This is a genomic window from Streptomyces triticagri (assembly GCF_003429565.1).
GTDB classification, from domain to species: Bacteria; Actinomycetota; Actinomycetes; order Streptomycetales; family Streptomycetaceae; genus Streptomyces; species Streptomyces triticagri.
Genome location: NZ_QUAK01000235.1, coordinates 1 through 47,170, shown reverse-complemented (window position 1 = coordinate 47,170; position 47,170 = coordinate 1). Strand labels below are relative to the sequence as shown.

The 47,170-nt window shown below is 69.9% G+C and carries 45 protein-coding genes; 23 read left to right on the top strand and 22 right to left on the bottom strand.

Features of this window, described 5'->3' with window-relative positions; translation table 11 throughout:
• Nucleotides 1–54: 54 nt before the first annotated feature.
• Nucleotides 55–1,626, top strand: coding sequence for a glycosyltransferase family 87 protein (locus DY218_RS32355; protein WP_199566925.1), 1,572 nt, complete (start codon nt 55–57; stop codon nt 1,624–1,626).
• A 34-nt stretch (nt 1,627–1,660) separates the two neighbouring features.
• On the opposite strand, the gene DY218_RS32350 is transcribed toward DY218_RS32355, so the two are convergent.
• The 3 genes from DY218_RS32350 to DY218_RS32340 form a co-directional block, all read right to left on the bottom strand.
• Nucleotides 1,661–2,692: an alanine racemase gene (locus DY218_RS32350; protein ID WP_128559748.1), complete on the bottom strand. Its 1,032-nt coding sequence runs from the start codon at nt 2,690–2,692 to the stop codon at nt 1,661–1,663.
• A gap of 95 nt (nt 2,693–2,787) precedes the next feature.
• Nucleotides 2,788–3,909, bottom strand: coding sequence for a lipid II:glycine glycyltransferase FemX (locus DY218_RS32345; protein ID WP_128559747.1), 1,122 nt, complete (start codon nt 3,907–3,909; stop codon nt 2,788–2,790).
• Nucleotides 3,910–4,059: 150 nt separating this feature from the next.
• A complete protein-coding gene (locus tag DY218_RS32340; RefSeq protein ID WP_128559746.1) occupies nt 4,060–4,374 on the bottom strand; it encodes a hypothetical protein in 315 nt (104 codons plus the stop codon).
• Nucleotides 4,375–4,655: 281 nt separating this feature from the next.
• Between DY218_RS32340 and rpsF the strand changes: the two genes are divergently transcribed.
• The 4 genes from rpsF (at nt 4,656) to rplI (ending at nt 6,353) form a co-directional block, all read left to right on the top strand.
• Nucleotides 4,656–4,946, top strand: a complete 291-nt coding sequence (gene rpsF / locus DY218_RS32335) for a 30S ribosomal protein S6 (protein WP_006604399.1) — start codon at nt 4,656–4,658, stop codon at nt 4,944–4,946.
• A gap of 81 nt (nt 4,947–5,027) precedes the next feature.
• Nucleotides 5,028–5,606 (top strand): single-stranded DNA-binding protein, encoded by a 579-nt coding sequence (locus DY218_RS32330; protein ID WP_128559745.1) that lies wholly within the window; start codon nt 5,028–5,030, stop codon nt 5,604–5,606.
• A 45-nt stretch (nt 5,607–5,651) separates the two neighbouring features.
• Complete coding sequence (gene rpsR / locus DY218_RS32325; protein WP_003949403.1) at nt 5,652–5,888, top strand: 30S ribosomal protein S18; 237 nt, start codon at nt 5,652–5,654, stop codon at nt 5,886–5,888.
• An 18-nt stretch (nt 5,889–5,906) separates the two neighbouring features.
• The gene (gene rplI / locus DY218_RS32320) at nt 5,907–6,353 is read left to right on the top strand and encodes a 50S ribosomal protein L9 (RefSeq protein WP_128559744.1); all 447 of its coding nucleotides are present in this window, start codon (nt 5,907–5,909) and stop codon (nt 6,351–6,353) included.
• 180 nt (nt 6,354–6,533) lie between these two features.
• Here the strand turns inward: rplI and DY218_RS32315 are convergent, their stop codons facing one another.
• On the bottom strand, nt 6,534–7,871 hold the full coding sequence (locus tag DY218_RS32315) for an MATE family efflux transporter (RefSeq protein ID WP_128559743.1): 1,338 nt from the start codon (nt 7,869–7,871) through the stop codon (nt 6,534–6,536).
• A 459-nt stretch (nt 7,872–8,330) separates the two neighbouring features.
• On the opposite strand from DY218_RS32315, the gene dnaB reads away from it, so the two are divergent.
• Together dnaB and DY218_RS32305 are read left to right on the top strand one after the other, a co-directional pair.
• Nucleotides 8,331–9,806 (top strand): replicative DNA helicase, encoded by a 1,476-nt coding sequence (gene dnaB / locus DY218_RS32310; protein WP_128559742.1) that lies wholly within the window; start codon nt 8,331–8,333, stop codon nt 9,804–9,806.
• A gap of 46 nt (nt 9,807–9,852) precedes the next feature.
• Nucleotides 9,853–10,119: a hypothetical protein gene (locus tag DY218_RS32305; RefSeq protein WP_128559755.1), complete on the top strand. Its 267-nt coding sequence runs from the start codon at nt 9,853–9,855 to the stop codon at nt 10,117–10,119.
• A gap of 226 nt (nt 10,120–10,345) precedes the next feature.
• Here DY218_RS32305 and DY218_RS32300 read toward each other — a convergent pair whose 3' ends face one another.
• Complete coding sequence (locus tag DY218_RS32300) at nt 10,346–11,479, bottom strand: FAD-dependent oxidoreductase (protein ID WP_128559741.1); 1,134 nt, start codon at nt 11,477–11,479, stop codon at nt 10,346–10,348.
• Between the two features lie 83 nt (nt 11,480–11,562).
• Between DY218_RS32300 and DY218_RS32295 the strand changes: the two genes are divergently transcribed.
• Nucleotides 11,563–12,243: a TetR/AcrR family transcriptional regulator gene (locus DY218_RS32295; protein ID WP_128559740.1), complete on the top strand. Its 681-nt coding sequence runs from the start codon at nt 11,563–11,565 to the stop codon at nt 12,241–12,243.
• Between the two features lie 84 nt (nt 12,244–12,327).
• The gene (gene argG, locus DY218_RS32290) at nt 12,328–13,776 is read left to right on the top strand and encodes an argininosuccinate synthase (RefSeq protein WP_128559739.1); all 1,449 of its coding nucleotides are present in this window, start codon (nt 12,328–12,330) and stop codon (nt 13,774–13,776) included.
• A gap of 95 nt (nt 13,777–13,871) precedes the next feature.
• On the opposite strand, the gene DY218_RS32285 is transcribed toward argG, so the two are convergent.
• Nucleotides 13,872–14,378, bottom strand: coding sequence for a MarR family winged helix-turn-helix transcriptional regulator (locus tag DY218_RS32285; RefSeq protein ID WP_407703714.1), 507 nt, complete (start codon nt 14,376–14,378; stop codon nt 13,872–13,874).
• A 124-nt stretch (nt 14,379–14,502) separates the two neighbouring features.
• On the opposite strand from DY218_RS32285, the gene DY218_RS32280 reads away from it, so the two are divergent.
• Both DY218_RS32280 and DY218_RS32275 read left to right on the top strand, forming a co-directional pair.
• The gene (locus tag DY218_RS32280) at nt 14,503–15,306 is read left to right on the top strand and encodes an alpha/beta fold hydrolase (RefSeq protein WP_128559738.1); all 804 of its coding nucleotides are present in this window, start codon (nt 14,503–14,505) and stop codon (nt 15,304–15,306) included.
• Between the two features lie 98 nt (nt 15,307–15,404).
• Nucleotides 15,405–16,241, top strand: a complete 837-nt coding sequence (locus tag DY218_RS32275; protein WP_233522007.1) for an alpha/beta fold hydrolase — start codon at nt 15,405–15,407, stop codon at nt 16,239–16,241.
• Nucleotides 16,242–16,295: 54 nt separating this feature from the next.
• Here the strand turns inward: DY218_RS32275 and DY218_RS32270 are convergent, their stop codons facing one another.
• Complete coding sequence (locus tag DY218_RS32270) at nt 16,296–16,766, bottom strand: PadR family transcriptional regulator (protein ID WP_128559737.1); 471 nt, start codon at nt 16,764–16,766, stop codon at nt 16,296–16,298.
• 96 nt (nt 16,767–16,862) lie between these two features.
• Here DY218_RS32270 and DY218_RS32265 point away from each other — a divergent pair, with 96 nt between their 5' ends.
• Complete coding sequence (locus DY218_RS32265) at nt 16,863–18,263, top strand: serine hydrolase domain-containing protein (RefSeq protein WP_128559736.1); 1,401 nt, start codon at nt 16,863–16,865, stop codon at nt 18,261–18,263.
• Nucleotides 18,264–18,343: 80 nt separating this feature from the next.
• Here DY218_RS32265 and DY218_RS32260 read toward each other — a convergent pair whose 3' ends face one another.
• The 9 genes from DY218_RS32260 to DY218_RS32220 all read right to left on the bottom strand — a co-directional run bounded on the left by DY218_RS32260 (nt 18,344) and on the right by DY218_RS32220 (nt 24,848).
• Entirely contained in the window at nt 18,344–18,796 is a 453-nt protein-coding gene (locus DY218_RS32260) for a GNAT family N-acetyltransferase (RefSeq protein WP_128559735.1), read from the bottom strand.
• A 58-nt stretch (nt 18,797–18,854) separates the two neighbouring features.
• Nucleotides 18,855–19,334, bottom strand: coding sequence for a MarR family winged helix-turn-helix transcriptional regulator (locus DY218_RS32255; protein ID WP_128559734.1), 480 nt, complete (start codon nt 19,332–19,334; stop codon nt 18,855–18,857).
• 125 nt (nt 19,335–19,459) lie between these two features.
• Nucleotides 19,460–20,329 (bottom strand): GNAT family N-acetyltransferase, encoded by an 870-nt coding sequence (locus tag DY218_RS32250; protein ID WP_128559733.1) that lies wholly within the window; start codon nt 20,327–20,329, stop codon nt 19,460–19,462.
• Between the two features lie 4 nt (nt 20,330–20,333).
• Nucleotides 20,334–20,891 (bottom strand): DUF2269 domain-containing protein, encoded by a 558-nt coding sequence (locus DY218_RS32245; protein ID WP_128559732.1) that lies wholly within the window; start codon nt 20,889–20,891, stop codon nt 20,334–20,336.
• Nucleotides 20,892–21,069: 178 nt separating this feature from the next.
• The gene (locus tag DY218_RS32240) at nt 21,070–21,552 is read right to left on the bottom strand and encodes an NUDIX domain-containing protein (RefSeq protein ID WP_128559731.1); all 483 of its coding nucleotides are present in this window, start codon (nt 21,550–21,552) and stop codon (nt 21,070–21,072) included.
• A gap of 90 nt (nt 21,553–21,642) precedes the next feature.
• The gene (locus DY218_RS32235; RefSeq protein ID WP_128559730.1) at nt 21,643–22,548 is read right to left on the bottom strand and encodes a LysR family transcriptional regulator; all 906 of its coding nucleotides are present in this window, start codon (nt 22,546–22,548) and stop codon (nt 21,643–21,645) included.
• Between the two features lie 195 nt (nt 22,549–22,743).
• Complete coding sequence (locus DY218_RS32230; RefSeq protein WP_128559729.1) at nt 22,744–23,904, bottom strand: cystathionine gamma-lyase; 1,161 nt, start codon at nt 23,902–23,904, stop codon at nt 22,744–22,746.
• Nucleotides 23,901–24,458, bottom strand: coding sequence for a low molecular weight protein-tyrosine-phosphatase (locus tag DY218_RS32225; RefSeq protein ID WP_128559728.1), 558 nt, complete (start codon nt 24,456–24,458; stop codon nt 23,901–23,903). Before DY218_RS32225 ends, DY218_RS32230 begins: the two co-directional genes overlap by 4 nt.
• A gap of 9 nt (nt 24,459–24,467) precedes the next feature.
• Nucleotides 24,468–24,848 (bottom strand): phage holin family protein, encoded by a 381-nt coding sequence (locus tag DY218_RS32220; RefSeq protein WP_128559727.1) that lies wholly within the window; start codon nt 24,846–24,848, stop codon nt 24,468–24,470.
• 71 nt (nt 24,849–24,919) lie between these two features.
• Here DY218_RS32220 and DY218_RS32215 point away from each other — a divergent pair, with 71 nt between their 5' ends.
• From DY218_RS32215 to DY218_RS32200, 4 genes are all read left to right on the top strand, one after another.
• Nucleotides 24,920–25,237 (top strand): cupin domain-containing protein, encoded by a 318-nt coding sequence (locus DY218_RS32215; protein ID WP_128559726.1) that lies wholly within the window; start codon nt 24,920–24,922, stop codon nt 25,235–25,237.
• 219 nt (nt 25,238–25,456) lie between these two features.
• Nucleotides 25,457–25,651, top strand: coding sequence for a DUF5326 family protein (locus DY218_RS32210; RefSeq protein WP_128559752.1), 195 nt, complete (start codon nt 25,457–25,459; stop codon nt 25,649–25,651).
• 196 nt (nt 25,652–25,847) lie between these two features.
• Nucleotides 25,848–26,618: an IclR family transcriptional regulator gene (locus tag DY218_RS32205; protein ID WP_233522006.1), complete on the top strand. Its 771-nt coding sequence runs from the start codon at nt 25,848–25,850 to the stop codon at nt 26,616–26,618.
• A 101-nt stretch (nt 26,619–26,719) separates the two neighbouring features.
• The gene (locus DY218_RS32200; protein ID WP_128559725.1) at nt 26,720–27,154 is read left to right on the top strand and encodes an SsgA family sporulation/cell division regulator; all 435 of its coding nucleotides are present in this window, start codon (nt 26,720–26,722) and stop codon (nt 27,152–27,154) included.
• Nucleotides 27,155–27,187: 33 nt separating this feature from the next.
• Here the strand turns inward: DY218_RS32200 and DY218_RS32195 are convergent, their stop codons facing one another.
• Nucleotides 27,188–28,546, bottom strand: coding sequence for a YibE/F family protein (locus DY218_RS32195; RefSeq protein ID WP_199566924.1), 1,359 nt, complete (start codon nt 28,544–28,546; stop codon nt 27,188–27,190).
• Nucleotides 28,547–28,775: 229 nt separating this feature from the next.
• Here DY218_RS32195 and thiC point away from each other — a divergent pair, with 229 nt between their 5' ends.
• Entirely contained in the window at nt 28,776–30,578 is a 1,803-nt protein-coding gene (gene thiC, locus DY218_RS32190) for a phosphomethylpyrimidine synthase ThiC (protein ID WP_128559723.1), read from the top strand.
• 63 nt (nt 30,579–30,641) lie between these two features.
• On the opposite strand, the gene DY218_RS32185 is transcribed toward thiC, so the two are convergent.
• From DY218_RS32185 to DY218_RS32175, 3 genes are all read right to left on the bottom strand, one after another.
• Nucleotides 30,642–31,493: a hypothetical protein gene (locus DY218_RS32185; RefSeq protein WP_128559722.1), complete on the bottom strand. Its 852-nt coding sequence runs from the start codon at nt 31,491–31,493 to the stop codon at nt 30,642–30,644.
• 182 nt (nt 31,494–31,675) lie between these two features.
• A complete protein-coding gene (locus tag DY218_RS32180; RefSeq protein WP_128559721.1) occupies nt 31,676–32,728 on the bottom strand; it encodes a metallophosphoesterase in 1,053 nt (350 codons plus the stop codon).
• A 231-nt stretch (nt 32,729–32,959) separates the two neighbouring features.
• Nucleotides 32,960–34,069 carry a LacI family DNA-binding transcriptional regulator gene (locus DY218_RS32175; RefSeq protein WP_128559720.1) on the bottom strand — a complete coding sequence of 370 codons (1,110 nt, stop codon included), beginning with the start codon at nt 34,067–34,069 and terminating at the stop codon, nt 32,960–32,962.
• 381 nt (nt 34,070–34,450) lie between these two features.
• On the opposite strand from DY218_RS32175, the gene hisC reads away from it, so the two are divergent.
• From hisC to DY218_RS32145, 6 genes are all read left to right on the top strand, one after another.
• Nucleotides 34,451–35,530, top strand: a complete 1,080-nt coding sequence (hisC, locus tag DY218_RS32170; protein ID WP_128559719.1) for a histidinol-phosphate transaminase — start codon at nt 34,451–34,453, stop codon at nt 35,528–35,530.
• Between the two features lie 249 nt (nt 35,531–35,779).
• Nucleotides 35,780–37,288, top strand: coding sequence for a cytochrome ubiquinol oxidase subunit I (locus tag DY218_RS32165; RefSeq protein WP_128559718.1), 1,509 nt, complete (start codon nt 35,780–35,782; stop codon nt 37,286–37,288).
• 28 nt (nt 37,289–37,316) lie between these two features.
• Entirely contained in the window at nt 37,317–38,318 is a 1,002-nt protein-coding gene (gene cydB / locus DY218_RS32160) for a cytochrome d ubiquinol oxidase subunit II (protein ID WP_128559717.1), read from the top strand.
• A 78-nt stretch (nt 38,319–38,396) separates the two neighbouring features.
• Nucleotides 38,397–41,948, top strand: a complete 3,552-nt coding sequence (gene cydD / locus DY218_RS32155) for a thiol reductant ABC exporter subunit CydD (protein WP_128559716.1) — start codon at nt 38,397–38,399, stop codon at nt 41,946–41,948.
• A 256-nt stretch (nt 41,949–42,204) separates the two neighbouring features.
• On the top strand, nt 42,205–43,887 hold the full coding sequence (locus tag DY218_RS32150; RefSeq protein WP_128559750.1) for a GAF domain-containing sensor histidine kinase: 1,683 nt from the start codon (nt 42,205–42,207) through the stop codon (nt 43,885–43,887).
• A 171-nt stretch (nt 43,888–44,058) separates the two neighbouring features.
• Nucleotides 44,059–45,090, top strand: coding sequence for a M23 family metallopeptidase (locus tag DY218_RS32145; RefSeq protein ID WP_128559715.1), 1,032 nt, complete (start codon nt 44,059–44,061; stop codon nt 45,088–45,090).
• 23 nt (nt 45,091–45,113) lie between these two features.
• On the opposite strand, the gene DY218_RS32140 is transcribed toward DY218_RS32145, so the two are convergent.
• Together DY218_RS32140 and DY218_RS32135 are read right to left on the bottom strand one after the other, a co-directional pair.
• On the bottom strand, nt 45,114–46,037 hold the full coding sequence (locus DY218_RS32140; RefSeq protein ID WP_128559714.1) for an HAD hydrolase family protein: 924 nt from the start codon (nt 46,035–46,037) through the stop codon (nt 45,114–45,116).
• 170 nt (nt 46,038–46,207) lie between these two features.
• Complete coding sequence (locus DY218_RS32135) at nt 46,208–47,143, bottom strand: LLM class flavin-dependent oxidoreductase (RefSeq protein ID WP_128559713.1); 936 nt, start codon at nt 47,141–47,143, stop codon at nt 46,208–46,210.
• Between the last annotated feature and the right edge of the window lie 27 nt (nt 47,144–47,170).

Here is a 47,170-nt window from a genome sequence, read left to right as displayed (position 1 = left end):
CGCCGCACCGACGGTGCGGCGGCCCTCGCCGTGTGCACAGCCTCGTACGGCAGGATGTGCCCCATGACGAGCACGAGCCCGAGCAGCAGCACGAGCACGCAGCACTCGCCGCAGTCAGGGGACAGGGAACGCCTTGTCCTTCCCACCCGACAGGACGAGGTGGCGGAGGCCGGCAGTGAGGTCTTCGGCGGTCCGGTCGGCCGGTGGGCCAAGCTCGGTGCCTCGTGGTGGACGCCGGTGCGCGTCGTCGTGCTCGTCGCCATCGGCATGTTCGCCCTGGGCATGGTCCAGAAGCTGCCCTGCTACGACGGCGCCTGGTTCTCCGGAGCGGGCGCCCAGTACACCCACGCGTGCTACTCCGACATCCCGCATCTCTTCGTCGGGAGAGGCTTCTCCGACGGCCTCGTGCCGTACTTCGACAAGCTGCCCGGCGATATGGAGTACCTCGAATACCCGGTGCTGACCGGGGTGTTCATGCAGGTGGCCGCGTGGATCACCGGCGTGCCCACGGACGGCGGCGACTCCCTCCAGTACCGCGAGCAGATCTACTGGATGGTCAACGCCGGGATGCTCCTGATCTGTGCCGTGGTCGTCGCGGTCTGCGTGGCGCGCACGCACCGGCGGCGTCCCTGGGACGGTCTCCTGGTCGCGCTCGCCCCCGCCGCCGCCCTGACCGCCACCATCAACTGGGACCTGCTCGCCATCGCGCTCACGGCGGCGGCCATGCTCATGTGGTCGCGCGGACGCGCGCTGGCCTTCGGGATCCTGCTCGGGCTCGCCACCGCCGCCAAGCTCTATCCGGCCCTGCTGCTCGGTCCGCTCCTTGTGCTGTGCTGGCGGGCCGGCAAATGGCGGGACTTCGTGGTGGCCGCCGCGGGGACGGCCGGCGCGTGGCTGGTCGTGAATGTGCCGGTGATGGTCAAGGCCCCGGAAGGCTGGGGGAAGTTCTACACCTTCAGCCAGGAGCGGGGCGTGGACTTCGGGTCCATCTGGCTCATCCTGCAGCAGCGTTCGGACAACCCGCTGAGCACGGAGGCGGTCAACACGCTCGCGACCGCGCTGATGCTCGTCGCCTGCCTCGGCATCGGCGCCCTCACACTGACCGCGCCGCGCCGCCCCCGCTTCGCACAGCTCGCGCTGCTCGTCGTCGCCGCCTTCATCCTGACCAACAAGGTCTATTCGCCGCAGTACGTCCTGTGGCTGGTGCCGCTCGCTGCGCTGGCCCGCCCGCGCTGGCGGGACTTCCTGATCTGGCAGGCCTGCGAGGTCATGTACTTCCTCGGGATCTGGATGTATCTCGCGTACACGACCAGCGGGGACAAGCACCACGGGCTGCCGCAGGAGGGCTATCACCTGGCCATCGCGGCCCATCTGATCGGCACGCTCTATCTGTGCGCCGTCGTCGTACGCGACATTCTGATGCCGGAGCGGGACGTCGTACGCCGGGACGGGTCCGACGATCCGTCCGGGGGCGTCCTCGACCGCGCCCGGGACGTCTTCGTGCTCGGGCATGCGGCCCGTCCGCCGCGGCATGCGTCGCCCGACGGTCCGGACGGTGCGTATGTGCACTGGGGATCCCGGGCGGCACGTGACGACACGAGCGGAACGCCACGTTCCGACGACTGACCCCTCGCGGGGCGTGACGGGGTCCGGCGTACGGTCAGTGGTCGACCAGGCGGTCGAACTGCGTGGTGGTGTGCCGCAGATGGGCCACCAGCTCGTCGCCCACCTTCGGCTCGGGGGCGTCGGAGGGGACGAAGAGGATCGACACCTGCATGTGCGGAGGCTCGGCGAACCAGCGCTGCTTGTCCGCCCAGACGAACGGCGCGAGATTGCGGTTCACCGTCGCGAGGCCGGCCCGTGCCACGCCCTTCGCCCGCGGCATCACGCCGTGCAGCGCCTTGGGCGCCTCCAGGCCGACGCCGTGCGAGGTGCCGCCGGCCACCACCACGAGGAAGCCGTCGGACGCGGCCTTCTGCTGCCGGTAGCCGAAGCGCTCACCCTTCGCCACGGGCGTGACGTCGAGCACGGAGCCGCGGTACTGCGTGGCGTCGTGGTCGCCGAGCCAGAGCCGGGTGCCGATCCGCACTCGGAACCTGGTCTGCGGGAACTGCTGCTGCAGCCTGGCGAGTTCGGACGCGGAGAGATGGCTGACGAACATGGTGTGCAGCGGCAGCCGGGCGGTCCGCAGCCGGTCCATCCAGCTGATGACCTCCTCGACGGCGTCCGAGCCGTCGGTGCGGTCGAGCGGCAGATGGATCCCGAAGCCCTCCAGGCGTACGTCCTCGATCGCGGCGTGCAGACTGCTCAGATCCCGCTCGCTGACGCCGTGCCGCTTCATCGAGCTCATCACCTCGATGACCACCCGCGCACCGACGAGACCGTGCACGCCCTCGACGGACGACACGGAGCGGATCACGCGGTCCGGCAGCGGCACCGGCTCCTCGCCGCGCCTGAAGGGCGTGAGGACCAGCAGATCGCCGCCGAACCAGTCCTTGATCCGAGCCGCTTCGTACGTCGTGCCGACGGCGAGCATGTCGGATCCGAGGCGGGCCGCCTCCTCGGAGAGCCGCTCGTGGCCGAAGCCGTAGCCGTTGCCCTTGCAGACGGGGACCAGCCCCGGGAACTGCTCGAGCACGTGCTTGTGGTGTGCTCGCCAGCGCGTGGTGTCGACATACAGCGTGAGCGCCATGGCCGGTCCCGGAACCTTTCTCGTGCCTGCGGTGTATCAGAGGTATGAAAGCGAATTGTGCTCGGTCTTACGGTTCTTGTGCTCGGTCCGACTCGTCAGCGCCGCGACATGTACATGTCGAGCGCCTTGTGCAGCAGCTTGTTGAGCGGGAAGTCCCACTCGCCGATGTACTCGACGGCTTCGCCACCGGTGCCGACCTTGAACTGGATCAGACCGAAGAGATGGTCCGTCTCGTCGAGCGAGTCGGAGATGCCGCGCAGGTCATAGACGCTGGCACCGAGCGCGTAGGCGTCGCGGAGCATCCGCCACTGCATGGCGTTGGACGGCCGGACCTCCCGCCCGATGTTGTCGGAGGCTCCGTACGAGTACCAGACGTGCCCGCCGACCACGAGCATCGTCGCCGCGGAGAGATTCACGCCGTTGTGCCGGGCGAAGTAGAGCCGCATGCGGTTCGGGTCCTCGGAGTTGAGGGCCTGCCACATCTGCTGGAAGTAACTGAGCGGCCGCGGGCGGAACTTGTCGCGGACGGCCGTGATCTCGTAGAGCCGCTGCCACTCGGCCAGATCCTCGTAGCCGCCCTGGACGACCTCGACGCCGGCCTTCTCGGCCTTCTTGATGTTGCGGCGCCAGAGCTGGTTGAAGCTCTTGAGTACGTCGTCGAGCGAGCGGTTGGCCAGCGGCACCTGGAAGACGTAGCGGGGCTGTACGTCACCGAAGCCGGCGCCGCCGTCCTCGCCCTGCTGCCACCCCATGCGCCGCAGCCGGTCCGAGACCTCGAAGGCGCGCGGCTCGATATGAGTGGCCTCGACGTCCCGCAGGCGCTTCACCTCCGGGTTCTGGATCCCGGACTTGATCGCCGGAGCGTCCCAGCGGCGGATCACGACCGGCGGTCCCATCTTCACGGAGAAGGCGCCCTGTTGCTTGAGGTGGGCGAGCATCGGCTGCAGCCACTCGTCCAGATTGGGGGCGTACCAGTTGATGACCGGGCCCTCGGGGAGGTAGGCGAGGTAGCGCTTGACCTTCGGCAGCTGGCGGTAGAGCACAAGGCCCGCACCCACCAGTTCGCCGGTGCGGTCGTCGAACCAGCCGAGGTTCTCCGAGCGCCATTCGCTCTTCACATCAGCCCACGCCGGGACCTGGCAGTGACTGGCCGACGGCAGGCTCTGGATATAGGCCAGATGCTGCTCACGGCTGATGGTCCTCAGGGTCAGGCTCATGCGGGGCGCTCCTCGGCTGGTGTGTCCCCATGGGGCAGGGGCTCCGGCTCTCGCGCCGAAGCCTACTGCGCCCGGGGATCGCCCCGGATGGCCGCATGCAAGGTCGCCCGGCGTGACCGTATTCCCGCACGCCGGGCGGACCCGGAGAGCTCAGCCGAGGACCCCGCCGAACAGGCCGCCGTGCGCCATCCCGAGGAAGAAGCCGATCGCCGACGCACCGAGGCCCAGGATCAGCCCGAAGCGCTCCCGGGTGGTCTCCGAGATGTACTGGCCGTACGCACCGGTCAGCATCCCGATCAGACCCGCCCAGGAACTGAGCAGATGCAGGCTGTGGAACATCGCGGAGACGAATGCGGTCAGACCCAGCACCAGCGTCACGGCGAGCAGCGCGTCCTGCAGCGGATGCGGCTTGCCGTCGGTGGCGAAGAGAGAGGTCGCGGTGTTCGGTCGCATTGCCTGTGCCATGAGGCACCTCCTGGCGGAGAACCGGCGCATCGTAGCGCCATGGACACCCGATGTGTACAGATTGCGTCCGCTCACCACCGGATTTCAACCGGAAGCCCGGGTGCAGGTACTGTTTACCGTCTGCACCGGTGTCTGCCCTGGTCCTTCCGGGCCGGGCCACAAGCACAGGTTCCCTGCGCGGGAGCCCAATGTCAGTGGCGGCCGATACCGTTGCGTACGCATCACGACCCTCCTGCCACGGAACGACCGTGGCCGCTGAGTCCAAAGGAGGTGGGTTCCACATGCGTCACTACGAGGTGATGGTCATCCTCGACCCCGATCTCGAGGAGCGCGCTGTCTCCCCGCTGATCGAGAACTTCCTCTCCGTCGTCCGCGAGGGCAACGGAAAGGTCGAGAAGGTCGACACCTGGGGCCGTCGTCGTCTCTCGTACGAGATCAAGAAGAAGCCCGAGGGCATCTACTCGGTCATCGACCTGCAGGCGGAGCCTGCAGTCGTCAAGGAGCTCGACCGCCAGATGAACCTGAACGAGTCGGTCCTCCGGACCAAGGTCCTCCGTCCCGAGACCCACTGAGCCTCCCAGCTCAGCGACTCGGGAATCGAGTAGCAGCAACCGCTAGAGCCAAGCCGCAAGCACACGCGAGAGGTCACCACCATGGCAGGCGAGACAGTCATCACCGTCGTCGGGAACCTGACCGATGACCCCGAGCTGCGGTTCACCCCTTCCGGCGCGGCCGTAGCCAACTTCACGATCGCCTCGACCCCGCGGACCTTCGACCGCCAGACCAATGAGTGGAAGGACGGCGACGCGCTGTTCCTCCGCGCATCGATCTGGCGCCAGGCCGCTGAGAACGTCGCTGAGACCCTCACACGCGGCACGCGTGTGGTCGCTCAGGGGCGGCTGAGGCAGCGTTCGTACGAAACCCAGCAGGGTGAGAAGCGGACGGTCGTGGAGCTCGAGGTCGACGAGATCGGCCCCTCGCTCAGGTACGCATCGGCCAAGGTCACCAAGACCAGCGGCCGTGGCGGCCAGGGCGGCGGTGGCGGTCAGGGCGGCCAGGGTGGCGGCTGGGGCGGCCCCGGCGGCGGTCAGCAGCAGGGCGGCGGGGCACCTGCCTCCGACCCCTGGGCGACCGGTGCGCCGGCCGGCGGCGGCCAGCAGGGCGGCGGCCAGGGTGGCGGCTGGGGCGGAAGCTCCGGTGGCGGCGGCTACTCGGACGAGCCCCCCTTCTAAGGGCGGGCAAGTACCCAAACTTCTTGATCACACAGGAGAAACACCATGGCGAAGCCGCCTGTGCGCAAGCCTAAGAAAAAGGTCTGCGCGTTCTGCAAGGACAAGGTCACGTACGTGGACTACAAGGACACGAACATGCTGCGGAAGTTCATTTCCGACCGCGGCAAGATCCGTGCCCGCCGCGTGACCGGCAACTGCACGCAGCACCAGCGTGACGTCGCCACGGCCGTCAAGAACAGCCGTGAGATGGCGCTGCTGCCCTACACGTCCACCGCGCGATAAGGGAAGGGTGACCGAAACATGAAGATCATCCTCACCCACGAGGTCTCCGGCCTCGGCGCCGCGGGCGACGTCGTCGACGTCAAGGACGGCTACGCTCGCAACTACCTGATCCCGCGTCGCTTTGCGATCCGCTGGACCAAGGGTGGCGAGAAGGACGTCGAGCAGATCCGTCGTGCTCGCAAGATCCACGAGATCCAGACGATCGAGCAGGCCAACTCGATCAAGGGCCAGATCGAGGCCGTCAAGGTTCGCCTGGCGACTCGTTCCGGTGACGCCGGTCGTCTCTTCGGTGCCGTGACCGCTGCCGATGTCGCTTCGGCGATCAAGGCTGCCGGTGGCCCCGAGGTCGACAAGCGTCGTATCGAGCTGGGCGCGCCGATCAAGTCGCTCGGCGCCCACGAGGCGTCCGTGCGTCTGCACCCCGAGGTGGCCGCCAAGGTCAACATCGAGGTTGTCGCCGCCTGAGCGCTGATTCGCGCACGGTCGTAGACCACCGGAGGGCCCGCACCTGTGAGGTGCGGGCCCTCCGCGTCTTTCGGGTGTCGCGCCGCGGCGGACTCCTCTTCCTGTGTCCGTGTCCCCGTGTCCGTGCTCCTGTGTCCGTGCTCCTGTTTCACGTGAAACAGGAGCACGGACACTCGTGCCTCAGCGGGTGGCGCCGGTGACGATCCAGCGGCCGGATCGGGTGCGCAGCCAGAGCGTCAGCATGCGGATGAGCATCATCAGGGCCATCGCGCCCCAGAGCGCGGCCAGTCCGCCGCCGAAGGTGGGTACGAGGAGTGCCACCGGTGTGTAGGCGGCGAGCGTGACGAGCATGGCCCAGGCCAGATACGGGCCGTCTCCGGCGCCCATGAGGACGCCGTCGAGCACGAAGACCACTCCGGAGATCGGCTGCGAGAGCGCGACCACGAGCAGGGCGGCGAAGGCGGTGTCCTGCACGCCTGAGTCGCTGGTGAAGAGCGGGAGGAACACCGGCCGGGCCACGATCACCAGCAGGCCGAGCACGACGCCGGAGGCGATGCCCCACTCGACCATGCGTTTGCAGGCTGCCCGTGCGCCGGCGGCGTCTCCGGCACCGAGGTAGCGGCCGATGATGGCCTGCCCGGCGATCGCGATGGCATCGAGGGCGAAGGCCAGCAGGCTCCACAGCGACAGGATGATCTGGTGGGCCGCGATCTCGGTGTCGCCGAGCCGCGCGGCCACTGCCGTGGCGATCATCAGGATCGCGCGCAGCGAGAGGGTGCGCACCAGGAGCGGGGCGCCGGCTTGGGCGCAGGCGCGGATGCCTGCCGCGTCGGGCCGGAGCGAGGCCCCGTGCCGGCGGGCGCCCGACACGACCACGACCAGATAGGCGCCCGCCATTCCCCATTGGGCGATGACCGTGCCCCAGGCGGATCCGGCGATGCCGAAGCCGGCGCCGTAGACCAGTGCGACGTTCAGGACGGCGTTGGCCGTGAAGCCTCCGACGGCGACGTAGAGCGGTGTCTTGGTGTCCTGAAGTCCGCGCAGTACGCCGGTGGCGGCGAGGACGATCAGCATCGCGGGGATGCCGAGGGCGGAGATCCGCAGATACGTGACCGCGTAGGGCGCCGCGGTGTCCGAGGCGCCGAAGAGCGAGATGAGTTCCGGTGTCGTCGGGAGGATGGCGGCGACCACCAGGGCCCCGAGGATCAGGGCGAGCCAGATGCCGTCCATGCCCTGGCGGATGGCGGCGGGCAGATCTCCGGCGCCCACGCGACGGGCGACGGCCGCGGTGGTGGCGTAGGCGAGAAAGACGAAGATGCTCACGCCGGTCATCAGCAGGGCCGAAGCCACGCCGAGACCGGCCAGCTGGGCCGTACCGAGGTGGCCGACGATGGCGCTGTCGGCCATCACGAAGAGCGGTTCGGCGACGAGTGCGCCGAAGGCCGGGACGGCGAGCGCCACGATCTCTCGGTCGTGGCGGCGGCGTACGTCCTTGGCGGTCCCGGAACCCTGTGTCATGGGCACCAATCTAATCTTCCACAGGTAAGTGATGCAATTGCTGACTGACCCTTACATGATCGTCGTCCGTGACGGGCGGCGCGTATGGGTCGGCAGGAACTTGCTCCGACTGGGGAAGTTTTTCTTATGCACAGCTGTGAGGGAACGAATGGCCAGGTCAATGGCTGTTTTCCGGAAAGCCTGAGGGCTTGTTCACAGAGCTGTCCACCGCACCGTGCACAGGTTGGGCGCAGTTCTCCACAGCATCTCGTCCGTCATCCACAGTGCCTGTGGATAACCAGATTGGCTGACGGTGCCCGCAGCCCTACCGTGGTGCGGCGTCCGGCGTCTTCTCCGGTCGTGAAAGCCCCCCGACACCGACGCGCCGCAAGCGGAGTGCGAGCTCCGATTTGTCAGTGTCGTGCCGTAGGAAAGAGGGGCACGGACAGGTCCGCGCGGCGGACGGGAGGAGGTGGCCCGGTGAGTATTTCCGAGCCCTTGGACGACCCGTGGGCCGACAGCGGACCCAGTGATCGTCTGCCCGCCTCCCGCCGGCGCAATGATCAGGGCGGCCGTGAGGACCAGCACGACCGCGGACGCGAGGGCGGCGGCTGGGACGGCGGCGGCTCGGCGTTCGAGCGCGTCCCTCCCCAGGACCTGGATGCCGAGCAGTCCGTGCTCGGCGGCATGCTGCTCTCCAAGGACGCGATCGCGGACGTGGTCGAGGTGCTCAAGGGCCACGACTTCTACCGCCCGGCCCACGAGACGATCTACCAGGCGATCCTCGACCTCTACGCCAAGGGCGAGCCGGCCGACCCGATCACCATCGCGGCCGAGCTCACCAAGCGCGGCGAGATCACCCGCGTGGGCGGCGCATCGTATCTGCACATGCTCGTGCAGATGGTGCCGACGGCGGCCAACGCCGAGTACTACGCCGAGATCGTCCACGAGCGGGCAGTACTGCGCCGCCTCGTCGAGGCGGGCACGCGGATCACCCAGATGGGATACGCGGCCGACGGCGACGTGGACGAGATCGTCAACAGCGCACAGGCCGAGATCTACGCCGTCACCGAGCAGCGCACCAGCGAGGACTATCTGCCGCTCGGCGACATCATGGAGGGCGCGCTCGACGAGATCGAGGCGATCGGTTCCCGCAGCGGCGAGATGACGGGGGTCCCGACGGGCTTCACCGACTTCGACTCCCTGACGAACGGCCTGCATCCGGGCCAGATGATCGTCATCGCCGCCCGTCCCGCGATGGGCAAGTCGACGCTGGCCCTGGACTTCGCGCGAGCGGCCTCGATCAAGAGCAATCTGCCGAGCGTCATCTTCTCCCTGGAAATGGGGCGCAACGAGATCGCGATGCGCCTGCTCTCGGCCGAGGCCCGGGTGGCGCTGCACCATATGCGCTCCGGCACGATGACGGACGAGGATTGGACCCGGCTCGCCCGCCGTATGCCGGACGTCTCCGCCGCCCCGCTCTACATCGACGATTCGCCGAACCTCTCGATGATGGAGATCCGGGCCAAGTGCCGCCGGCTCAAGCAGCGCAACGACCTGCGACTGGTCGTCATCGACTATCTGCAGCTGATGCAGTCCGGCGGTTCCAAGCGCGCCGAGAGCCGCCAGCAGGAGGTCTCGGACATGTCCCGTAACCTCAAGCTGCTCGCCAAGGAGCTCGAGGTCCCGGTGATCGCGCTCTCCCAGCTGAACCGTGGTCCCGAGCAGCGCACGGACAAGAAGCCGATGGTCTCGGACCTTCGCGAATCGGGCTCGATCGAGCAGGACGCCGACATGGTCATCCTGTTGCACCGCGAGGACGCGTACGAGAAGGAGTCGCCGCGCGCGGGCGAGGCGGACCTGATCGTGGCCAAGCACCGTAACGGCCCGACGGCGACCATCACCGTCGCCTTCCAGGGCCACTACTCCCGCTTCGTGGACATGGCCCAGACCTGAGCCTGAGCCGCCCATCGGGCGCCATCATGGACCAGTGACGACGTGGATGCGCTGCTACTGGGACGAGGACGACATCTGGTTCCACTTCGAGGTGAACGCCGAAGGCTGGGTGACCCGGCAGATCGAGCTCCAGGGCCCCGAACTGACGCCGATCGCAGCCGCCTCCCTCGACGAGGACGACCACAGGTTCGGCATGACGGCCGAACTCCCCGTCCAGGAGTGGGAAGGGCACGATCCGGAGCAGCTGACCGCCGAGGAGTTCGAGCAGCTCTGGGACATGGCCCGCCGACAGATCGCGGCTCGGCCGGCCTGACTCCTGACCACCTGATCAGAATCTCCCGCACGCCGTGATGTCCACGGACATCAGCCCCAAAATCGACGTGGCCGGACCAGGCACTGTCATGAAGGCGCTTGCCTCGCAGCATGGCGATGACAATGTGCGACTCGTCGTCCGGTTCGACAACTGAGTGGGCCCGGGCGCCGAGTTCCGGCGGTGAGCGGCCGCGGCCCGGCCCTGCCCGCCACAACCTCCCCCGCCGTCAGCCCGGTTGGAAGAAGGCCAGCATCTTCCTGGTTGCGTCCGGCGATGTCAGCAGGGCCTGGATGTCGGTCGACATCCGGGCGGCCGCGCCCGCGCGTTCGAACATCTCGTGTTCGTACTCCGCGACGGCGGCGGGGACGTCCTCGGGGTGGGCGGCCAGGGCGAGACCGAGCAGGGCGCCGTCGAGCAGTGCCATGTTGGCGCCCTCGCCCACCGGGGGCATCAGATGCGCGGCGTCCCCGATCAGCGTGACGCCGGGCCTCGTCGGCCAGGTCAGGCCGGCCGGGAGCGTACGGATCGAGCGCGGCACCACCGTGTCGTCGCAGGCCGCGATCAGCGCGGTGTGCCGGGTGTCCCAGCCGGGGAGCAGCTCGATCAGCCGTGCCCGGGCGGCGGCGGGGTCGTCGAACGGGATGCCGCTGGTGGCGAACCAGTCCTCGCCGGTGTTGTAGAAGCTGAGGCCGATGCGGACGCGTCCGTCGCCGTTGCGCTGCGCGGCCAGGGACAGACCGTCGCCGAGCACCCAGTAGTTGCCGCGCCCGACCCTCGCTGCGAGGTCGGGGTGTGTGCGGTCGATGTCCGGGATGCCGAGCTCGACGGTGTTCTGTCCGATGTGTACGGGACGGGCGTCGGTGAGCAGGGGGCGGACCCGGGACTGCGCGCCGTCGGCACCGACCAGCAGGTCGTACGACGCACTGCTGCCGTCGGCGAAGTGCAGCAGGCCCCGGTCAGAGTCGCGGTCGGGGTCGGGGTCGGCGGACACGAAGGCGTGCCCCCAGCGCACCGTGTCTGCGGGCAGCGAGTCGAGGAGGAGGTCGCGCAGATCCGCGCGGTCGACCTCGGGGCGTTCGAATCCGGCGTCGTCGGGAGTGTCCTCCTGGAGCAGCAGCGTGCCGTCGGGCTCGAAGAGGCGCATGTCCTGGCCCTCGTTCCGTGCGATCGCCCGGAACCCGTCGATGAGACCGGCTTCGCGCAGCGCCCGCTGGCCGGAGTGGATGTCGAGCATGCTGCCCTGGTCCCGGGCCCGGCGGGAGGTGTCGCGCTCGTGGACGACGCAGTCGATGCCGTTGATGTGCAGGACGCGGGCGAGTGCCAGGCCGCCGAGGCCGGCTCCGACTATGGCGACGGTCATGGTTGCTTCTCCCCATCGAGGCAGGCCGATACGGCGTATGACTCGATACAGTGTATCGATCGATGCCTTGTATCGTGACCGGCATGTTGGTGTGGGAGAGGCCGGAGCCCCCGGAGCGGCCCGTGCCGGCGCCGTTGAGCCGGGAGCGGATCGTGCGCGCGGCGATCCGGCTGGCCGACGCGGACGGCTTGGACGCGGTGTCGCTGCGGAAGGTCGCCACCGCGCTCGACGCCCGCCCGATGCGGCTGTACAGCTATATCGACGGCAAGGAGGAGCTGCTCGACCTCATGGTCGACGCCGTGCACGCCGAGATCCGGCCGTCCGGAGAGGGCTGGCGCGAGGTGCTCACATCGCTCGCCGAATCGACTCGGCACGCCGTCCACAAGCACGAGTGGGCGGCCGATCTGCTGGGCGGCCGGCCGCAGTTGGGGCCGCACGCACTGGCCAGTGGCGAGACCGTGATGGCCGCCCTGGGTGATGTCGAGTTGGACGCCGTCATGCCCGTGGTCTCCGCCGTCAATGCGTACGCGATCGGCGCGGTGCGCCGAGAGGTCGCCGAGCGGCGTGCCGAGCGGGCCACCGGGATGGACCAGGAGCGCTGGCAGGCCGCGCTCGGCCCCTATCTGCAGCGGACCTTCGCCACAGGCCGCTTCCCTGCCCTGGCCACGGTGGTGCACGACGCCGCCCACCTGGACGCCGAGGAAACCTTCCGGATGGGCCTGGATTTCCTGCTCGACGGGATCGCGGCCCGCATCGCACGCTGACGATCGGCCGGGATGCCCGGGGAGTGGGCGCGGGGTGGTCGGCCTCACTTTGCATGACCATGCGTTTGCATGCATACTATTTCTATGTCTAAGGTCCTCACCTCCCTGCCCATCGGCGAGCGCGTCGGCATCGCCTTCTCCGGCGGCCTCGACACCTCCGTCGCGGTCGCGTGGATGCGCGACAAGGGCGCCGTCCCGTGCACGTACACCGCCGACATCGGCCAGTACGACGAGCCCGACATCGCCTCGGTGCCCGGCCGCGCGTCGACGTACGGAGCCGAGATCTCCCGCCTCGTCGACTGCCGCGCGGCGCTGGTCGAGGAGGGCCTCGCCGCGCTGACCTGCGGTGCGTTCCACATCCGCTCGGGCGGCCGTGCGTACTTCAACACCACGCCGCTCGGCCGCGCCGTGACCGGGACCCTGCTCGTGCGGGCGATGCTCGAGGACGACGTGCAGATCTGGGGCGACGGATCGACCTTCAAGGGCAATGACATCGAGCGGTTCTACCGGTACGGGCTGCTCGCCAACCCGCATCTGCGGATCTACAAGCCCTGGCTGGACGCGGACTTCGTCACGGAGCTGGGCGGCCGCAAGGAGATGTCGGAGTGGCTGCTCGCCCACGACCTGCCGTACCGCGACAGCGCCGAGAAGGCGTACTCCACCGATGCCAACATCTGGGGTGCCACCCACGAGGCCAAGACCCTCGAGCACCTCGACGCCGGCGTCGAGACCGTGGACCCGATCATGGGCGTGCGGTTCTGGGACCCCGCGGTGGAGATCGAGCCCGAGGTCGTGACGATCGGCTTCTCCCAGGGCCGCCCGGTGACGATCAACGGCAAGGAGTTCGCGACTCCGGTCGATCTGGTGATGGAGGCGAACGCGATCGGCGGCCGCCACGGCATGGGCATGTCCGACCAGATCGAGAACCGGGTGATCGAGGCCAAGAGCCGCGGCATCTACGAGGCGCCCGGCATGGCGCTGCTGCACGCCGCGTACGAACGCCTGGTCAACGCGATCCACAACGAGGACACGCTCGACAACTACTACAACGAGGGCCGGCGCCTCGGCCGGCTGATGTACGAGGGACGCTGGCTCGACCCGCAGGCGCTGATGATCCGCGAGTCGCTGCAGCGCTGGGTCGGCACGGCGGTCACCGGTGAGGTGACGCTGCGGCTGCGGCGTGGCGACGACTACTCGATCCTCGACACCACGGGGCCGGCCTTCAGCTACCACCCGGACAAGCTGTCGATGGAGCGCACCGAGGACTCGGCCTTCGGCCCGGTGGACCGGATCGGCCAGCTCACCATGCGCAATCTCGACATCGCCGACTCGCGCGCCAAGCTCGAGCAGTACGCCGGGCTCGGCATGGTCGGCTCGACCCACCCCGCGCTCATCGGTGCAGCGCAGGCGGCGTCGACCGGGCTGATCGGCGCCATGCCGCAGGGCGGCGCGGACGCCATCGCCTCCCGGGGCCGGGTCTCCGGTGAGGACGAGATGCTGGACCACGCGGCGATGGAGTTCGGCACGGACTGACGGACTCGCGGACTGGCGGACCCACGGACTGACGGACTGACCCGCTGACGAACGGATCGCCGGATCGGTGAAGCAGGGGTCGGCCCTGCCGGACGTCAGTCGACGTCCACGTTGTCCAGCAGGTCGAGGAGTCGGGTCAGGACGCGGAGGCAGGTGTCGATCTCGGCGTCGGTGAGGTCGCCGTCGACCTGGCGCAGCATCGCCCGTTCCCGGTCGAGTACGGCGGTGACGGCCGCTCGGCCCGGTTCGGTGAGGCGGATCAGGGACGACCTCTTGTGGGTCGGGTTCGGGACGGATTCGGTGAGGCCGCGGGCCGTCGCCTCGTTGACCATCCGCTGGACGAACTGGCGGCTCAGCGCCTGCTCCCGGCCCATCTGCGGGACCGTCAGCGGGCCGTGCTCGCGCAGCAGGGTGAGCACGGCCCGTACGCCTACGGACAGGCCCTCGGCCGGCACGTCCTGCTCGACCTTGCGCTGGGCCCGCCGGTACAGCGGGCCCACCAGGTCGAAGACCTCGGTGAGGCGGTCGGTGGGGCGGCTGTCGGCGGTGCGGTGATCGGCCGGGCGGTGGTCCGCCGGCTTCGATTCCGGGGGAGTCGGCAGCTGGGCCGAGGGGCCGTCGGTTTCGCCCATGCCGTCGGTTTCGCTCGTGCCGTCGGTTTCGCTCATACGGACATCATGACACCTAGGTTGCCATCTGCCCCTTCGAGATGACACCTTGGTTGTCATGAATCCGAGTGATGTGTTCAGGATCGATACCGGTCCGGCCTCCGGCGCGGCGGAAGCCGGCCCTCCGCTCGTACTGCTGCACGGGGGCTTTCTGGATCACGGCATGTGGTTCCGGCAGATTCCCGTACTGGCCGAACGCCATCGCGTCATCGCTCCGGACGCCCGCGGGCACGGGCGGTCCGCCCATGCCACCGAGCCCTTCCGCTTCGCGGACGATCTGGCCGCGCTGCTCCGGGAGTTGAGGACCGGGCCCGCCGTGCTGATCGGCGTCTCGATGGGCGCGTCCATCGCGGTCGATCTGGCCCTGGAGCACCCGGAGCTGGTCCGCGCTCTGGTCGTGAGCGGTGCCGGCACCAGCGAGCCGTACTTCACCGACCCCTGGACGACCGCCGCCACCGCCGACTGGCACCGGGCCATGGCGGCCGGCGATCTGGACGCATCGGTCGAGGCCTTCACCCTCTTCGCGGCCGGCCCGCGGCGCACCCTCGACGAGGTCGACCCCGACGTGGTGGACCGGCTGCGACGGATGACCCGGGGGACCATGTCCCAGCACACCGCCGACGAACCGGACTTCATCGTCCCGGTCCGACGCACCTGGGAACGCGCCGCCGACATCGACGTCCCGGTACTGGCCGTCAACGGAGCTGTCGACTCCCCCGATCACATCGGCATGGCCGAACGGCTCGTCCACACGGTGCGCGACGGCCGCGCCGTCTCGGTCGAGGGCACCGCGCACTACCCGAACATGGAGCGGCCGGACCTCTTCGACGCAGAGGTCGAGGCGTTCCTGCGCGCCTTGTGAACGAGGGATCCGCCGACCTCCCGGCAGACCCCCCAGCGCCGAAGTGCGATGACGGGCGCGGCGGCGGCATGACAGCCTGAGGCCGGACCGAAGGGGAGGTGGTCGCGTTGGGCGGCGACTGGGAGTTGTCGAGGAGCTTCGACAGTGCCTCGGGCGAGGTGCGCTGGGAACGGTTCGGCGACCCGGCCGCGCCACCGGTGGTGCTGCTGCACGGCACGCCGTTCTCCTCGTACGTCTGGCGGGGCGTCGCGCGTGCGCTGGCCGTGCGCCACCAGGTGTACGTGTGGGACATGCCGGGCTACGGGACCGCGGTGAAGTTCGAGGGCCAGGACGTGTCGCTTGCCGCACAGGGGCGGGTCTTCGCGGAGCTGCTCGAGCACTGGGGGCTCGCCGAACCGGCTGTCGTCGCCCATGACTTCGGCGGGGCGGTGGCGCTGCGTGCGCATCTGCTGCACGGGGCACGCTACGGGCGGCTCGCGCTTGTCGATCCGGTCGCGCTCGCGCCGTGGGGATCGGCGTTCTTCCGCCTGGTCGGTGCGCATGCGCAGGTCTTCGAGCAGCTGCCGGCCAACCTCCACCAGGCCCTGGTCCGTGAGTACATCGCCTCCGCCAGCAGCCCCGGTCTGCACCCGAGTGTCCTGGAGCGGCTGGTCGAGCCCTGGCTGGGAGAACAGGGCGCGCCTGCGTTCTACCGGCAGATCGCGCAGGCCGACCAGCGGTTCACGGACGAGATCCAGGGGCGCTACGGGACGCTCGCGCTGCCCGTCCTGGTGTGCTGGGGGCAGGACGACACCTGGATCCCCGTGGCCAAGGCGCAGGAGCTGGTGGAGCTGATCCCGGGTGCCGGTCTGGTGCGGATTCCCGGCGCCGGGCATCTGGTCCAGGAGGACGCTCCGGCCGAACTCACCGCTGCGCTCGTGGAGTTCCTCGACTGACCGTGGCCGAGGCTGACGGTGGCCGTGGCTGATGGCGGCCGTGGCTGACGGTGGTCAGGGAGCGGCCGGATTCTTCGGCGGCGCCTCGTGCTGCGGTGCGTTGTCCCGCGGTGCGTTGTCATGGGGCGCCCCATGCTGCCGCGCCCCATGCTGCGGTGCCTCGTCCCGCGGCGCCGGTACGAGCAGTCGGTCGACCGCGTTGCGGAAGGCCGGCCACAGACCGGCGAACTCGTCGAGGGCGGACTGCCCCGCCGCTGTCAGCTCGTAGTAGCGCCGGGGCGGACCGGAGGCCGACTCCTGCCAGCTGGTGGTCACGAGATCGTCCCGCCGCAGCCGGGAGAGCAGCGGATAGACCGTGCCCTGGCTGGTGGCCAGCGCCCCCGTCTCCTCCAATTCCCGCAGCAGTTCCACGCCGTAGCGAGGGCCGTTCCGCATCATCGCCAGTACGCAGTATTCGAGCACGCCCTTGCGGAGCTGGCTCTCGGCCTTGCTCACGGTGCGATTGCTGGGGCTGCCCGGTTCCATGCAATGCACAGTACCCTGGCCGCGTCCGAGTACGGGGCGCCGCGGGGGAGCGAAAATGACTCGACCCCGATGCCCCATCCCGATGGACTGAACGCCATGACCTCAGACAGCTCCCCGGCCCCCGCCGAAGAACTCCTTCCTGCCACCCGCAGGGCCCTGCTGCACCGGACAGCACGCGCCCAGTCGGAGGGGCGGAGCCCGTCACTCGTCGCCGCGGTGGTGCGGGACGGCCAGGTGGTCTGGCACGGGTCGCGGACCTGCGTGAACGGCCATGCACCGGACGGCGATACGCAGTACCGGATCGGGTCCATCACCAAGACCTTCACCGCGGTCCTGGTGATGCGGCTGCGTGACGAGGGGCTGCTCGATCTCGCCGATCCGCTGGAGCGGCATCTGCCCGGCACCGGCGCCGGCGAAGTCACCGTCCGCCAGCTGCTCTCGCACACCGCCGGTCTCGCCGCCGAGACCCCGGCACCCTGGTGGGAGCGGACCCCCGGCACCATACGGCCGAGCCTCGACGACGTACTCGGAGCGGACCCGCTGCTCCATCCTCCGGGGCAGCGGCACCACTACTCGAACCCCGGCTTCACCCTGCTCGGTGCCCTGATCGAGCGGCTCCGCGGCGCCCCCTGGGCCGAGGTGCTGCGCCGCGAGGTGCTCGAACCGCTCGGGCTGCGGCGCACCTCCGCCCAGCCGGAAGCACCGCACGCTGGTGGTTGGGCCGTGCATCCATGGGCCGATGTGCTGCTGCCGGAACCTGCCGAGGACCTCGGTCTGATGGCGGCGGCCGGACAACTGTGGTCCACGACCTCCGACTTGGCCCGGTTCGCCGTCTTCCTGCTGGAGGGCGACGATCGGGTGCTGAGCGCCGAGACCGTTCGTGAGATGCGCAGGCCGGCTGCGCCCGGGGAGAGCGACTGGACCGGCGGGTACGGGCTCGGCGTGCAGTTGATCCGGTCCGGAGAGCGGGCGCTGGCCGGGCACACCGGCTCACTTCCGGGCTTTCTCGCCTGTCTGCTGCTGAGCGAGGCAGCCGACGAGGAGGGCCTGGCGGCGGTCGTGCTCGCCAACTGCACATCCGGGCCGCTCGTCGCGACGCTCACGGCGGACCTGATCGGCATCGTGGCCGACGCGGAGCCGCGCATCCCCGAGCCGTGGCGACCGCTGCCCGCGGCCGATCCCGAACTGCTCGCGCTGACGGGTTCCTGGTACTGGGGCACTCAACTCTTCGGCCTGCGGCTGTCCGCGGACGGCGGTGTCGAGTTCGGGCCACAGAACGGGACCGGGCGCCGATCGCGCTTCCGCGCCGACGGCGAAGGCCGCTGGATCGGCCTCGACGGCTACTACGACGGCGAGACGCTGCGCGTGATGCGAGGCGACGACGGGAAGGTCAGCCACCTCGATCTGGGGTCGTTCGTCTTCACACGGCTGCCCTACGAGGCCGGTGCGCCCGTCCCCGGCGGAGTGGACGAGGAGGGCTGGCGCGGTCTTCCGTGAAGCGGCCAGGTCGCGCGCCGAACAACGGGGCCTGTTTCACGTGAAACAGGCCCCGGAGACCGTAGCGCGGTATGCGGTCCTCACAGCTGCAGCTTGAATCCCACATGCGTGGCGGCGAAGCCCAGACGCTCGTAGAACCGGTGCGCATCGGTGCGGCTGACGTCGGAGGTCAGCTGAACCAGCGTGCAGCCGTCGTCCCGCGCGGTGTCCACGGCCCAGGTGATCAACCGGCTGCCGAGACCGCTGCCGCGTTCGTCGCCGTGCACCCGGACGCCCTCGATGACCGCGCGTGTGGCGCCGCGCCGCGACAGGCCGGGGATGTACGTCAACTGCATCGTCCCCACGACGCGTTCGCCCCGTACCGCCACCATCAGGTGCTGGTGCGGGTCGTCGGCGAGCCGTTCATGGGCGGCGAGATACGGCGTGAGGTCGTCGGGCGACTCGCGCTGGGCGCCGAGTGGATCGTCGGCGAGCAGCGCCACGACGGCGGCGATGTCCTCGCGGCGGGCGGGGCGAATCTCCAGATCGGTCATGCTCCGGAGGGTATGCCGGACATCCGGCCCAGGGCCGTGCAGGGTGACGACTCCCGGTTCACCCGGTGCCGGCAGACCGGGCAGGGACGGTCTCGACTCCCTCGACAGCCCTGACCAGCGGCGCGAGTTCAGGATTACCGGCCGCCTCGTCGAGGGCCTCGCGGAGCGCGCCGTCGTTGGTCGGCCGGGCCGCCGCAAGGAGCTGCCGGCCTGCATCGGTGACATCCGTGTAGATGCCCCGGCGGTCGGTGTCGCAGATGTACCGGGTCAGCAGGCCGCGGTCCTCGAGGCGGGCCACCAGGCGGGTGGTCGCGCTCTGGCTGAGCACCACGGCGTCGGCCACCTGCTTCATCTGGAGGTGGCCACCGGTTCCGTCGTGCTGCCGGCTGAGCACGTCGAGCAGGGAGAACTCCCGGGCGCTCAGGCCGTGTCCGCTCTGCAGGGCGCGCTCGATGTGCGCCTCGATCCGCCCGTGCAGCAGGGAGAGGGCGCACCAGCCCTGCGCGAGTGCGGTCAGGGCGGGGTCGTTCGCAGCCACGTCATTGCTCCGTCCCGTACGGAAATCCGGACCCTCGTCGGGGAGGGCCTGGACCTCAGCGTAGTCCACATCTGCAATAGACCGCGCTTGCAAGTAATGGCTCCGGGGGAGCAGCGGATGAGGGCTCAGCCGGCCGCGACGGTGAGCGGTGCGAACCTGCGGGTCCAGTCGCCCGGAAGGGCGGGGATGCCGTACGCCATCACCGAGTTGAACGCCACGGCATCCATGTCCGGGGATGACTTGAGCCACTGCAGCAGCTCCTCGTGACGTACGTCGATGTCGGTGCGCAGCGGGCGGTCCGTGTTCCGGGCGAGCGAAGCGATCAGGGCCTTGGCCGTATCGGTGTCCCGGGCGATCAACGGACCGACGACCTGGGTGTCCATATTGGGCCAGGCCGCCGCATAGCCGATCAGCTCCCCGTCCTCCTCGGCGACCCTGAACTGGTCGGCGAAGGCGGGGAGTCGGATGAGTACATGGGTCCGGTCACAGCCGAAGACCTCGGTGTCGAGTCGCAGTACCCCGGCCAGGTCCTCGGCGGTGGCGGCCCGGGTGCCGACAGGGCTCTCCGGGGTGGTGGGTGTGACGTGCCCGCGGACCATCTCGGCCCGGCCGACGGTCTTGAAGCCGAGCTGCTCGTAGAGCGGTCGGCCGTTGGGGGTGGCGTGCAAGGTCACCGGGGTGGGCGCGATCTCGGCCAGCACCTGCTGCATCAGATGGCGGCCGATGCCCTGCCGGGCATGCCGTTCGGCGACCAACACCATGCCGATGGCCGCCAGTTCGGGCCGGTCCGCGGGTCCGTACGAGGTGACCACGCAGGCCGCGGCGAGGCCGCCGGCGGGATCATCGATCCCGTACCCCCGACCGGCCGCGAGGAGCAGGCCCCACTTGTGTTCTTCGCGGGGCCAGCCCCGGTCCTCGGAGAGATCGGCGCAGGCCGTGAGGTCGCGGACGGTGAGGGTCCGGGCGGATGACGTGGCAAGGGAAGGTGTCGGCACGCGGTCAGGCTGGCTGACGGGCGCCCTCGGAGTCCACCGCTTTACCGGAGACCGAGCGACGTCCACGGGCGGACTCCCGCTGCTTTCGGCCACGTTTGGTCAGACCCCAGGGCTTGAGCACCGAGATGACCATCATGAAGAGATAGGCGCTCAACGAGACGATCGGTCCGGCGATCAGGTCGGTGGGATCCACCAGTGAGGCCCCGGATGCCACGGTGTCGACGGCGTCGGAGACTCCCGGGCGCAGCGCGAACACCGAGGCGATGGTGGTGGCGAGGGTCAGCCAGAATTTGACGTAAACCCAACGGTGCCTGGCCAGCCCCCAGTGCGTGCCAAGAGACAGTACGAGGCCGCTCAGCAGCGTGAGGAAGGCCAGTGGCAGCACCAGCCAGTCGGTGAAGATCTTCATGGAGCGGACGGCGGCTTCCGTCGTCGCCGCGGAGTCGGTGGTGATCGCCGCGACGGCCAGAGCGAGCAGCCCGAGCGTGAGCCCGAGCCAGCCGGCTGCGGCGGCGACATGGACAACCAGGGTGGCCCGGCGTGCGGGGCGGTCGAGTTTCACGTGAAACACGGTGCCGCGCGGACCGCCTCCGGGCGTCTGCCGACGGGAGTAACCACGACTACTGAGCCGGGCGTACGGAGAGGTGCCTGCAACGGGGGCACCTCATCGGCCGGGCGTAGCGCACCCCGGATGACCTCGGGGGCGTACAGCCGGCCCGCTGCCTCGGCCCGCCGCTGCCTCAGCCCAGATCGGGCGCATGCATCGCCCGTACGCCCTCGATATTGCCGTCCAGATAGTGGCGCAGCGACAGCGGCACCAGGTGGACCGAGGCGATGCCGACCCGGGTGAACGGGATCCGCACGATCTCGTACTCGCCAAGTGGCTCCTCGACCTCCGGTCCGTGCCGCAGAGCGGGGTCGATCGAGGCCAGCCGGCAGACGAAGAAGTGCTGGACCTTCACACCGGTGGCACCGCCGTCGGCCCCGATGTGCTCGACGGTGTCGACGAAGCAGGGCACCACATCGGTGATCTTGGCGCCCAGTTCCTCGTACACCTCACGGTGCAGGGCATCGACGACGGTGGCGTCCTGCTGCTCCACTCCCCCGCCCGGCGTGACCCAGTAGGGATCCACTCCGGGCTTGGTGCGCTTGATCAGCAGCAGGCTCTCGCCGTCGAGCAGGACGGCTCGGGCGGTGCGCTTCACCACGGGTCGGACGCTCATGCAAGGAATGTGGCCCGTGCCGTTCCACGTGAAACACCGCGCCCCGCGTACGCCCCGGGGAAACGGGGCGGCGGTGGCCGGTCGGGCCGCTCAGCTCCATGCCGAGGCGGCCCGCAGCAGCCAGTCGTGCGCCTTCGCGATGTGCGGCATCGCCAGCGTCCCCGTACGCACCACCAGAAAGTACGTGCGCAGCGGCGGCACCGCGGGCTCGTGCACCGCCACGATGTCGCCGCGTGCCAGAGCATCGGCACACAGATAGCGCGGCAGCACCGCGAGCCCCGCTCCCGCGACCGCGCAGGCGAGCACCGCCCGCAGATCGGGTACGACGACGGTGCCCGAGCCGGCCGGCCGGGAGTCGAAGACCGAGGCCCAGTAGCGCGCGACGAACGGCAGCGACTCGTGCACCTCGATGACCGGCAGGTCCTCCAGGGCATGGGCGCCCTCGCTGCGCAGCAGGCCCGGCCCGATCCGGTCGGCGAGCGCCGGGGTGGCCACGAGCATGTGCTCCTCGTCGCAGAGTGCCGTCGCCGTCAGCAGCGCTCCTCGCGGGCGGGCGGTGGAGATCGCCAGATCGTGGTGCCCGGCCGCCAGCCCCTCGAGGGTCTCCTCGGCATGGCCGAACGAGGCCCGCAGAGTGAAGCGCTGCCCGTCGTCACCGGTCAGGGCGGTGAGCGTCGGCAGGGCGCGCTCCGCGGTGAACTCCAAGGGGCCCGCCAGATGGAGCGTGCGCATCGACGACTCCTGGTCGAGGCCGCTCTCCGCGATCTCCACCAGGGAGTCCAGGTGCGGTGCCGCCTTGTGCGCCAGCTCGTCGCCGATCGTCGTGGGTGTCACCCCGCGCGCCTGCCGCAGGAACAGCGGGCGCCCCAACTGCCGCTCCAGGGTGCGTATCTGCGCGGTGACCGCGGGCTGGGACAGCCCGAGGAGGGCCGCGGCCCGGGTGAAGGAACCGGCCCGGTGCACGGTGACAAAGGTGCGCAACAGGGCCAGATCCATCGGACGCCCCTCCCCTCCCATGTCCCCGCAGAGGCCCAACTATAAATATGTCGATAGGTCGCTGTCGCTACCGTGATTGGACACTGACAGAGAGTCAACTAGCCTTGTGCAGGCGGTTCTTCGCGCGCAGAACCGGGACGGCCCGAGCCACGAGGGGGGAGGCTCGGGCCGTTCAGCAGGCCGGGAGACCCGGTCTCAGGCGACCGGGACGTCAAGTGCCCGCAGCACATCCGCGATGAGATCCTCCGGATCCTCCGCGCCGGCCGAGAAGCGGATGAAGCCTTCCGGTACGGCGTCGCCACCCCAGCGCCCGCGGCGCTCCGCGGTGGAGCGCACCCCGCCGAAACTGGTGGCTTCCTCGACGAGGTGGAGCTCGGCCAGAAACCGCTCGGCCCGCTCCCGTGAGGGCAGCGTGAAGGACACCACGCTGCCGAAGCGGCGCATCTGCCGTGCGGCGACGGCGTGCGAGGGGTCGCCGCCGAGCCCCGGGTACCGCAGACCCGTGACGTCGGTCCGTGCCCGCAGGGCCTCCGCCACGGCGAGCGCGTTGGCGTTCTGCCGGTCGATGCGCAGCTGCAGGGTGGCGAGGGAGCGGTGCGCGAGCCAGGCCTCCATCGGCCCGGGGATCGCCCCGACGATCTTCCGCCAGCGCCGGACGTCCGCCATCGCCTCGGCGTCTGCCCCGGTCACATAGCCGAGCAGCAGATCACCGTGCCCGGTCAGCCCCTTCGTACCGCTGGCCACCGAGAAGTCCGCACCGAGCGCGAGCGGGCGCTGGCCGAGCGGAGTGGCGAGGGTGTTGTCCACCGCCACCTTGGCGCCTCTCTCGTGCGCCGCGGCCACGAGCCGGCGGATGTCGCACACGTCGAGGCCCGGGTTGGACGGGGTCTCGATCCACAGCAGCGAGGCGCCGTCGAGCAGCTCCAGCTGTGCGTCGCCGCCGGTGGGCGCGGTGCGCACCTCGATCCCGTACGCGGTGAGCTGCTCCCGCACCAGGGGCAGCGCCTGATAGCCGTCGTCCGGGAGCACAGCCACGTCACCGGCGCGCAGCTGCGAGAACAGGACGGCGGAGATCGCGGCCATGCCCGAGGCGAAGACCAGGGTCTCGACCGGCCCGCCGGAATCCTGCCCGGGCGCCTCGAGCTCACCGATGGCGCGCTCGAGATGCGTCCAGGTCGGGTTCTCGTCGCGGCCGTACGTATAAGGGCCGGTGGGGTCGCCCGGCAGATGGAAGTGGGCCGCGAACACCGGCCCGGGCAGCGTCGGTTCGTGCTTCACGGGCTCCGGCAGGCCGGCCCGTACGGCCCGGGTGCCCTCGCCGTGCGGCGGGTGCTCCGGGTGCTGGTGCTCTGTCATGCCGCGTCCTTCTGCGCCAGTGCCGCGCGGACCGCGCGGAGCAGCCCTGGAACCGCGGCTTCCACCATGTCCAGGCACTCCTGGAAACCGTCCGGTCCGCCGTAGTACGGATCGGGGACGTCCGGCTCCGCCGTGTCGTCACCGTCCACCGACGGGTCGTAACCGCGCAGCAGCTGTACCTTCGCGGCATCGGCGGGCCCGGGCGCGAGCCGTTTCAGTGCGCGCAGGTGGCCGGAGTCCAGGGCGATCACCAGATCGAGCCGCGTGAAGTCCGCCGCGGCGAACTGCCGTGCGGTGTGCCGGCCGTCGTAGCCGTGCGCACCGAGCACCGCGACCGTCCGGGGATCTGCTCCGTCGCCCTCGTGCCAGCCGCCCGTTCCGGCACTCTCCACCTCGACACGGTCCTCGAGCCCGGCCTCGGCCACCCGGGCGCGGAACACGGACTCGGCCATCGGCGACCGGCAGATGTTGCCCGTGCAGACGAAACTCACACGGAAGGGGACAGCGGCGAGGGTTTCGCCCTGCCTTTCGGGGGCGTTCTCGGGGTGATTCATCGGGATCGCTCAGTCACGGTCGTCGGGCAGGACCACGTTCATCGCCCAGGAGACGATGCTGATGATCAGGCCACCGAGCACGGCGGTCCAGAAGCCCTCCACATGGAAGCTCAGGCTCAGCTTGTCCGCGAGCCATGAAGTGAGCAGCAGCATCAGGGCGTTGACCACGAGGGTGATCAGGCCGAGGGTCAGGATGAACAGGGGGAAGGTCAGCACCTTCACCACCGGCTTGACGAGCCAGTTCACCAGGCCGAAGACCAGCGCCACCAGGATCAGCGTGAGCACCTTGCGCGGGGTGCTGTTGCCGGTCAGGGTGATCTTGTCCAGGAGCCAGATGGCCACGGCGAGCGCCGCCGAGTTCGCGATCGTCTTGACTACGAAATTCTTCATGTGTCTGATCGTGGCAGACGTGATCGGCGCCGGGCACCGGCGTGCGGCGGGGAGTGAGGGCGGACACGGCCATGAAGGCTTTTCGACTGGACGAGCTCGAGGCGGAGCGCGCGGCGAACGACGGCGCGTATCTGCAGTTCCTGAAGGAACGGAACATGTCCGTCGGCCTGTACGCACTCGACGCCGGGCAGACGGACCCGCAGCAGCCGCACGCACAGGACGAGGTCTACTTCGTGGTCAGCGGACACGCGTCCGTGACGGTCGGTACCGAGACGACCGCGGTCGGCCGGGGGAGCGTCGTGTACGTACCGGCGAAGGTGCCGCACAAGTTCCATCACATCAGCGAGGATCTGCGCGTCCTCGTCGTCTTCTCGCCCCCGGAGGGCTGAGACCGCTCGCCCGCGCAGCGCCGAGCGCCGGCCACCGGGAACCCTGAGGCTGCTCTCAGGGTTGGATCAGGGAAGGACAGGGGATCCTGGCGCCCCACGGGCGTGCCCGGCCGCCTAGCATCGAGGGCAGAGGGTCGGCGGACCGGAGCGACCGGTACCGGGGATGCCGGTGACGCCGGAGACCGGAGAGATCCGGAGGAAGAGGTGGAGACGATGGATGTGCGGGAGATATTCGCGGGGTTGCCCTGGTGGGTGAAGTGGATCGCGATTCCGGTGATCGCCCTCGTGGTGTTCGGCGGGGTGATCGGCTGGATCATCAGCGTCGTGGTCGGCCTGCTGTTCAAGGTCCTCGTCTTCGTGGCCCTCGTCGCCGGACTCATCTATGTCGTACGGAAGTTCATGTCCACCACCTGACGGTGGTGAAGGCCGGTGCAGACAGATGTGCAGAGACGTTCCCCCACCCGGGGGAATGTTCCGGATGAAACCTCCGCCCGACGCACGGCGCGGCTAAGGTCCGAAGGCAACGCGGAGTCGGCCCCTGTGGCGGGGCCTTCCGCCAACCCCTGAGCGGGTTCCGTACGAGGTACCCCACGCACCTCGGGAGTGGACCTTGGCCACGCCAGTCAGCACCACAGCACCGACTCTGATCGGATCAGTACAGCGGGCCCTGCGCCTGCTCGAGGCCGTCGGCTCCCACGAGTCCGGCGCCCCCGCCAAGCAGCTCGCGCGCGAAGCCGGCCTCGCCCTCCCCACCGCCTACCACCTGTTGCGCACCCTCGCCCACGAGGGCTATCTCCGCCGTGAGCACGGTCTGTTCGTGCTCGGCGAGGCCGCCGAGCGGCTCAGCAGCAGTGGCGCACGGCAGACCAGACGCAGCGCGATCAGCGACGAGACGGACCGCTGGCGCGACGCCGTCGGCGTCCCTGTCTACTTCGCGGTGTACCGCGCAGGCGAGGTCGAAGTGGTGGCCATCTCCGACACCCCCGGCAATCCGGCCGTCGAGGAGTGGGCCGACTTCCGCGAGACGGCGCACGCCCATGCGATCGGCCAGTGTCTGCTCTCCCAGCTCGACGAGACGGATCGGCGCGACCATCTCGCGCGCTATCCCGTCGCCCCCACGACCCGCTACGGGGTCCCCGACGAGCGCACCCTGCTGCACAGACTCGCCCGCACCCGCCCGATGCAGCCGGTGGTGGAGATTCAGGAGTACGCCCTCGGATCCGTCTGCGCCGCGGTGCCGATCACCATGGGAGCGACCCCCGCCACGATGGCCATCTCGATGCCGCTCCACCAGGCCGACCGACTGATGCCCGCCGTACGTGAGTTGCAGCGCGGCATCGGTCGGAAGCTCGGCTCGCTGGCATTCTCTATCAGCATCTGAAAACTCACAGCTTGTGATCTCCTGGGTACGTTGAGCAAGATTCAGGTTGGGGCGGGAAGATGATTCCTGGCCAACTCACCGCCACAGCAACGGGGTAGTTGATGCAAGAGTCCGTCCAGGCCGAAGTGATGATGAGCTTCCTCGTCTCCGAGGAGCTCTCGTTCCGCATCCCGGTGGAACTGCGGTACGAGGCGTGCGATCCCTACGCCGTGCGGCTGACCTTCCACCTGCCCGGGGACGCGCCCGTGACCTGGGTCTTCAGCCGCGAGCTGCTCGTCGACGGGATCAACGGCCCCTGCGGCGAGGGCGATGTGCACATCGCCCCGCACGGCGCCCAACTCACCGATGCCGTCATCCGGTTGCAGGTCGGCGCCGACCAGGCGCTGTTCCGGGCCGGGATCGCCCCGCTCATCGCGTTCCTCGACCGCACGGACAAGATCGTCCCGCTCGGGCAGGAGGCGACGCTCGCCGACTTCGACAGCCATCTGGACGACGAGCTCGGACGCATCCTCGCGGAGGAGCAGAGCGCCGGCTGAGGACCCGCTCCTCCGCGATCATGCCGTAACGCTTCAGCGCTTGCGGCGTCTGCCTCCGCCGCCACGGCCCGAACGCCTCGGCGGCGGCTGAGCGCCGGGCCGTCCCGCCGAGTCCTGCGCGCCGCCCGGCCGGTCGGCGGACACCATGAGGGCCGCCAGGGCCGTCGTGAGCGGCACCGAGGCGACCAGGCCGATGGACCCGACCAGTGTGCGGACGATCTCCTCCGCGACCAACTCGCTGTTGGCCACGGTGCCGACACCCTGCTGAGCGATGGAGAAGAGCAGCAGCAGCGGCAGCGCCGCACCGGCATAGGCGAGCACCAGGGTGTTGACCACGGAGGCGATGTGGTCACGGCCGATCCGGATGCCCGCGCTGTACAGCTTGCGCCGGCTCATCGTCGGATCCGCCGCGTGCAGCTCCCAGACCGCGGACGTCTGCGTCACGGTCACATCGTCGAGCACACCGAGCGAACCGATGATGACGCCCGCGAGCAGCAGACCGCTCATGTCGATATCGGGGTAAAGACCGTGAATCAGCCCGGTGTTGTCGTCCGTGTTGCCGGTCAGCGAGGCCCAGCCGATGAAGGCCGAACCGAGCACACCGATCAGCAGCAGCGACATCAGCGTGCCGAGCACCGCGACCGATGTCCGCGCGGTGAGCCCATGACACATGTAGAGCGCGATCAGCATGATGGCGCTGGCCCCGACCACCGCCACCACCAGCGGATTCGAGCCCTGCAGGATGGCCGGCAGGATGAACAGGGTGAGCAGCGCGAAGCTCACCACCAGCGCGACGAGAGCCATCACGCCACGCAGCCGGCCGACCACCACCACCGCCAGGGCGAAGATGCCGGCGAGCAGAGCCAGCGGCAGCCGCCGGTTCACATCGGTCACCGAGTACTGCAGTTCCTTCGGGGCGTCGGGCGCGTAGGCCACCACGACCTCCTGGCCCTGCTTCAACTTCCGTGAGGCGTCCGGCTGTACGACCTCCTCGAAGGTGCGGCCCTTGTTCTCGCCGCTGGTCACCTTGATCGTCGCCTTGCCGCAGGTGCCCTTCGCACGCTGCTCGGCGGTGGAGCCCTCCGGCGTCGAGGTGTCCCCGGTCGGCGGCGGTTGGGAGGCGTTCACGTCCTTGCAGTCGACGGTGTCGACGCGGACGACCGTGGCCGACTCGGTCTGCCGGTCGAAGCCGACACCGCTGCGCTCATGGCCGGGAGTGCCGCCGGGCCAGAGCACGACGAGACCGACCACCACCGCCGCGGCGAACGGGATCAGTACCGCGGCGATCACCCGGCGCAGATGCCGGGACACCGGCGCGGCGGGGCCGTGGCTGTGGCTGTGGCCGTGGCCGTCCGTGGGCGGAGGACCGGGCGGCTCGGGTGGCTGCTGCATCGTGGTCACCTGCCGATCATCGCAAGAACGCCGGGGGCCCTCTGTTCATCGCGGCCGGGATGACGCTAGCGTGGGGGCACATTTGTACACGCGGGAGCTCGGAGCACCGGGCTGAGAGGGCGCTGACCTCCGTACGGCGGACCGGCAGAGACGGTTCACACACACGGAGAACGGCTGCGTCGACCGCCGAACCTGTTACCGGGTAATGCCGGCGTAGGGAGTAGGTCTCATGACCACATCGGACATCAGCACGTCTGCCTCCGCGAGCGACAGCGGCGCGGAGTCCGGACCGTCCATCGGCTGGCACAAGGCGTACGTCGAGGGCTCGCGCCCCGATCTGCGCGTGCCGGTCCGCCAGGTGCACCTCACCAACGGCAAGGCCGTCACCCTGTACGACACTTCGGGGCCGTACACCGACCCGTCGGCCGAGACCGACGTCCGCCGCGGGCTCGCTCCGCTGCGGGCGAACTGGATCATCGGACGGGGCGACACGGAGGAGTACGCGGGCCGTCCCGTCCGCCCCGAGGACGACGGGATCAAGCACACCTCACCGCGCGGCGGCCTCGGCAACCTCGACGCGGTCTTCCCCGGCCGCCCGCGCCAGCCGCGCCGCGGCCGGGGCGGGCGGCCGGTGACGCAACTGGCGTATGCGCGCAGGGGCGAGATCACACCCGAGATGGAGTTCATCGGGATCCGGGAGAACCTGGACCCCGCCGTGGTCCGCGACGAGGTCGCCGCCGGCCGCGCCGTCATCCCGGCGAACGTCAACCACCCGGAGATCGAGCCGATGATCATCGGCAAGCGGTTCCTGGTGAAGGTGAACGCCAACATCGGCAATTCCGCGGTCACTTCCTCCATCGAGGAGGAGGTGGACAAGATGACCTGGGCCACCCGCTGGGGCGCCGACACCGTGATGGACCTCTCCACGGGCCGCAACATCCACACCACCCGCGAATGGGTGCTGCGCAACTCCCCGGTCCCGATCGGCACCGTGCCGCTCTACCAGGCCCTGGAGAAGGTCGACGGGCGCGCCGAGGAGCTGAGCTGGGAGGTCTACCGCGACACCGTCATCGAGCAGGCCGAGCAGGGCGTCGACTACATGACCGTGCACGCCGGCGTGCGCCTTCCGTTCGTCCCGCTCACCGCGAACCGCAAGACCGGCATCGTCTCGCGCGGCGGCTCCATCATGGCCGCCTGGTGTCTCGCCCACCACAAGGAGAGCTTCCTCTACGAGCACTTCGAGGAACTCTGCGAGATCCTCGCGTCCTACGACGTGACGTACTCGCTCGGCGACGGACTGCGCCCCGGGTCGATCGCGGACGCCAACGACCGTGCCCAGTTCGCCGAGTTGGAGACGCTCGGCGAGCTCAACCGGATCGCCAAGGCCCACGACGTACAGACGATGATCGAGGGCCCGGGCCATGTGCCGATGCACAAGATCAAGGAGAACATCGACCTCCAGCAGGAGATCTGCGAGGAGGCGCCGTTCTACACCCTCGGTCCGCTGACCACGGACATCGCGCCGGCCTACGACCACATCACCTCCGGGATCGGCGCGGCGATGATCGGCTGGTGGGGCACCGCGATGCTCTGCTACGTCACGCCCAAGGAGCACCTCGGCCTGCCGAACCGCGACGACGTCAAGACCGGCGTCATCACGTACAAGATCGCAGCCCATGCCGCGGACCTCGCCAAGGGGCATCCGGGGGCGCAGGACTGGGACGACGCGCTGTCCGACGCGCGGTTCGAGTTCCGCTGGGAGGACCAGTTCAATCTGGCCCTGGACCCGGACACCGCACGGGAGTTCCACGACGAGACGCTCCCCGCGGAGCCGGCCAAGACGGCCCACTTCTGCTCGATGTGCGGGCCGAAGTTCTGCTCGATGAAGATCAGCCACAGCATCACCGAGCAGTTCGGCGGACGGGACACCGACGGCACGGCCACGGACGAGGAGATCGCCGACGGCATGCTGCGGAAGTCCAAGGAGTTCGCCGAGGCCGGCCACCGCGTGTATCTGCCGCTCGCGGACTGACGCGCGCGCCGGCGCTCCGGTCCGGCGGCGGCTGCTCGGGTTTGTGCTCGGGCCGTCCGGCGGCTACTCGGGCTTGTGCTCGGGCCCGCCGAAGTCCGGACTGGAGAAGTCGGGACTCGAGTAGCTCGGCGGCGGTCCCGCATCGGGGCCGCCGTCGGGGCTGCTGAACCCGGGCCGGTGATAGCCGAGTTGCGGCATCCGGTGCTCGTCGCCGCCCGAATCGCCGTCGGGCGGCGTGGAACTGGTCAGGGCCTCGCGCAGGAACGGCAGCAGCCCGCGTTCGAGCAGCGCCTGGCGCCAGGCCTCTCTCGCACGGTCGATCGCCGCGTCCCGCTCGACCGCGGCGTCGGCCCGCAGCGACGTCGGGGCGTTGCGCAGCGCGGTGAGCAGCAGCCCCACCGCGGCGACGAGAATGCCCGCGGCCGTCAGCGCGGCGAACACCCAGCCCGTCGTGAGGAGCGCATCGGCGACGGCCGGCTCCGGGCTGAGCATCTTCAGTACGTACCCGATGAGCAGGAAGATCGCGGCGGCCGTGCCGGCCAGGACCGGGGCGAGCACGGCGAGCACCGCGACCAGCCCGGCACCCGCGGTCTCGGTCACCCCGCCCAAGGTCGTCGCCAGGCCCACCGGCCCGGGACCGGACTCGGGTGCGGGCTCGGGCTCGCTGTGCATCCGGGCACTCGGCCGGCGCAACTCGCTGCGGAGCTCCACGAAGTGCTGGTACTCGGCCGCGGCGGCAGCGGTGATCAGCGCCGTGGCGTTCAGGGCCATGGTGCGCAACTGCTCGACGGTCAGGCGCTCGCCGATCTCGGCCAGACCTGGGCTGTCCCTGGCGGAACGCAACGCCTCATCGAGGATCCGCTCGTATTCCTGGCGGTCCTCGTTCAGCAGGTGCGGAGCGCTGTTCATGTGCATCCCCCGATGCTCCGTAGGGCCCGGAGCCCGCCCGGAGACGGGCGGTCGGGCGGAAACGGAGGAGAGCCTGCTACGGATAAGCCGATGGTAGAGCGGTTACGGCACGCGGTGACAGGGGGTTTCCGGAAATTGGGCCGAGGCCCGGGGCGGTCATATGTGGGCCGCTCTTGCCGGGGTGACGATCAGCCTTCCAGCGGGAGTCGGCGTACCAGGAGCTTCCCGGCCATGGTCACACCGCCGTCCATGGCGATGGCGAGACCGTCCGCGTAGACGTGCGGACCCTCGACCTTCGGGCCCTGAGCCTCCTCGCCGTCCTCGGAACCCACCTCGCCGAGCAGATACGGGATCGGGCTGTGGCCGTGCACCACACGTGTGCCGCCGTAGGCGTCGAGCAGTTCGCGTACCGCGGTGGCGCCCGACTCGTCACGGAAGGCGAAGCGCTTGGTGAACTTGCGGAACAGATCCCAGGTCTCGTGCGGGTCCTTACGGGTGAGCGCCTCGCGGATGGTGTCGTTGACGGCCTCGATGGAGTCGCCGTAGTCGAGATAGACGGTGGTGTCGGAGTGCATCAGCAGGTGCCCGTCCGCGAGCTCCATGGCGTCGAGCCGTGACATCCACTGCAGATGGACGTCCTGCAGGCGGTCCATGTCCGACTTCTGGCCGCCGTTGAGCAACCAGGCGGCCTGGAAAGTGGCGGTGCCCGCACCGGAGTTGATGGGGGTGTCACCGAAACGCTTCGCACCGAGCAGCAGCAGCTCGTGATTGCCCATCAGCGCCTTGCAGTAGCCGCCCGCCGCCGCGGCCTCCGCGGACAGCCGCATGACCAGGTCGATCACTCCGATGCCGTCCGGACCGCGGTCGGTGAAGTCGCCGAGGAACCACAGGCGCGCATTGCCCGCCGCCCACGCGCCGTTCGCGTCGATCAGGCCCTGCTCGTACAGCGCGGCCGTCAGCTCGTCGAGATAGCCGTGGACGTCGCCGACGACGTAGAGCGGGCCGGGCGCGGAGCCGCCCTCGACCGGCTCGGGCGCCGGCTCGGGGACCGTCACCTGGACCGTGTCGCCCCGGTTGATGACCGGGAGATCGCGCTGCGTCGGCGTGTACCCCTCGGGCTCCTCGCCCGGTACGGGAGGTGCCGCAGGAGGCTCGCCGGTCCCCTGCACATATGCGGGCACCCGAAAGTCACGGACCGTGTCCGTACGCACCGCGGGTCCCTGACCGGCCCCCTGAGTCATCGACCCCTCCACCACCGTCGCACCGCATTCCGCCACCGGATCGGGTCGCCTGGTCGCGGCGGCCCGAAGTGCCGTGCGCCCATCATAGGAATGCGGATCGCAGAGTGTGATGCACCAGGGGTGGTGAATCGCAGCCGGTCCGGCGGTGCACCGTGGTTTTCTCCCGAATTGAGGGTATGGGCGTGTTTTCGATCTGGGCGTACGGGCCGGGTGCAGCGCCCACGGGACGGCTCAGGTCGTGTCGTTCGGTGTTCGCGGCGGGCTGACGGTGGTGCGTGGCGGGCGTCGCTGCGACGACGTCCGCACGATGAGCTCCGTCGGTATCACCTGCTCGACGGGTCGGTCGCCGTCGATGCCCTCGATCGCGTCGATCAGGAGCTGGATGACGGCGGTTCCGATGCGGCGCGGCTTCAGCGAGAGGGTCGTCATCGGGGGCTCGGTGTTGGCGTACACCGTCGACTCGCTGCAGCAGACGAGCAGCAGATCGTCGGGGACCCGCAGGCCGTACCGGCGGGCGGCCGCGAGCAGGTCCGTGCCGTTGGGGTCGAAGAGGCCGTAGACCGCGTCGGGGCGGTCGGGGCGGGCGAGGAGGCGGTCGGCGGCGACGGCGCCGGCGCAGGGGTCGTGCGCCGGGTAGGTCTCGTAGACGGGGTCCTGGTCGACGTGCCTGCACCAGCGCAGATACGCCTCCGTGGAAAGGCGGGTGTAGGTGTCGGTGGTGGTGCCGGTGAGCAGTCCGATCCGGCGGGCGCCGGCGGCCGAGAGATGGTCGAGGATGCCGAGGACGGCGGCCTCGTGGTCGTTGTCCACCCAGGCGGTGACGGGTAGTTGGCCGACGGGGCGGCCGTCGGAGACGACCGGTAAGCCCTGGCGCACCAGCTCGCTGACGACCGGGTCCTGGTCAGAGGGGTCGATGACGACCGTGCCGTCCAGGGCGACGTTGGACCAGACGTCGTGTCTGGAGGTGGCGGGCAGGATGACCAGCGCATAGCCGCGGGCGAGCGCGGCCGAGGTGGCGGCTCTGGCCATCTCCGCGAAGTACGCGAATTCGGTGAAGGTGAAAGGTTCATCCCCGTATGTGGTGACGGTCAGGCCGATCAGGCCGGACTTGCCGGTACGGAGCGTTCGGGCCGCGGCGGACGGGCGATAGCCCAGCCGTTCGGCGACCTCGCGGACGTGGCGGCGGGTGGCGTCGGGGAGCCGGCCCTTGCCGTTGAGTGCGTCGGAGACAGTCGTGATGGAGACACCGGCCGCGGCGGCCACGTCCCGGATGCCCGCTCGACTTTGCCGGGTCCCCCGAGACTGAGCCCGGCTTACCTGGTGCTTCCCTGCTGCTGTCATGGCGAGCCGATAGTAGGGCTCATGAGGGACCTCGGCGGGAGCGCATATGCAGGCGTTGACAGGCACGTTTCTGCAAGGTGCTTCAGGGTCAAGTCCCTTGAATTGTAAGGGAGTTGGACGTTTCAGTGCCACTCTGCATCCTGTTGGAGCACATGCGCCTGCCAAATATGCGATGTTTCGAAGAGGTCTCAACTCACCTGCACGGGTGACGCGCGCTACGGCGCAAGCCACCGGCGCACGGATCCCGGCGTAGCGCCCCCTCGGGATCGGGAGACGGCGGCGCCGGTCGCGCGTCACGATGCCGCCGGAGCATTCGCAGCGGGCGCGAATCCTCATAAGGTGAGGAGTATTCGAACCTGGGTGTGACGAGGAGGACCTGCGGTGAGTGAGAAGAGCCCGAGGCTGCGTGCCGAGCTGGACGGTGTCCCGACGTACAAGCCGGGCAAGCCCGCCGCGGAGGGCGGCCCGGTCGCGTACAAGCTGTCCTCCAACGAGAACCCGTATCCGCCGCTGCCGGGCGTGCTCGAGCGGGCCGTCGCCGCGGCGGGCAGCTTCAACCGCTACCCCGACATGGCGTGTACGGGCCTGATGAACGAGCTGTCGGACCGCTTCGGCGTCCCGCTCTCGCATCTCGCCACCGGCACCGGCTCGGTCGGCGTCGCCCAGCAGCTGTTGCAGGCCACGGCCGGCGTGGGCGACGAGGTGATCTACGCCTGGCGGTCCTTCGAGGCGTACCCGATCATCACGCAGGTCAGTGGGGCGACCTCGGTGCAGGTCCCGCTGACCGGCGACGAGGTGCACGACCTGGACGCGATGGCGGACGCGATCACCGAGCGGACGCGGCTGATCTTCGTCTGCAATCCGAACAACCCGACCGGCACCGTGGTGCACCGCGCCGAGCTCGAGCGCTTCCTCGACCGGGTGCCGGGCGACGTCCTGGTGGTGCTCGACGAGGCGTACCGCGAGTTCATCCGGGACGCCGAGGTGCCCGACGGGATCGAGCTCTACCGCGACCGGCCGAACGTCTGCGTGCTGCGCACCTTCTCCAAGGCGTACGGGCTCGCAGGGCTTCGGGTCGGTTTCGCGATCGCGCACGAGCCGGTGGCGGCCGCGCTGCGCAAGACCGCGGTGCCGTTCGGGGTGAGCCAGCTCGCCCAGGAGGCGGCGGTGGCGAGCCTGCGCAGCGAGGACGAACTCCTCGGCCGGGTCGGTTCGTTGGTGGCCGAGCGGGCGCGGGTCGTCGATTCGCTGCGCGGCCAGGGGTGGACCGTTCCCGAGACGCAGGCGAACTTCGTCTGGCTGCGGCTCGGCGAGCGGACGCTCGACTTCGCCGCGGCCTGTGAGCAGGCCGGTGTGGTCATCCGGCCGTTCGCGGGGGAGGGCGTACGGGTGTCGATCGGGGAGACCGAGGCGAACGACCTCTTCGTACAGACGGCGGGGACGTTCCTCAAGGAGTCCTGAGCGCACGGAGCGGAAGCTCCGGCCCACCGCGCGAGAACGAGCGGGTCCGTCGTGTCGGCGGGCCCGCTCCGCCGTCTCCACCTGCGGCACCCGCCGAAAGGGGACCCCGCTGCTCGGCCTCGAACTTCCGTGCTCCATAATGCTTGTGAATGTGAACGCGTTCACAAGCGTGTCTGTTCGGTCCCAGGATGTACGGGATCAGACGGGCAAACTGCCGCTGTGACCACGGCGACTTAAGGAGACTGCGACGTGGACCTGGCTCTGGCGCCGGAAACCCTGGCGCGCTGGCAGTTCGGAATCACCACCGTCTACCACTTCCTCTTCGTCCCGCTCACCATCTCGCTGGCCGCGCTGGTGGCGGGACTGCAGACCGCATGGGTGCGCACCGAGAAGGAGAAGTACCTCAAGGCCACCAAATTCTGGGGCAAGCTCTTCCTCATCAACATCGCGATGGGTGTCGTCACCGGCATCCTGCAGGAGTTCCAGTTCGGCATGAACTGGTCCGACTACTCGCGGTTCGTCGGTGACATCTTCGGTGCGCCACTCGCCTTCGAGGCGCTCATCGCCTTCTTCTTCGAGTCGACGTTCATCGGCCTGTGGATCTTCGGCTGGGACCGGCTGCCGAAGCGGATCCATCTGGCGACGATCTGGATGGTGTCCATCGGGACCATCCTGTCCGCCTACTTCATCCTCGCCGCCAACTCCTGGATGCAGCACCCGGTCGGCTACCGGTTCAACGAGGAACGCGGCCGGGCCGAACTCACCGACTTCGTGGCCGTGCTCACCCAGAACACGGCCGTCGCCCAGATGTTCCACACCATGACCGCCGCCTTCCTGGTCGGCGGGGCGTTCATGGCCGGCATCGCCGCGTACCACCTGGCGCGCAAGAAGCATGTTCCGGTCATGAAGACCTCACTGCGCCTCGGCCTCGTCACCATCGTGGTCAGCGGACTGCTCACGGCGGTCAGCGGCGACACTCTCGGCAAGATCATGTACGAGCAGCAGCCGATGAAGATGGCCGCCGCCGAGGCGCTGTGGGACGGCGAGGCACCCGCGCCGTTCTCCGTCTTCGCCTACGGGGACGTCGACGAGGGGCACAACAAGGTCGCCATAGAGATCCCCGGCCTGCTCTCCTTCCTCGCCCACAACGACTTCAGCTCCTTCGTACCCGGCATCAACGACGTCAACGAGAACCTCCAGGAGAAGTACGGACCCGGCGACTACCGGCCCAACATCCCCGTCGCGTACTGGGGTTTCCGCTGGATGATCGGCTTCGGCATGGCGTCCTTCGCGATCGGACTGCTCGGCCTGTGGCTCACCCGCAAGCGGTTCCTGCTGCCACCCGCGATGCGGGTCGGCGAGGACGAGGTGCCGCATCTGGTCCTCTTCCGGAACAAGGCACTGAGCACGCGCCTCACGAAGTGGTACTGGCTGCTGCTCCTGTGGACCATGCTCTTCCCGCTGATCGCCAACTCCTGGGGCTGGATCTTCACCGAGATGGGCCGTCAGCCCTGGGTGGTGTACGGCGTCCTCAAGACCGAGGCCGCGGTCTCCCCCAATGTCTCGCAGGGCGAGGTCATCACCTCGATGTCCGTCTACACGCTGCTCTACGCCGTGCTCGCCTTCATCGAGGTCAAGCTCATCGCCAAGTACGCCAAGGCCGGACCGCCGGAGCTCACCGAGTCCGACCTCAACCCGCCCACCAAGATCGGCGGCGACGACCGCGACGCCGACCGGCCGATGGCCTTCTCGTACTGAGCAGCCGAGGAACTACAGGAGCTCAAGCATGGAACTCCACGACGTCTGGTTCGTCCTCATCGCCGTCCTGTGGACCGGCTACTTCTTCCTCGAGGGATTCGACTTCGGGGTCGGCATCCTCACCAAACTGCTCGCGCGCGACCGCACGGAACGGCGCGTACTGATCAACACGATCGGACCGGTCTGGGACGGCAACGAGGTGTGGCTGCTCACCGCGGGCGGCGCCACCTTCGCGGCCTTCCCCGAGTGGTACGCGACGCTGTTCTCCGGTTTCTATCTGCCACTCTTGCTGATCCTCGTCTGCCTGATCGTGCGCGGAGTCGCCTTCGAGTACCGGCACAAGCGGGACGGGACACGCTGGCAGACCAACTGGGAGCACGCGATCTTCTGGACCTCGCTCGGTCCGGCCCTCCTCTGGGGCGTCGCCTTCGGCAACATCGTGCGAGGCGTGAAGATCGACCGCGAGATGGAGTACGTCGGCAACTTCTGGGACCTGCTCAATCCGTACGCGATCCTCGGTGGACTGGTCACGCTGAGCCTGTTCACCTTCCACGGCACGGCCTTCGCCGCGCTCAAGACCGACGGTGAAATCCGGGTACGGGCACGCAAGTTGGCCCTGGCGCTCGGCGCGGTGACCGCGGCCCTGGCGCTCGGCTTCCTGATCTGGACGCAGATCGACCACGGTGACGGATCGAGCCTCGTCGCCATGCTGATTGCGGTCGTGGCACTCGTCGCGGCACTCGGCGCGATCAAGCTGGGCCGGGAAGGATGGTCGTTCGCCCTCTCCGGCGTCACGATCGCGGCCTCCGTCGCCATGCTGTTCCTGACGCTCTTCCCGAACGTCATGCCGTCCTCGCTCGACGACGCCTGGAGCCTCACCGTCACCAACGCTTCGTCGAGCCCGTACACCCTGAAGATCATGACCTGGTGCGCCGGCATCGCCACCCCTGTCGTGCTGATGTACCAGGCCTGGACCTACTGGGTCTTCCGGAAGCGGATCAGTACGCGGCATATCGCTGACGCGCACTGACCGCCCCGCCTGCCCTGCCGTCCGAGGTCGTCCGAGGGCTGTTTCACGTGAAACGGCCCTGTCTGGAGGCTGTTTCACGTGAAACCGATCGATCCGCGCCTGCTGCACCACGCCCGCGCCACCCGCTTCTTCCTCGCCGCGGTGGTGGGCCTCGGGCTCGTGGGAGCCGGTCTCGTCATCGCCCAGGCGATGCTCATCGCCGAGATCGTGGTGGGGGCCTTCGAGCACGGACAGGGAACAGCCGACCTGGCCACCCCGCTGCTGCTGCTCGCCACGGTCGCGGTCGGCCGGGCCCTGGTCGGCTGGCTCACCGAACTCGCCGCGCACCGGGCAGGAGCCGCGGTCAAGTCCGAGCTCCGCGGACGGCTCGTTCAGCGGGCCGCGGAGCTCGGGCCGGGCTGGCTCAGCGGACAGCGCACCGGTTCGCTGGTCTCGCTCGCCACCCGAGGGATCGACGCACTCGACGACTACTTCTCCCGCTATCTGCCCCAGTTGGGGCTCGCGGTCGTGGTGCCCGTCGCCGTCCTCGCCCGGATCGTCACCGAGGACTGGGTCTCCGCGGCGATCATCGTCGGGACACTGCCCCTGATCCCGGTGTTCATGGTGCTGATCGGCTGGGCCACCCAGAGCCGGATGGACCGGCAGTGGCGACTCCTCTCGCGACTGTCCGGCCACTTCCTCGACGTCGTCTCCGGACTGCCGACACTCAAGGTCTTCGGCCGGGCCAAGGCACAGGCCGAGGCGATCCGGCGGATCACCGGCGAGTACCGGCGGGCCACGATGCGCACCCTGCGCATCGCCTTCCTCTCCTCCTTCGCACTGGAGCTGCTGTCCACGCTGTCCGTCGCGCTCGTCGCGGTCACCATCGGCATGCGCCTGGTGCACGGCGAGATGGACCTCTACATCGGCCTCCTCGTGCTCGTCCTCGCGCCCGAGGCGTATCTGCCGATCCGCCAGGTCGGTGCGCAGTACCACGCGGCGGCCGAGGGGCTCGCCGCGGCCGAGGAGATCTTCCAGGTGCTCGAGACACCCGTACCGGGTGACGGTCGACTGCCCATCCCCGAGGGCGCGTTGAGCCTGGAGGACGTGACCGTGCGGTATCCGGGGCGGCAGGGTCCCGCCGTGTCCGGGGTCTCGTTCACCGTCGAGCCAGGAGAGACGGTCGCCCTGGTCGGTCCCAGCGGGGCGGGCAAGTCGACACTGCTGAGCGCCCTACTCGGATTCGTACGCCCCACCGAGGGACGCATCCGGATCGGCGGGACCGACCTCGCCGACCTGTCCCGCACCGCATGGCACGAGCGCATCGCCTGGGTGCCCCAACTGCCGCACGTCTACGCCGGAACCATCGCGGAGAACGTACGGCTCGCCCGCCCCGACGCCTCGGACGACGCCGTCCGTGAGGCACTGCGCGACGCGGGCGCACTCGGATTCGTGGACGCCCTGCCGCGCGGCACCGCCACCACCCTCGGCGAGGGCGGCGTCGGCCTGTCCGCCGGACAGCGTCAACGCCTCGCGCTGGCCCGCGCCTTCCTGGCGGACCGCCCGATCCTGCTCCTCGACGAACCCACCGCCGGACTCGACGGCGCCACCGAGGCCGAGATCACGGCGACCGTACGGCGCCTCGCGGCCGGCCGCACCGTCCTGCTCGTCGTCCACCGCCCGGCACTGCTGTCCGTCGCCGACCGGGTCGTACGCATCGAGGAACCCGCCCGCGCAACCGTCCCGTCCCAGCCGGACGGTGAACACGGGCGCCGCCCGGACCCGGCGCAGGGAGAGCAGGCCGCGGCGCCCGCGATGCACGCGGCCGAGGATCTCGCCGCCGCGGTGTCGACGGACGTACGGACCACGGCGGACGACGCATCCGCGGGCACCCCGCGGCAGCACGCACTGGCCCGGGTCCGGGCCATGGCCGAAGAGCGCCGAGGCCGCCTGCTGCTCGGACTGCTGCTCGGCGCCCTGGCCCTCGGCAGCGCAGTCGGCCTCATGGCCACCTCGGGCTGGCTCATCTCGCGCGCCTCCGAACAGCCGCCCGTACTGCATCTGATGGTCGCCGTCACCGCGACCCGCGCCTTCGGTATCGGACGCTCCGTCTTCCGCTACGCGGAGCGGGTCGTCACGCACGACGCCGTGCTGCGCATGCTCGCCGACACCCGCGTCGCCGTCTATCGCCGCCTCGAACGGATCGCGCCCGCCGGCCTCCGCCGGACCAGGCGCGGCGACCTCCTCAGCCGCCTCGTCAGCGATGTCGACGCACTCCAGGACTACTGGCTGCGCTGGCTCCTGCCGGTCGGCGCCGCCGTACTCGTCGCCGCCGGATCCGCCGGATTCACCGCCTGGCTGCTGCCGGAGGCGGGCGCACTGCTCGCCGCGGGGCTCCTTGCCGCCGGCGTCGGCGTCCCGCTGCTCAGCGGCGCCCTGGCCCGCCGGGCGGAGCGACGGCTCGCCCCGGCCCGCGGCGAACTCGCCACCCATGTCACCGACTTGCTCACCGGGACCGCCGAGCTGACCGTGGCCGGCGCCATCGGCCGCCGCTCCGCGCAGGTCGCCGCCGCCGACCGGGAACTCACCGGCATCGCCTCCCGCGGCGCCGCGGCGACCGCGCTCGGCGCGGGGCTCTCCGCCCTCGCCTGCGGCCTCACCGTGGCCGCCGCCGCACTCGCCGGAGTGGCTGCGCTGCGCGAAGGCCGGCTCGACGGAGTCGCGCTCGCCGTGGTGGTCCTCACTCCGCTCGCCGCCTTCGAAGCCGTCACCGGGCTGCCGCTCGCCGTCCAGTACCGCCAGCGGGTCCGCAGAAGCGCCGAGCGCATCCACGAAGTCCTCGACGCGGCCGAACCCGTACGCGAACCGGAAGCACCGGCCGGCAGCGCCGGACCGTTCCCGCTGGAGGTACGCGGACTCACCGCCCGGCACACCGGCCAGGAACGCGCCGCCCTGCACGGGATCGACCTCACGCTCACCGAGGGCCGGCGGGTGGCCGTCGTCGGGCCGAGCGGCTCCGGCAAGACCACACTCGCGCAGGTGCTGCTGCGCTTCCTCGACGCCGAGTCCGGTCAGTACACGCTCGGCGGCGTGCGGGCGTCCGCGCTCGACGGCGACGACGTACGCCGCATGGTCGGACTCTGCGCCCAGGACGCGCACTGTTTCGACAGCTCCGTACGCGAGAACCTGCGACTGGCCCGGACCGGAGCGAGCGACACCGAACTGCGTACGGCACTCGACCGGGCCCGGCTGCTCGACTGGGTGGACTCGCTGCCCGACGGGATCGACACCCTGGTGGGCGAGCACGGCGCGCGGCTCTCCGGCGGCCAGCGGCAGCGTCTCGCACTGGCCCGCGCCCTGCTCGCGGACTTCCCCGTCCTGGTGCTCGACGAGCCGGCCGAACATCTCGACCTGCCCACCGCCGACGCGCTCACCGCGGACCTCCTGGCGGCCACCGAGGGGCGGACCACTCTGCTGATCACGCATCGGCTCGCCGGACTCGAGGCGGTGGACGAGGTCCTCGTACTCGACGAAGGCCGCATCGTGCAGCGCGGCCCGTACCGGGAACTGGTCGCGGTCGACGGGCCGCTGCGGCGGATGCGCGCACGGGAGCGCGAGACGGAGCTGCTGCTGGCACAAGGGCCGGCGTGAGCGACCCCTGGACCGGGCGGGCACTGCAGCCGTAGATCAGAGGCTGCAGCCGTGTGCAGTCGTAGCTACGGTCGACTTTCTTCGCGAAACGGGACTTATTACGCTCGATGGCATGTCCGACGTGCCCGAAGCACCCCGCCCCGGCGAGGCAGACGCGCCCCGCCCCCGCGAGGCAGCCGGACCCCACCACGGAACCGGCCACCACGAGCCGCCCCGAACGGCCGGGACACCGGGCGGCACCGCCGAGGCGTCAGACATGGCCGAGGTGCCCGACATGGCCGAGCACGCGGCCCGAAGCCTGCACGCCCTCCCGGAGGACGTCGCGGCCCGACTGCCCCAGCTCCTGGAGACCATGGTCCTGGCCGGCAGCGGTCTGCAGCTCCACGCCACACTCGACCGCATCGTGGAAACCGCCGCAGGCCTCACCGGCGCCCGCTACGCCGCGATCGGCGTGCTCAACGACCGACAGGACGGCCTCTCCGACTTCATCACCCACGGCATCCCACCCGACCGGCGCACCCTGATCGGCAAACTGCCCGACGGCCACAGCGGCATCCTCGGCGCCCTCATCGACGACCCGGTCCCCCTCTGCCTCGACGACCTCACCCGCGACCCCCGCTCCGTCGGATTCCCGCCGAACCACCCACCGATGAACACCTTCCTCGGCGTACCCATCCGCGTAGGCGACGAGATCTTCGGCAACCTCTACCTCACCGAGAAGGCCGACGGCGCCGGCTTCAGCCCGTACGACCTCCACATGGTGACCGTGCTCGCCACCGAGGCCGGCATCCAGATCGGCAACGCCCGGCTCTACGAAGCCACCCGCCAGCGGGAGCGCTGGATCGACGGATCCGTCGCCGTCACCACCGCCCTCCTGTCCGGCGCCGACGCCGAGGAAGCACTGACCGTCGTGGCCGAACAGGCCCGCCGCCTCGCGGACGCCGACGCCGGCATGGTCCTGCTGCCCTCCGGCCACGGCGGACTGGAGATCGCCGCGGTGGCCGGCGGCAGCCAGGACCTGCTCGGCGTCGTCGTACCACCCGAATCACCCGCAGTCGACCAAGTACTCGCCGGCGAACCGGTGTTCGTGGACGAGGCCGCCGCCGACCCGAAGATGATCACCAAGTCGGCCCGCTCCTACGGCCCCAGCATGCTCCTCCCGCTGCAGAGCGGAGACCGGGTACTCGGCGCCCTGGCCACCCCCCGGCTGCGCGGCGAACAGCCCTTCACCCGGGACGAGAAGACACTCGCCACCCAGTTCGCCTCCCAGGCGGCACTCGCGCTGATGATGGCCGAGGCACAACGCGACCGGGAACGCCTCGCCGTGTACGAGGACCGCGACCGCATCGCCCGCGACCTGCACGATCTCGTCATCCAACGCCTCTTCGCCACCGGCATGATGCTGGAGAGCGCCCAACGGCAGTCCGTCGTCCCCGAGGTGCAGACCGGCATCGGCCGCGCCGTCGACGAACTCGACGTGACGATCCAGGAGATCCGCACCGCGATCTTCGCCCTCCAGCAGGAGCCGGACGAACACCCCTCCGGCCTGCGCACCCGGGTCCTCAGAGAGATCAACATGGCCGCCGTACCCCTCGGCTTCAAACCCGCCTGCCGCTTCATCGGCGCCGTCGACACCCTGGTCGACGAACTGACCGGAAAGAACCTCATCGCCGCCCTCCGCGAGACACTCTCCAACGCCTTCCGGCACGCACACGCCTCCCGCATCGACGTCACCGTCGACGCCGAGGCGCTGCTGCCCGAGGAACGCAAGGGCGTACGCCTCACCGTCGCCGACGACGGCGTCGGCATCCCCGAAGGCGGCAGACGCAGCGGCCTCAAGAACCTCAAACGCCGCGCCGAAGCGCTGGGCGGCGACAGCCGGCACGGCCCCGGACCCGACGGAACAGGGGCCACGGTGATCTGGGAAGCACCGTACTGACGTTGACGCGCCGGAACCCGCACCCCGGTCGACCGCCGCTCCGCCACCCACGGCGAAAGGACGCCCTCGCGCCCCTGTTCGGCTCAGCGCCCGTGCGCCGTACGGGTCACCCATGACCCTGACGTACGCCTCGTACGCGCGCCGGACAGCACACCGGGTGACGATCCGTAAATGCGTCTTCCACACTGTCATGCCGTCCTCGCGCCGGTGCTCTGTGTGCTGCTCGCACTGCTCGCCCCGCCCGCCCGGGCATCGGACGGCCCGAGCGCGAGCGGCGAGGTGGCGCGCCTGTACGAGGAGGCGGCGGCCGCGACGCAGAAGTACGAACAGGGCAAGCGGGCGGCAGCCGGCGAACGCGCCAAGGCCGGCCGGCTGGAAGGCCTGCTGACCCGCCAGCGCGCCGAACTCGCCTTGCTCCACGCCGACCTGGGAAGAATCGCGCGCGCCCAGTACCGCACCGGAGGCGGCATCCCGTACACCGCCCAACTCCTCATGGCCGAAGACCCCGACCAGCTGATGCGCGGTCAGCGCGCCGCATGGCAGGCGGACCTGGCCGTCGACAACGCCATCGCCAAGACCCGGCGCGCCACGAACCGGCTCGACCGGGACGAACGCACGGCGCGCAAGGCGTGGCAGCAACTCGACCGGCGCCAGACCCAGCTGGCGAGCCTGCGCAGCGGCATCGAGCGCAAGCTCGAGGACGCCCAGTGGAAGCTGCAGGGCGAGGCCGACGGACAGGCCACCGCCGGACAGTGCCGGGGCGCGGTCCGCCTCGACCAACCCTCACTGCCCACCGGGAAGGACTGGGTGACGCCGGTCGCGCGGTACGAACTGTCGGCCGGCTTCGGCGGATCCGGTGAGCGCTGGGCGAGCCGGCACACCGGGCAGGACTTCGCCGTCGACATCGGCACACCGGTGCGCTCGATCGGCGCGGGTCGGGTCGAACGGGTCTCCTGCGGCGGATCGTTCGGGATGGAGGTCGTGGTCCGGCACGACGGGGGCTACTACACGCAGTACGCACACCTCGCCGCGGTCACCGTCGACCAGGGCGAGCGGGTGCTGCCGGGCCAGTGGATCGGGCAGGCGGGCACCACCGGCAACTCCACCGGGCCCCACCTGCACTTCGAGGTACGGCTCACCCCGCAGCTCGGCTCCGGCGTGGACCCTCGGCGCTGGCTGGAGGAGCACGGCGTGAAGCTGTGAGGGCCGCGTGGCGTGACGTTTCTTCAGGCGGATTCGTCAGGGGTGCTGCCTTGCACGGCACGGCCGCCGAGCCGCTCGGCGACGAGCCGCTCCACGACGATCGCGACTCCGTCGTCGTTGTTGGCGACGGTACGACCGGAGGCCGCGGCGATCACATCCGGATGGGCATTGCCCATCGCGTACGAAGCACCGGCCCAGGTGAGCATCTCCACATCGTTCGGCATGTCACCGAACGCGACGACCTCGTCAGGCCCGATGCCGCGCTCTGCACAGCACAGGGCCAGCGTGCTCGCCTTGGACACCCCCGCCCCGCTGATCTCGAGAAGCGCGGTCGGACTTGAGCGCGTCACGTCGGCGCGGTCCCCGATCGCCTCGCGCGCCACCCGCAGAAACGCGTCCGGAGCCAGCTCCGGGTGGTACGCGAGCAGCTTCAGGACCGGCTGGTCGGCGACATCCGAGTCCGCCGCGAGCAGCTTCTCCGCCGGGGCGATCGAGGCGGCCGGGTCCAGGTGCAGCGGGGGGTACGTGAGCTCGTGGTGGATGCCGCCGGTGCGCTCCACGGCGAAGGACGTGCCGGGCACGGCCGTGCGCAGGGCGTCCACGACGGTGAGCGAGGCCTCGCGGGACAGGGCCCTGATCTTCACGAAACGGTGGTTGCCGGGGCCGCCCTGCAGGTCCACGACGGCAGCGCCGTTGCCACAGATCGCGAGGCCGTGGCCGTGCACATGGTCACTGACCACGTGCATCCAGCGGGCCGGGCGGCCGGTGACGAAGAAGACCTCGATACCGGCCGTCTCTGCAGCGGCGAGCGCGGCGACGGTGCGCTCGGAGAGCGATTTGTCGTCGCGCAGGAGCGTGCCGTCCAGATCCGTGGCGATCAGACGGGCCGGGCGGGCGGGGGCCGGAGGGTTTGCGGGCTCGGAGGTCACCCGGCCATTCTTCCGCATATGCCTGCACGGGCGTGCGGGAGGGCGCACATCTGAGTTCGCCGACGCTCCTTTCGGCCACAGGGGTCACGGCGACTGCCGGCGGTCGCTGTGGCTGCCGGGGGTCGTTGCCGATGCCGGAGGCCGCTGCGGTCGCGGGCGATCGCTGCGACCACAGCGGCGTGGGGCCGTTATCGGCCGAGCTGGGCGGCGGCCGCGGTGGCGAGACGCTCGAAGACCTTCTCGTCGGCCGCGAAGTCCGAGTCCGGGATCGGCCAGTGCACGGCGATCTCGCTGAACCCCAACTCCGCGTACCGACCGGCGAAGTCGACGAAGGCATCCACGGAGGAGAGCGGGTGTCCGTCGCGCGCGGCCGTCACCGGGTGGAACTCCGGGGTGAAGCCGGACAGCAGCAACCGGGACGGCTCACCGGGGTCACGCCCGATCGCCGCGCAGGCCGCCGCCAACTTCTCGCCCTGGGCCCGTACCGCCGCCACCGATTCCTCGACCGTGCCGGTCTCGTACAGCTTCGGGTCTCCGGTGGTCACCCAGGACTGGCCGTACCGCGCGGCGAGCTTCAGCCCGCGCGGTCCGGTCGCCGCGACGGCGAACGGCAGCCGGGGCTGCTGGACGCAGCCCGGGACGTTGCGGGCCTCGGTGGCGGAGTAGAAGGCACCGGCGGAGGTCACATCGGACGGCTCGCGCAGCAGCCGGTCGAGCAGGGGGAGGAATTCGCCGAAACGGTCCGCCCGTTCGCGCGGCGTCCACGGGATCTCGTCCGGCCCGAGCAGGGTGGTGGCGTCGAAACCGGTGCCGCCGGCGCCGATACCGAGCGTGATCCGACCGTCCGAGACGTCGTCGAGCGAGATCAGCTCCTTGGCGAGCGTCACCGGGTGCCGGAAGTTCGGCGACGTCACCAGGGTGCCGAGGCGCAGCCGGCTGGTCGCCGTCGCGGCCGCGGTGAGGGTGGGTACCGCGCCGAACCACGGCCCGTCCCGGAAGGTCCGCCACGACAGATGGTCATAGGTGTACGCGGCGTGGAACCCGAGCTCCTCGGCTCGCTGCCACTGCGCGCGACCGCCGTCGTTCCAGCGGCGTACGGGGAGGATAACGGTGCTCAGACGCATGGGGGCGACCTTAGAGGGGTGGGGGTG

What these genes read in the sequence shown, in the direction of transcription:
- DY218_RS32355 (WP_199566925.1), top strand. Translation starts at nt 55, where the DNA reads ATGTGCCCCATGACGAGCACGAGCCCGAGCAGCAGCACGAGCACGCAG.
- DY218_RS32350 (WP_128559748.1), bottom strand. Translation starts at nt 2,692, where the DNA reads ATGGCGCTCACGCTGTATGTCGACACCACGCGCTGGCGAGCACACCAC.
- DY218_RS32345 (WP_128559747.1), bottom strand. Translation starts at nt 3,909, where the DNA reads ATGAGCCTGACCCTGAGGACCATCAGCCGTGAGCAGCATCTGGCCTAT.
- DY218_RS32340 (WP_128559746.1), bottom strand. Translation starts at nt 4,374, where the DNA reads ATGGCACAGGCAATGCGACCGAACACCGCGACCTCTCTCTTCGCCACC.
- rpsF (WP_006604399.1), top strand. Translation starts at nt 4,656, where the DNA reads ATGCGTCACTACGAGGTGATGGTCATCCTCGACCCCGATCTCGAGGAG.
- DY218_RS32330 (WP_128559745.1), top strand. Translation starts at nt 5,028, where the DNA reads ATGGCAGGCGAGACAGTCATCACCGTCGTCGGGAACCTGACCGATGAC.
- rpsR (WP_003949403.1), top strand. Translation starts at nt 5,652, where the DNA reads ATGGCGAAGCCGCCTGTGCGCAAGCCTAAGAAAAAGGTCTGCGCGTTC.
- rplI (WP_128559744.1), top strand. Translation starts at nt 5,907, where the DNA reads ATGAAGATCATCCTCACCCACGAGGTCTCCGGCCTCGGCGCCGCGGGC.
- DY218_RS32315 (WP_128559743.1), bottom strand. Translation starts at nt 7,871, where the DNA reads ATGACACAGGGTTCCGGGACCGCCAAGGACGTACGCCGCCGCCACGAC.
- DY218_RS32305 (WP_128559755.1), top strand. Translation starts at nt 9,853, where the DNA reads ATGCGCTGCTACTGGGACGAGGACGACATCTGGTTCCACTTCGAGGTG.
- DY218_RS32300 (WP_128559741.1), bottom strand. Translation starts at nt 11,479, where the DNA reads ATGACCGTCGCCATAGTCGGAGCCGGCCTCGGCGGCCTGGCACTCGCC.
- DY218_RS32295 (WP_128559740.1), top strand. Translation starts at nt 11,563, where the DNA reads ATGTTGGTGTGGGAGAGGCCGGAGCCCCCGGAGCGGCCCGTGCCGGCG.
- argG (WP_128559739.1), top strand. Translation starts at nt 12,328, where the DNA reads ATGTCTAAGGTCCTCACCTCCCTGCCCATCGGCGAGCGCGTCGGCATC.
- DY218_RS32280 (WP_128559738.1), top strand. Translation starts at nt 14,503, where the DNA reads ATGAATCCGAGTGATGTGTTCAGGATCGATACCGGTCCGGCCTCCGGC.
- DY218_RS32270 (WP_128559737.1), bottom strand. Translation starts at nt 16,766, where the DNA reads ATGGAACCGGGCAGCCCCAGCAATCGCACCGTGAGCAAGGCCGAGAGC.
- DY218_RS32265 (WP_128559736.1), top strand. Translation starts at nt 16,863, where the DNA reads ATGACCTCAGACAGCTCCCCGGCCCCCGCCGAAGAACTCCTTCCTGCC.
- DY218_RS32260 (WP_128559735.1), bottom strand. Translation starts at nt 18,796, where the DNA reads ATGACCGATCTGGAGATTCGCCCCGCCCGCCGCGAGGACATCGCCGCC.
- DY218_RS32240 (WP_128559731.1), bottom strand. Translation starts at nt 21,552, where the DNA reads ATGAGCGTCCGACCCGTGGTGAAGCGCACCGCCCGAGCCGTCCTGCTC.
- DY218_RS32235 (WP_128559730.1), bottom strand. Translation starts at nt 22,548, where the DNA reads ATGGATCTGGCCCTGTTGCGCACCTTTGTCACCGTGCACCGGGCCGGT.
- DY218_RS32230 (WP_128559729.1), bottom strand. Translation starts at nt 23,904, where the DNA reads ATGACAGAGCACCAGCACCCGGAGCACCCGCCGCACGGCGAGGGCACC.
- DY218_RS32225 (WP_128559728.1), bottom strand. Translation starts at nt 24,458, where the DNA reads ATGAATCACCCCGAGAACGCCCCCGAAAGGCAGGGCGAAACCCTCGCC.
- DY218_RS32220 (WP_128559727.1), bottom strand. Translation starts at nt 24,848, where the DNA reads ATGAAGAATTTCGTAGTCAAGACGATCGCGAACTCGGCGGCGCTCGCC.
- DY218_RS32215 (WP_128559726.1), top strand. Translation starts at nt 24,920, where the DNA reads ATGAAGGCTTTTCGACTGGACGAGCTCGAGGCGGAGCGCGCGGCGAAC.
- DY218_RS32200 (WP_128559725.1), top strand. Translation starts at nt 26,720, where the DNA reads ATGCAAGAGTCCGTCCAGGCCGAAGTGATGATGAGCTTCCTCGTCTCC.
- DY218_RS32195 (WP_199566924.1), bottom strand. Translation starts at nt 28,546, where the DNA reads ATGCAGCAGCCACCCGAGCCGCCCGGTCCTCCGCCCACGGACGGCCAC.
- thiC (WP_128559723.1), top strand. Translation starts at nt 28,776, where the DNA reads ATGACCACATCGGACATCAGCACGTCTGCCTCCGCGAGCGACAGCGGC.
- DY218_RS32185 (WP_128559722.1), bottom strand. Translation starts at nt 31,493, where the DNA reads ATGCACATGAACAGCGCTCCGCACCTGCTGAACGAGGACCGCCAGGAA.
- DY218_RS32180 (WP_128559721.1), bottom strand. Translation starts at nt 32,728, where the DNA reads ATGACTCAGGGGGCCGGTCAGGGACCCGCGGTGCGTACGGACACGGTC.
- DY218_RS32175 (WP_128559720.1), bottom strand. Translation starts at nt 34,069, where the DNA reads ATGACAGCAGCAGGGAAGCACCAGGTAAGCCGGGCTCAGTCTCGGGGG.
- cydB (WP_128559717.1), top strand. Translation starts at nt 37,317, where the DNA reads ATGGAACTCCACGACGTCTGGTTCGTCCTCATCGCCGTCCTGTGGACC.
- DY218_RS32150 (WP_128559750.1), top strand. Translation starts at nt 42,205, where the DNA reads ATGGCCGAGGTGCCCGACATGGCCGAGCACGCGGCCCGAAGCCTGCAC.
- DY218_RS32145 (WP_128559715.1), top strand. Translation starts at nt 44,059, where the DNA reads ATGCGTCTTCCACACTGTCATGCCGTCCTCGCGCCGGTGCTCTGTGTG.
- DY218_RS32140 (WP_128559714.1), bottom strand. Translation starts at nt 46,037, where the DNA reads ATGCGGAAGAATGGCCGGGTGACCTCCGAGCCCGCAAACCCTCCGGCC.
- DY218_RS32135 (WP_128559713.1), bottom strand. Translation starts at nt 47,143, where the DNA reads ATGCGTCTGAGCACCGTTATCCTCCCCGTACGCCGCTGGAACGACGGC.